54 protein-coding genes (2 of these 54 cut by a window edge) are annotated in these 56,221 nt (G+C 62.1%); 21 read left to right on the top strand and 33 right to left on the bottom strand.

Annotated features, from left to right (window positions below; all coding sequences use genetic code 11):
* On the top strand, nucleotides 1–296 hold the 3' end of the coding sequence (locus tag BLS57_RS15740; protein ID WP_093743669.1) for a response regulator transcription factor. 421 nt of this gene lie to the left of the window's left edge; the window shows 296 of its 717 coding nt (coding positions 422–717); its start codon lies beyond the left edge, outside the window; its stop codon occupies nucleotides 294–296.
* A gap of 7 nt (nucleotides 297–303) precedes the next feature.
* Here the strand turns inward: BLS57_RS15740 and BLS57_RS15735 are convergent, their stop codons facing one another.
* Both BLS57_RS15735 and fdhF read right to left on the bottom strand, forming a co-directional pair.
* The gene (locus BLS57_RS15735) at nucleotides 304–1,497 is read right to left on the bottom strand and encodes a Zn-dependent hydrolase (RefSeq protein WP_093743668.1); all 1,194 of its coding nucleotides are present in this window, start codon (nucleotides 1,495–1,497) and stop codon (nucleotides 304–306) included.
* A gap of 102 nt (nucleotides 1,498–1,599) precedes the next feature.
* Entirely contained in the window at nucleotides 1,600–4,359 is a 2,760-nt protein-coding gene (fdhF, locus tag BLS57_RS15730; protein ID WP_093743667.1) for a formate dehydrogenase subunit alpha, read from the bottom strand.
* A 162-nt stretch (nucleotides 4,360–4,521) separates the two neighbouring features.
* Between fdhF and BLS57_RS15725 the strand changes: the two genes are divergently transcribed.
* Genes BLS57_RS15725 through BLS57_RS15715 form a run of 3 tightly spaced genes read left to right on the top strand, consistent with a single transcriptional unit; the run spans nucleotide 4,522 to nucleotide 6,867 of the window.
* Nucleotides 4,522–5,172: a histidine phosphatase family protein gene (locus BLS57_RS15725; RefSeq protein WP_093743666.1), complete on the top strand. Its 651-nt coding sequence runs from the start codon at nucleotides 4,522–4,524 to the stop codon at nucleotides 5,170–5,172.
* Between the two features lie 19 nt (nucleotides 5,173–5,191).
* Entirely contained in the window at nucleotides 5,192–5,815 is a 624-nt protein-coding gene (locus BLS57_RS15720; RefSeq protein ID WP_093743665.1) for a glutathione S-transferase family protein, read from the top strand.
* Nucleotides 5,812–6,867, top strand: coding sequence for a saccharopine dehydrogenase (locus BLS57_RS15715; RefSeq protein ID WP_093743664.1), 1,056 nt, complete (start codon nucleotides 5,812–5,814; stop codon nucleotides 6,865–6,867). Before BLS57_RS15720 ends, BLS57_RS15715 begins: the two co-directional genes overlap by 4 nt.
* A 2-nt stretch (nucleotides 6,868–6,869) precedes the next feature.
* Here BLS57_RS15715 and BLS57_RS15710 read toward each other — a convergent pair whose 3' ends face one another.
* The 12 genes from BLS57_RS15710 to BLS57_RS15655 form a co-directional block, all read right to left on the bottom strand.
* Nucleotides 6,870–7,601, bottom strand: coding sequence for an SDR family NAD(P)-dependent oxidoreductase (locus tag BLS57_RS15710; protein ID WP_093743663.1), 732 nt, complete (start codon nucleotides 7,599–7,601; stop codon nucleotides 6,870–6,872).
* Complete coding sequence (locus BLS57_RS15705) at nucleotides 7,598–8,164, bottom strand: DUF3833 family protein (protein ID WP_093743662.1); 567 nt, start codon at nucleotides 8,162–8,164, stop codon at nucleotides 7,598–7,600. Before BLS57_RS15705 ends, BLS57_RS15710 begins: the two co-directional genes overlap by 4 nt.
* Entirely contained in the window at nucleotides 8,161–9,396 is a 1,236-nt protein-coding gene (locus BLS57_RS15700; protein WP_093743661.1) for an MFS transporter, read from the bottom strand. Before BLS57_RS15700 ends, BLS57_RS15705 begins: the two co-directional genes overlap by 4 nt.
* A complete protein-coding gene (locus tag BLS57_RS15695) occupies nucleotides 9,393–10,181 on the bottom strand; it encodes a DUF1365 domain-containing protein (protein ID WP_093743660.1) in 789 nt (262 codons plus the stop codon). The genes BLS57_RS15700 and BLS57_RS15695 overlap by 4 nt, the downstream gene beginning before the upstream one ends.
* Nucleotides 10,178–11,482, bottom strand: a complete 1,305-nt coding sequence (locus BLS57_RS15690) for an NAD(P)/FAD-dependent oxidoreductase (protein WP_093743659.1) — start codon at nucleotides 11,480–11,482, stop codon at nucleotides 10,178–10,180. The genes BLS57_RS15695 and BLS57_RS15690 overlap by 4 nt, the downstream gene beginning before the upstream one ends.
* A gap of 143 nt (nucleotides 11,483–11,625) precedes the next feature.
* Nucleotides 11,626–12,639 (bottom strand): pyridoxal-phosphate dependent enzyme, encoded by a 1,014-nt coding sequence (locus BLS57_RS15685; RefSeq protein ID WP_093743658.1) that lies wholly within the window; start codon nucleotides 12,637–12,639, stop codon nucleotides 11,626–11,628.
* A complete protein-coding gene (locus BLS57_RS15680; RefSeq protein ID WP_093743657.1) occupies nucleotides 12,640–13,884 on the bottom strand; it encodes a DNA recombination protein RmuC in 1,245 nt (414 codons plus the stop codon). It lies immediately after the preceding gene.
* Nucleotides 13,881–15,752, bottom strand: a complete 1,872-nt coding sequence (gene mutL, locus BLS57_RS15675; protein ID WP_093743656.1) for a DNA mismatch repair endonuclease MutL — start codon at nucleotides 15,750–15,752, stop codon at nucleotides 13,881–13,883. Before mutL ends, BLS57_RS15680 begins: the two co-directional genes overlap by 4 nt.
* Before the next feature lie 295 nt (nucleotides 15,753–16,047).
* Complete coding sequence (locus BLS57_RS15670) at nucleotides 16,048–16,977, bottom strand: metal ABC transporter permease (protein ID WP_093743655.1); 930 nt, start codon at nucleotides 16,975–16,977, stop codon at nucleotides 16,048–16,050.
* On the bottom strand, nucleotides 16,974–18,179 hold the full coding sequence (locus BLS57_RS15665) for a metal ABC transporter permease (RefSeq protein WP_093743654.1): 1,206 nt from the start codon (nucleotides 18,177–18,179) through the stop codon (nucleotides 16,974–16,976). The genes BLS57_RS15670 and BLS57_RS15665 overlap by 4 nt, the downstream gene beginning before the upstream one ends.
* Nucleotides 18,176–18,967, bottom strand: a complete 792-nt coding sequence (locus BLS57_RS15660) for a metal ABC transporter ATP-binding protein (protein WP_093743653.1) — start codon at nucleotides 18,965–18,967, stop codon at nucleotides 18,176–18,178. Before BLS57_RS15660 ends, BLS57_RS15665 begins: the two co-directional genes overlap by 4 nt.
* Nucleotides 18,968–18,970: 3 nt before the next feature.
* On the bottom strand, nucleotides 18,971–19,960 hold the full coding sequence (locus BLS57_RS15655; RefSeq protein ID WP_093743652.1) for a metal ABC transporter solute-binding protein, Zn/Mn family: 990 nt from the start codon (nucleotides 19,958–19,960) through the stop codon (nucleotides 18,971–18,973).
* A gap of 175 nt (nucleotides 19,961–20,135) precedes the next feature.
* On the opposite strand from BLS57_RS15655, the gene deoC reads away from it, so the two are divergent.
* Both deoC and BLS57_RS15645 read left to right on the top strand, forming a co-directional pair.
* The gene (deoC, locus tag BLS57_RS15650) at nucleotides 20,136–21,149 is read left to right on the top strand and encodes a deoxyribose-phosphate aldolase (RefSeq protein WP_093743651.1); all 1,014 of its coding nucleotides are present in this window, start codon (nucleotides 20,136–20,138) and stop codon (nucleotides 21,147–21,149) included.
* A gap of 44 nt (nucleotides 21,150–21,193) precedes the next feature.
* Nucleotides 21,194–23,539: an aldehyde dehydrogenase family protein gene (locus tag BLS57_RS15645; RefSeq protein WP_093743650.1), complete on the top strand. Its 2,346-nt coding sequence runs from the start codon at nucleotides 21,194–21,196 to the stop codon at nucleotides 23,537–23,539.
* Nucleotides 23,540–23,596: 57 nt separating this feature from the next.
* Here the strand turns inward: BLS57_RS15645 and BLS57_RS15640 are convergent, their stop codons facing one another.
* The 6 genes from BLS57_RS15640 to BLS57_RS15615 form a co-directional block, all read right to left on the bottom strand.
* Nucleotides 23,597–24,919 (bottom strand): M16 family metallopeptidase, encoded by a 1,323-nt coding sequence (locus tag BLS57_RS15640; protein ID WP_093743649.1) that lies wholly within the window; start codon nucleotides 24,917–24,919, stop codon nucleotides 23,597–23,599.
* Complete coding sequence (locus BLS57_RS15635) at nucleotides 24,916–26,256, bottom strand: M16 family metallopeptidase (protein ID WP_093743648.1); 1,341 nt, start codon at nucleotides 26,254–26,256, stop codon at nucleotides 24,916–24,918. Before BLS57_RS15635 ends, BLS57_RS15640 begins: the two co-directional genes overlap by 4 nt.
* Before the next feature lie 64 nt (nucleotides 26,257–26,320).
* The gene (locus tag BLS57_RS15630; protein WP_093743647.1) at nucleotides 26,321–26,833 is read right to left on the bottom strand and encodes a DUF3035 domain-containing protein; all 513 of its coding nucleotides are present in this window, start codon (nucleotides 26,831–26,833) and stop codon (nucleotides 26,321–26,323) included.
* Nucleotides 26,834–26,884: 51 nt separating this feature from the next.
* Nucleotides 26,885–27,373, bottom strand: coding sequence for a signal peptidase II (lspA, locus tag BLS57_RS15625; protein ID WP_093743646.1), 489 nt, complete (start codon nucleotides 27,371–27,373; stop codon nucleotides 26,885–26,887).
* 15 nt (nucleotides 27,374–27,388) lie between these two features.
* Entirely contained in the window at nucleotides 27,389–28,975 is a 1,587-nt protein-coding gene (gene purH, locus BLS57_RS15620; RefSeq protein ID WP_093743645.1) for a bifunctional phosphoribosylaminoimidazolecarboxamide formyltransferase/IMP cyclohydrolase, read from the bottom strand.
* Between the two features lie 16 nt (nucleotides 28,976–28,991).
* Nucleotides 28,992–30,740 (bottom strand): heparinase II/III family protein, encoded by a 1,749-nt coding sequence (locus BLS57_RS15615; protein WP_244153705.1) that lies wholly within the window; start codon nucleotides 30,738–30,740, stop codon nucleotides 28,992–28,994.
* Between the two features lie 167 nt (nucleotides 30,741–30,907).
* Between BLS57_RS15615 and BLS57_RS15610 the strand changes: the two genes are divergently transcribed.
* A complete protein-coding gene (locus tag BLS57_RS15610) occupies nucleotides 30,908–31,657 on the top strand; it encodes a phosphate/phosphite/phosphonate ABC transporter substrate-binding protein (RefSeq protein ID WP_093743644.1) in 750 nt (249 codons plus the stop codon).
* Nucleotides 31,658–31,661: 4 nt separating this feature from the next.
* Here the strand turns inward: BLS57_RS15610 and BLS57_RS15605 are convergent, their stop codons facing one another.
* Entirely contained in the window at nucleotides 31,662–32,933 is a 1,272-nt protein-coding gene (locus BLS57_RS15605) for an RsmB/NOP family class I SAM-dependent RNA methyltransferase (RefSeq protein WP_093743697.1), read from the bottom strand.
* 204 nt (nucleotides 32,934–33,137) lie between these two features.
* On the opposite strand from BLS57_RS15605, the gene BLS57_RS20090 reads away from it, so the two are divergent.
* A complete protein-coding gene (locus BLS57_RS20090) occupies nucleotides 33,138–33,338 on the top strand; it encodes a DUF1674 domain-containing protein (protein WP_093743696.1) in 201 nt (66 codons plus the stop codon).
* 14 nt (nucleotides 33,339–33,352) lie between these two features.
* Here the strand turns inward: BLS57_RS20090 and BLS57_RS15595 are convergent, their stop codons facing one another.
* Together BLS57_RS15595 and dapB are read right to left on the bottom strand one after the other, a co-directional pair.
* The gene (locus BLS57_RS15595; RefSeq protein WP_093743643.1) at nucleotides 33,353–33,712 is read right to left on the bottom strand and encodes a dihydrodipicolinate reductase; all 360 of its coding nucleotides are present in this window, start codon (nucleotides 33,710–33,712) and stop codon (nucleotides 33,353–33,355) included.
* 87 nt (nucleotides 33,713–33,799) lie between these two features.
* Nucleotides 33,800–34,618, bottom strand: a complete 819-nt coding sequence (gene dapB / locus BLS57_RS15590; protein ID WP_093743642.1) for a 4-hydroxy-tetrahydrodipicolinate reductase — start codon at nucleotides 34,616–34,618, stop codon at nucleotides 33,800–33,802.
* Between the two features lie 96 nt (nucleotides 34,619–34,714).
* Between dapB and rbfA the strand changes: the two genes are divergently transcribed.
* From rbfA to BLS57_RS15550, 8 genes are all read left to right on the top strand, one after another.
* Nucleotides 34,715–35,146, top strand: a complete 432-nt coding sequence (rbfA, locus tag BLS57_RS15585) for a 30S ribosome-binding factor RbfA (protein ID WP_093743641.1) — start codon at nucleotides 34,715–34,717, stop codon at nucleotides 35,144–35,146.
* The gene (locus BLS57_RS15580; RefSeq protein ID WP_208597587.1) at nucleotides 35,143–35,889 is read left to right on the top strand and encodes a phosphodiester glycosidase family protein; all 747 of its coding nucleotides are present in this window, start codon (nucleotides 35,143–35,145) and stop codon (nucleotides 35,887–35,889) included. Before rbfA ends, BLS57_RS15580 begins: the two co-directional genes overlap by 4 nt.
* 78 nt (nucleotides 35,890–35,967) lie before the next feature.
* Nucleotides 35,968–36,894, top strand: a complete 927-nt coding sequence (gene truB / locus BLS57_RS15575; protein WP_093743640.1) for a tRNA pseudouridine(55) synthase TruB — start codon at nucleotides 35,968–35,970, stop codon at nucleotides 36,892–36,894.
* Nucleotides 36,895–37,437: a DUF1643 domain-containing protein gene (locus BLS57_RS15570; protein ID WP_093743639.1), complete on the top strand. Its 543-nt coding sequence runs from the start codon at nucleotides 36,895–36,897 to the stop codon at nucleotides 37,435–37,437. It abuts the gene before it with no gap.
* 127 nt (nucleotides 37,438–37,564) lie between these two features.
* Complete coding sequence (locus BLS57_RS15565) at nucleotides 37,565–38,503, top strand: calcium-binding protein (protein ID WP_244153703.1); 939 nt, start codon at nucleotides 37,565–37,567, stop codon at nucleotides 38,501–38,503.
* Between the two features lie 161 nt (nucleotides 38,504–38,664).
* Nucleotides 38,665–38,934, top strand: coding sequence for a 30S ribosomal protein S15 (gene rpsO, locus BLS57_RS15560; protein WP_067624299.1), 270 nt, complete (start codon nucleotides 38,665–38,667; stop codon nucleotides 38,932–38,934).
* Between the two features lie 270 nt (nucleotides 38,935–39,204).
* The gene (gene pnp / locus BLS57_RS15555; protein ID WP_093743637.1) at nucleotides 39,205–41,340 is read left to right on the top strand and encodes a polyribonucleotide nucleotidyltransferase; all 2,136 of its coding nucleotides are present in this window, start codon (nucleotides 39,205–39,207) and stop codon (nucleotides 41,338–41,340) included.
* Between the two features lie 191 nt (nucleotides 41,341–41,531).
* Complete coding sequence (locus BLS57_RS15550) at nucleotides 41,532–42,080, top strand: L,D-transpeptidase (RefSeq protein WP_093743636.1); 549 nt, start codon at nucleotides 41,532–41,534, stop codon at nucleotides 42,078–42,080.
* A gap of 65 nt (nucleotides 42,081–42,145) precedes the next feature.
* Here the strand turns inward: BLS57_RS15550 and BLS57_RS15545 are convergent, their stop codons facing one another.
* On the bottom strand, nucleotides 42,146–42,799 hold the full coding sequence (locus tag BLS57_RS15545) for a peroxiredoxin (RefSeq protein WP_093743694.1): 654 nt from the start codon (nucleotides 42,797–42,799) through the stop codon (nucleotides 42,146–42,148).
* Between the two features lie 179 nt (nucleotides 42,800–42,978).
* Between BLS57_RS15545 and BLS57_RS15540 the strand changes: the two genes are divergently transcribed.
* Nucleotides 42,979–43,818 (top strand): alpha-1,2-fucosyltransferase, encoded by an 840-nt coding sequence (locus BLS57_RS15540; protein ID WP_093743635.1) that lies wholly within the window; start codon nucleotides 42,979–42,981, stop codon nucleotides 43,816–43,818.
* On the opposite strand, the gene BLS57_RS15535 is transcribed toward BLS57_RS15540, so the two are convergent.
* The 4 genes from BLS57_RS15535 to BLS57_RS15520 form a co-directional block, all read right to left on the bottom strand.
* The gene (locus BLS57_RS15535; RefSeq protein ID WP_093743634.1) at nucleotides 43,815–44,462 is read right to left on the bottom strand and encodes an RluA family pseudouridine synthase; all 648 of its coding nucleotides are present in this window, start codon (nucleotides 44,460–44,462) and stop codon (nucleotides 43,815–43,817) included. The genes BLS57_RS15540 and BLS57_RS15535 overlap by 4 nt on opposite strands.
* Nucleotides 44,463–44,497: 35 nt before the next feature.
* Entirely contained in the window at nucleotides 44,498–45,121 is a 624-nt protein-coding gene (locus BLS57_RS15530; protein WP_093743633.1) for a LysE family translocator, read from the bottom strand.
* Nucleotides 45,118–45,576, bottom strand: a complete 459-nt coding sequence (locus BLS57_RS15525) for a GAF domain-containing protein (RefSeq protein WP_093743632.1) — start codon at nucleotides 45,574–45,576, stop codon at nucleotides 45,118–45,120. The genes BLS57_RS15530 and BLS57_RS15525 overlap by 4 nt, the downstream gene beginning before the upstream one ends.
* An 80-nt stretch (nucleotides 45,577–45,656) precedes the next feature.
* Nucleotides 45,657–46,829 carry a thiolase family protein gene (locus BLS57_RS15520; protein ID WP_093743693.1) on the bottom strand — a complete coding sequence of 391 codons (1,173 nt, stop codon included), beginning with the start codon at nucleotides 46,827–46,829 and terminating at the stop codon, nucleotides 45,657–45,659.
* 87 nt (nucleotides 46,830–46,916) lie between these two features.
* Here BLS57_RS15520 and BLS57_RS15515 point away from each other — a divergent pair, with 87 nt between their 5' ends.
* The 3 genes from BLS57_RS15515 (at nucleotide 46,917) to BLS57_RS15505 (ending at nucleotide 49,530) form a co-directional block, all read left to right on the top strand.
* A complete protein-coding gene (locus BLS57_RS15515) occupies nucleotides 46,917–47,255 on the top strand; it encodes an STAS domain-containing protein (RefSeq protein WP_093743631.1) in 339 nt (112 codons plus the stop codon).
* 67 nt (nucleotides 47,256–47,322) lie between these two features.
* On the top strand, nucleotides 47,323–47,721 hold the full coding sequence (locus BLS57_RS15510; protein ID WP_244153702.1) for an ATP-binding protein: 399 nt from the start codon (nucleotides 47,323–47,325) through the stop codon (nucleotides 47,719–47,721).
* Nucleotides 47,722–47,952: 231 nt separating this feature from the next.
* The gene (locus BLS57_RS15505) at nucleotides 47,953–49,530 is read left to right on the top strand and encodes a gamma-glutamyltransferase family protein (RefSeq protein WP_093743629.1); all 1,578 of its coding nucleotides are present in this window, start codon (nucleotides 47,953–47,955) and stop codon (nucleotides 49,528–49,530) included.
* Between the two features lie 24 nt (nucleotides 49,531–49,554).
* Here BLS57_RS15505 and hspQ read toward each other — a convergent pair whose 3' ends face one another.
* On the bottom strand, nucleotides 49,555–49,881 hold the full coding sequence (gene hspQ / locus BLS57_RS15500) for a heat shock protein HspQ (protein WP_093743628.1): 327 nt from the start codon (nucleotides 49,879–49,881) through the stop codon (nucleotides 49,555–49,557).
* A gap of 296 nt (nucleotides 49,882–50,177) precedes the next feature.
* Between hspQ and BLS57_RS15495 the strand changes: the two genes are divergently transcribed.
* Complete coding sequence (locus BLS57_RS15495) at nucleotides 50,178–50,768, top strand: transglycosylase SLT domain-containing protein (protein WP_093743627.1); 591 nt, start codon at nucleotides 50,178–50,180, stop codon at nucleotides 50,766–50,768.
* A gap of 107 nt (nucleotides 50,769–50,875) precedes the next feature.
* Here the strand turns inward: BLS57_RS15495 and BLS57_RS15490 are convergent, their stop codons facing one another.
* The 4 genes from BLS57_RS15490 to BLS57_RS15475 form a co-directional block, all read right to left on the bottom strand.
* A complete protein-coding gene (locus tag BLS57_RS15490; RefSeq protein ID WP_093743626.1) occupies nucleotides 50,876–51,475 on the bottom strand; it encodes a LolA family protein in 600 nt (199 codons plus the stop codon).
* Nucleotides 51,476–51,647: 172 nt separating this feature from the next.
* Nucleotides 51,648–54,545, bottom strand: coding sequence for a DNA translocase FtsK (locus tag BLS57_RS15485; protein WP_093743625.1), 2,898 nt, complete (start codon nucleotides 54,543–54,545; stop codon nucleotides 51,648–51,650).
* 12 nt (nucleotides 54,546–54,557) lie between these two features.
* Entirely contained in the window at nucleotides 54,558–55,739 is a 1,182-nt protein-coding gene (locus tag BLS57_RS15480) for an aminotransferase class I/II-fold pyridoxal phosphate-dependent enzyme (protein WP_093743624.1), read from the bottom strand.
* Nucleotides 55,740–55,862: 123 nt separating this feature from the next.
* Nucleotides 55,863–56,221: the end of an amidase gene (locus BLS57_RS15475; protein ID WP_093743623.1), read on the bottom strand. Its footprint extends 976 nt past the window's final position; only the last 359 of its 1,335 coding nucleotides appear in the window; its start codon lies off the right edge, out of view; it ends in the stop codon at nucleotides 55,863–55,865.

Genomic DNA, 56,221 nt, shown 5'->3' with positions numbered 1-56,221 from the left:
GGACCGCCCATTTCGACCGCTATGTCCTACAAGACGCGGCAGGGAACGAGGTCACCTTCTCGCATGCCGAGGGCGAGGTGCTGCGGCTCTTCCTCGACGCGCCCAAACGCCTCATCAGCCGCGCGCAGATGCAAGAAAGCTTGGGCGGCGTGGCCTCAGAAAGCTTTGACCGCGCGATGGACGTGCGCATCTCGCGGCTGCGCACGAAACTGGGCGAAGACCCAAAGAACCCGCAACTGATCAAAACGATCTATGGCGCGGGATATATCTTTCTCGGCGATGTGGCGTGGGACTAGGCGGCGCTCAAAGCGCCGCCACCGCCTCTGCCAAAACCTTGACCCCGGCCACGAGATCATCCTCGCCCGTGTCTTCCTCAAAGGCATGGCTGATCCCGTTGATCGATGGCACGAAGAGCATCGCCACCGGCATCAGCCGCGCCACATTGGTCGCGTCATGCAAAGCGCCCGACGGCATCTTGCGCCACTTGCCCGGCGCGACCACGTCGGCCCCCTGCGCCAAGGCATCCCGCAACCGCGCATCCATCGCCACCGGTTCAAGCCCCAGCATCGTGCTATAGGACAGCTCCATCCCGCGGGACTTCGCCACCTCATCCGCTGTCTCGCGAATGATCTCCTCCATCCGCGCCAGACGGTCACTGTCGCCGTCCCGCCATTGCATGGAAAACACCGCTTTGCCCGGCACAATCGACGAGGCATTGGGGTGCAGACTGACATGCCCAATGGTCCAAACCGTGGTCGGCGTCACCACATTGCGCAGTCGGTCATTCAGCAGCGTGTTGAACTCCGACACCGCCTGAAACGCATCCTTACGCACCTGCATCGGCGTAGTGCCAGCGTGGTTCTGCTGGCCCTTGAAGGTTACTTTCATGTCCCGGATGCCGACAATGTCACTGACCACACCGATCTGCTCGCCACTATCGTCCAGCGTCGGCCCTTGCTCGATGTGCAACTCGATATACCCGGTGAACTGGCTCGGATCGACCGGACCGGTGACCATATCCCCCATAGCCTTACGCGCCTCACCCAAAGGCACGCCCGCGTCATCCTCTAGGGCATCCGCCGCATCCTGATCCAACTGCCCCGACCAAACCGCCGACCCGGTGGTCACACCAAATCGCCCCTCTTCGTCCTGAAAGGACACGACAGAGACCGCAGGCCCACCAGCCTCCTGCGCCGCCCGCGCCACTTCCAGCGCCGCGATCACGCCCAAAGCCCCATCAAGCCAGCCGCCCTCAGGCTGGCTGTCAGAATGCGACCCCATCAGGATCGACGGCCCATCCGCCAAACCAAAAAGGTTGCCCATCGCATCCATCTCAACCCGCAGCCCCGCCGCGCGCATGCGACCGGCGATCCATGCCCGCCCCTCAATATCAGCCTCGGAATAGGCCGGACGCACCACGCCCTTACCCACGCCAGCCGCGCCAATCGCGCGCAAATCGTGCAAGTCTTTCAAAAACCGCGCCGCATCAATCTTCATGTCTTTTCTCTTTCTGGTTCCAAATACTTCAGGGAGTTTGAGGGACAGCGTCCCTCATCCCCTCAAAATCATGCGCGCCGCAGGCGCTCCTTTATCCGCCGGTCATTCCGCCGCAACTGGTGCCGCCTCAACCTTCACCGCCGAGAACTTAAACTCCGGGATCTTGCCAAAAGGATCAACCGCCGGGTTGGTCAAGATATTCGCCGCCGCCTCGACATAGGCAAAGGGCAAGAACACCATATCCGGCGCCACGGCGCGATCCTCGCGCGCCATGATCTCAATACTGCCGCGTTTGGTGCTCAGCCGCACCTGCCCGCCCGGGGAGACCCCAAGCCGCCGCAACGTCGAGGGGTGCAGCGAGCAATTCGCCTCCGGCTCCAGCCCATCCAAAACCTTGGAGCGCCGCGTCATCGAGCCAGTGTGCCAATGCTCCAACTGCCGCCCCGTGGTCAGGATCATCGGATAGGCGGCATCGGGCACATCATCAGGTGCCACGATCGCGGCGGGCGTGAACTTTGCCCGCCCCTCGGGCCGGGGGAAACCGTCGCCAAAGACAATCGCCTGCCCCGGGTCAGTCTCACTCAGCGACGGGTAGGTCACCGCATTCTCACGCGCCAGACGGTCCCATGTGATGTTGTCGAGCGAAGCCATGTTGCGCTTCATCTCGGCAAAGACCTCCGCCGGGCTCTCATAGTCCCAGCCCAGCCCCAGCCGTTTGGCCAGTTCGACCTCGATCCACCAATCCTCGCGTGCTTCTCCGGGGGGCGTCACCGCGGCACGGCCCATTTGCACCTGTCGGTTGGTGTTGGTCACGGTGCCAGACTTCTCGGCAAAAGCACTCGCAGGCAAGATCACGTCCGCATAGTTCGCCGTTTCGGTCAGGAAGATATCCTGCACCACCAGATGGTCGAGCTTTGCCAGCGCATCACGGGCATGGTCCACGTCGGGGTCCGACATCGCCGGGTTTTCGCCCAGCACATACATCGCCTTGATGTCACCGTCGTGCACCGCATCCATGATCTCGGTCACGGTCAGCCCCTTTTCGGCGCTGAAATCCTCGCTGCCCCAGAGCTCGGTGAAGGCCGAACGCACGCCGTCGTCCTCAACCGGTTGATAGTCAGGCAAAAACATCGGGATCAGCCCCGCATCCGACGCGCCCTGCACGTTGTTCTGCCCGCGCAGCGGATGCAGCCCGGTGCCGGGGCGGCCAACATGGCCCGTCATCAGCGCAAGGGAAATCAGGCAGCGCGAATTGTCGGTGCCGTGGATATGCTGCGACACACCCATGCCCCAGAAGATCATCCCCGCTTTGGCCCCGGCAAAGGTCCGGGCAACGTCGCGCAGCACTTCGGCCTCAATGCCGCACACGGCGGCCATCTTCTCGGGGCTGAAATCTTTTAAATGCGCCTTCTCGGCCTCCCAATTCTCGGTATAGGCTTTGATATATTGCTCGTCATAAAGCCCTTCCTCAACGATCACATGCATGATCGCGTTGAGCATCGCCACATCGGTGCCGGGGCGGAACTGTAGCATATGCGACGCGAACCGCCGCAGACCCACGCCGCGCGGATCCATGACGATGAGCTTGCCGCCGCGTTTAGTGAATTGTTTGAAGTAGGTCGCGGCAACGGGATGGTTCTCGACCGGGTTCGCGCCGATGATGATCGCCACATCGGCGTTTTCGATCTCGTTGAACGTCGCCGTTACCGCGCCCGATCCGACATTCTCCATCAAGGCCGCGACCGATGACGCATGGCACAGCCGCGTACAGTGATCGACGTTGTTGTGGCCGAAACCCTGCCGGATCATCTTCTGAAACAGATAGGCTTCTTCATTGGTGCATTTGGCGCTGCCAAAGCCCGCAACCTCGCGCCCGCGCCCCTTGAGACCCTGCGCGGCAAAGTCCAGCGCCTCGTCCCATGACGCCTCACGAAAAACCTCGCCCCAGTTGCCGGGATCGACGTTCAGGCCCTTGGCGGGCGCATCGTCGCGACGGATCAGCGGTTTGGTCAGCCGGTGATCGTGATGGATATAGTCAAAGCCGAAACGCCCTTTGACGCAGAGCCGCCCTTCATTAGCGGGGCCGTTGATGCCCTCGACATATTTGACCTTATTGTCCTTTACCTTGAGCGAAATCTGGCAGCCGACGCCGCAGAATGGGCAGATGCTGTCGACCTCGCTGTCATAATCCGCAGAGTCTCCTACCTGCGCCTCATCCACCACACTGGCGGGCATCAGCGCGCCGGTGGGGCAGGCCTGAACACATTCGCCGCAGGCCACGCAGGTCGAAGCGCCCATCGGATCATCAATATCAAACACTGGGTAGGCATCATGGCCCCGGCCTGCCATGCCGATCACATCGTTGACCTGCACTTCGCGGCAAGCCCGCACACAGAGGTTGCATTGGATACAGGCATCAAGGTTCACGCGCATGGCCACATGGCTGTCGTCCAAGAGCGGGATGCGCTCCTTTTCCAGCGCAGGGAAGCGGCTGGCCTCGACACCACTCTGCGCAGCCATCTCGCGCATGTGGCTGGATTTGTCATGGGCAACCTCTTCCGGAGGCTGGTCGGCCAGCAGTAGCTCCATCACCATCTTGCGGGCGCTCTCAGCGCGGGCATTGTTGGTGGTCACCACCATACCCTCTGCCGGTTCGCGAATGCAGGAAGCCGCCAGCACGCGCTCGCCCTCGATCTCGACCATACAGGCGCGGCAATTGCCGTCGGGGCGGTAGCCGGGAGCGGGTTTGTGGCACAGATGGGGGATCTTGAGGCCGCGGCCATTGGCGACCTCCCAAATGGTCATGCCCGCCTCGGCCTCAACGGCCTGCCCGTCGAGCGTAAATGTAATTGTCCCAGCCATGGCAGCCTCCCCCGCTAACTTGTGGTCAATCTATAAGCAAAACCGGGGGATGTCAGGGGCCATTCCCGACATGCGGGGCCCAAGAAACGCCCTGCATTCGCATTGCGTTTGAATGGTCTGACAAGCTGGCCTATCACTGTGGCGAATAGTGAAAGTTGCTGCATGTCCCACATTACACTGATCCGCCACGGCCAAGCCAATTCGACCGCCAAAGATGAGTTGAGCTACGACAAACTGAGCCCTCTGGGCCACGAGCAGGCCGCTTGGCTGGGCGAGCATCTGCAGGAAAGCGAGAGCTACCACACGCGGCTCTATACCGGCACGCTGACCCGGCATATTGAAACAGCGGAGGCGATGAACACCGGGTTGAAGCCGATCCAAGACCCGCGGCTGAACGAGCTGGAATATTTCACCCTCGCCAATCTCATGGAGCAACAGCACAAGGTGCCTTTCCCCAAACAGGGCGAGTTTGTGCATCATCTGCCCCAAGTCTTTGACTATTGGAAAGCCGGCAAGCTGGCGGACACGCCCGAAACTTATGAATCTTTCGAGAACCGCGTCCAATCTGCGCTGGCCGAAATTGCCGAGGGCGAAGGCCCAGCGCTGGTGGTGACTTCGGGCGGGCTGATCTCGCTCGCTATGGCGCAGGCGATGGGTGTGGGCATCCCGGCGATGGCACGGCTTGCGCTGGCGATCATGCATACTTCGATGCACCGGCTCTTCCCGATCGGCGGCCATTGGTCTCCAGTTCTTTTCAATGCTGTGCCGCATCTTGAACGGCCCGACCGGCGCATCGCCCAAACCCATATGTGATCCAACGAAAGGCCCCGCCATGTTGAAACTCTATTACGCGCCCGGCACGATCTCTGTAGCGGTCGCCATTGCGCTCGAAGAGGCGGGGCTGGCCTACGAGCCAGTCAAGGTCGACTTTGCCAGCGCCGCGCAGACCAAGCCCGAGTATCTTGCGATCAACCCCAAGGGGCGCGTACCTGCGTTGGAAACCGCAGAGGGGACCACACTTACTGAAACGGGCGCTTTGCTTGATTATGTCGCGGCAGTCGCGCCCGAGGCAGGGTTGGCTCCCGCCGATCCCGAAGCCGCCGCCCATATGCGCAGCGTGATGTACTACCTTGCATCGACCATGCATGTGGCACACGCCCATAAAATGCGCGGCCACCGCTGGGCCGACAATCAGTCGAGCTTTGACGACATGAAGGCCAAGGTGCCACAGACCATGGCAGATTGCGCGCGCTACATTGAGGACAACGCCTTTCAGGGCGACTACGTCGCAGGCGATGCTGTGAGCTTGGCCGACCCGTATCTCTTTGTTGTGTCGGGTTGGCTGGCAGGGGACGGTGTGGAGCGCGCGGACTTCCCCAAACTCGACGCCTTTGCCGACCGGATGGAAAACCGCGCAAGCGTTAAGGCGGTGCGGGAAAAAGGAATGCTCGCATGACCCATCTTTGGCTGCGCGCCGAGCAACGCGCGAATGAGACCCGCACCGGGCTCACGCCCGAGGGCGCCGCGCAGTTGATTGCGGCAGGGATGAAGGTGAGTGTCGAGGAAAGCGACAGCCGCGTGCTTCCCACCGCCGCCTATAAGCAAGCTGGCTGCGAGATTGTTCCGGCGCACAGCTGGCCGGATGCGCCGCGCGATGCGGTGATTTTCGGTTTGAAAGAACTGCCCGAAGACGGCACGCCGCTGCCGCATACCCACATAATGTTCGGTCATGCCTATAAGGGCCAAGCCTCGGGTCAGAAATTGCTGCAGCGCTTCAAAGCAGGTGGCGGCACATTGCTGGATCTGGAGTATCTGACCGATGATAATGGCCGCCGCGTCGCGGCCTTTGGCTATTGGGCAGGTTTTGCCGGGGCCGCGGTCGCCGTGAAATGCCGCATCGCGCAGTTGCGCGGGGAAGTCTGCGGCCCAGTGCAGCCATTCCCGGACGCCGAGGCGTTGAAAGCTGCTTTGGCAGAGGAGTTGGCAGAAGTGGACGCCGCCGAAGACCGCGCTCTGGTCATCGGAGCGCTGGGCCGTGTGGGGCGTGGGGCAACTGATCTGTGCGAAGCCATGGGCATCCCCGTCACCGGCTGGGACATGAAAGAGACCGCTCATGGCGGACCCTTCCCCGAAATCCTAGACCATGCCTATTTCTTCAATTGCATCCTAGCAAATGCCGAAACGCCGCCTTTCGTGCGGCCGGATGCGCCTGAAGCAGACCGAGCGCTGCGGGTTATTGGCGACATCGCCTGCGACCCAGATAGCGCGTTCAACCCGGTACAGGTCTATGACCGAGCCACGACATGGGAGGCGCCTGCCCTGCGGGTGCATGAGGATCCGCCGTTGGACGTTATGGCCATCGACAACCTGCCCTCAATGCTGCCGCTCGAAAGTTCCGAGGACTTTGCCGCGCAATTGCTCGACACGCTTTTAACGCTACCGGAACGAGAGAACCCCGTTTGGCAACGCGCCCGCGATCTCTATGCCGAACATGTGGCCAAGGTCTGAGGTCAGGAGAACAGCTTGTAATAGAGCCAGTCCGGCAGGAAGCGGCCCATGCGGAACAGCAGTGAGAACCCATAGGGGAAGTCGCGCTTAAAACTGTCGCCGCACATATGCTCATAGACCTCGCGGGCGGCTTTCTCGGGCTCCATCAAGAAGGGCATCTTGAAGTCGTTCTTGTCGGTCAACTGCGTCTTGATGAATCCGGGGTTAATAACCTGCACCTGCACGCCAGTCTTGCGCAGGTCAGCATGCATGCATTCCGCCAGCGACAGTGTCGCTGCCTTGGAGGCCGTATAGCCAATAGACCCGGGCAGCCCGCGATAGGCGGTTAGGCTCGAGGTAATCACGATATGCCCATGGTCCCGGGTCACCATCGTTGGCACCACCTGCCCCAGCACCCGCATCAGGCCGGTAAAGTTCACGTCGGCCATGGTCACCCCATGATCCGCCTCCCATTCCTTCACCCCAAATGGCCAATAGGCGCCGGCGAGATAGACCAGCCCATCGATCTCTCCGATCTCGGCGACGGCAGCGGCGATATCTTCCTCGCTGGTCACATCCATGACTCGGTAGCGCGCGCGCCCCGGAAGTTCTGCGACCAGATTGGCAAGTTTATCCTCTGAGCGGGCAGACAGGATGACCTCGACGCCACTGCGGCTAAGCTGATGTGCCAGTGCAGCGCCCAGCCCGTCGCTGGCCCCGACCAGCCAATATCTCTTGCCCTGCCATTCTTTCATCGGTCTTCCTCCGGTCTTAATGTGGCGACCAATTCGGCAACCTTCACCCCGAATTTGCGAAACTGACTGCGGTTGACGATGGTGCCCTCGGGCGTCAGATACATCCAGTCGACGGTGTTAAGGACATGGCCGCCAAGCGCCTCGGGCAGTCGAATGCGGTAGCGCAACTGCAAGGCAGGCCCGGCCTGAACCCCTTGGCCTTCGCCCACGACATCAGGCGCGGTGCTGGTGAAATGGCCGTTTTCGCCTAGCGTCACCGTCCATTCCCGCTCCTGCCGCGTGCCGTCATTGTAGCGAAAGCTCTCGGCAACGGTCGCCACCTTGCCATTCCAAGTCACGTTGAAGATCGCGGTAAAGCTGCTCGTAACCCGGCCCAGCGGGCCAAAGATCACACCCTCGCAGATCATTTTGTCGCGCAGATGCAGGCGCAAGTCGAACTGGGGGAAGGCATCGACATAGTCGCTCGGCTCCTGGCCGTGAAACTCCGCAAAGCGACGGCGCAGGATGGTCAGCAGAATCCCCAGACCAAGCCCTGCAGCAATGAAAATCAGCGGTTCGGTCACGGTTGCTCCATGGGTTGCGCGGTGGCGAGCAGGGCGATTGCCAACAGTTTCAGGGCGCAGGGTACACCAGCATAGAACCAGATCAACAGGCTGACAGCCGCGTCACTGCTTTCGCCGGGGCCGGTCTGCAACCCTGCACCTTCCAGCGCGGGAAGTAGGGCTATGGCGGCGAAAGCCAAGGTCAGTTTTGAAACAAACGACCAGAGACCAAAGCCCTCTGCAGCCGAGGGGGAAATCTTTGCCATCCGGCTCGCGAACATCGCAGGCAGCAAGGTCAGGTCCGCCCCAAGCACGGCGCCCGATGCCAAACAGACCAGCGCAAAGAGCCCCACATCGCCCGGCCCCAACAGCAATGCCCCTCCAAAAGCAACGATGCCAAGGCACATCGCTGCCAGCAGCACATTCCGCGCTCCATAGCGCTCCGCCAGCATACCCCACAGGGGGGCCGCGCCCGCGGCCGCAAGGAAAAACAACAGCAGAAGCGGCCCTTCCCAGCCCGGCGCCTCCAGCGCCAGCTCGACGTAGAACAGAAGCAACGTCGAGGTCACCGCCACAGGCGCTGCGTTGACCAAGGCGATCAGCAATAACCTCCGCGCCAATGCGTCGCGCAACACCGTGCCGAACCCTCCTACCACCGAAGTTGCCGTGGGTCGCCATTCACCCCGCATGGCTAATGCCGCAGCAACCGCTAGCACGGCAAAGCCAACGGCGAATCCCGTGAATGGGCGCGCCATCGCCATGCCCAACAGCAAAGGCGCCACCGAGGCCACGCAGACGCCCAGCAGCGCGCCAGTCTCGCGCCAACGGGCCAGGGCCAGATGTCCAGCACCCGGTAGAGCGTCAGCCTTAGCGACCCCCTGCGCGTAGAAGCAGATGGTCAGGAAGCTGAAGCAGGAGAAGACCACCGTTAGCATCAGCGCGAACCACAGCACCGGGTCTATCGGCGCAGGCACGGCCAAAAGCCCGAGCATGGCGACCGCCATAAAGATCGCGGCAACGGCAACCGCCACGCCGCGCCACGCCCGCAATGCCTGTGCCAACCACCCGAGCGCCGGGTCTTGCACCACGTCGAGCAAGCGCAGACCAAAAAGCACCGAGCCGAGTGCGGTCAGGGAGACGCCATATTCATCGACGTAGAATTTTGGTGCATGGATGTAGATGGGCAGGCCAGCCGCCGCGAGCAGTGCGGCAAAGAGCGCATAGGCGGGCAGTCTGGCGGCCCGGGCGCTCATCTGCTTGCGTGACCGTGGGCGCTGTCGCGCGAGACCTCGGTACGCGGTGCCTCGGGACGAGTCCTAAACCCGGCCCGTTTGATCCAAAGCTTCAGCGCCTGCCAGTGGATCAGCGCCAGCACCCGCCGCGCGCCAAAGGGGCGGCGTAGGAGCGACCATAGAATGCGACCATTCGTGAGCTGTGCGCGGGGGCCAGTCAGCGTCGCGATCAACCCGTTCTCGCCATCGGTAAAGTCGATCCAAATACCAATACGCTCGGCATTGATGTCGAAGCGAAATACGTAACCGCCCGACACATCTTGGAAGGGGGAAACATGCATCAGCTTGGCGGCTTTAAGACGATCTTCGGGCGTGATGGGCCGCATGTCGGGATGGTGGCAAAGGTAGGAATGCCGGTCGCCATAGGTGTTAGTCACCTCAGCGATTACAGCAATCAGCGCGTCGTCAGCGCGGGTGCAGAGCCAGAAGCTTACCGGATTGAAGACATAACCTAACACGCGAGGCTGGGCCAAAAGCCCAATCCGCGCGACACCATCAATTTCATGTGCCGCCAGCACCTCGCGCACCCAAACCGCCCCGCGCCCCTGCCCCGGCGGGCCGCCGTGGTCGCTGTCTTGCAGGCTGGTCAGCCCCGGCCCATGGCGCGTGAAAAGCGCGGGCGCGGCAAGCTCGGTCGCCTCGGCATCGCAGAGCACATAGTCGACCGAATAGCGAAAGCGGTTTTCCACGGCACCTTTGCGCCCGTGAAAGGTCTGCCCGCGGATATGATCGACCCTTGCCGTCACTCTGCCGCCAATGGTGCCGCCCGCCGGGTCCGCATCCGCTCGACCACATCGACGGCGCTCGACAGCCCATCCTCATGGAACCCATGCCGCATCCATGCGCCGCAGAACCATGTATTATGATCCCCGTTAAACGCCCGGACATCATCCTGTGCGGCCAGCGCGCCGAGGTCATAGACCGGATGGCGCAGGGTCACTTGGTCATAGATCAACTCTTCGCGGATCGTCCGCTTGGTGTTGAGCGTCACGAAATGCGGGTCGTTTTCGGGGATCGGCTGCAAGGAGTTCATCCAATAGGTCAGGTCGATCCGGTCCGACTTTTGCTGCCGATCCTCGGTATAGACCCATGAGGCCCAAGTAGAGCGGCGCTTGGGCATGATGCTTTCATCGGCATGCAGCACAATATCGTTGGGCTGATAGCGGATCGCGCCCAAGGCCCGTCGCTCTGCTTCGGTCGGATCGGCCAACATCGCCAGCGTGTCATCGGAATGGGTGGCAAAGATCACCTCGTCAAAGACCTCCCATTCACCGCCCCAAGCACGGACCTCGGCCCCCTGCGGCGTGCGGCGCACGGCCTGCACCGGGGTGTTCACCCGCAGAGCCACACCATTGGCCCGCAACGCGGCCTCCAAACGGTCGACATATTGCCGCGAGCCGCCCTCAACCGTGTACCACTGATGCTGGCCCGTGTAGTTGAGCAGCGCGTGGTTCTCAAAGAAGTTGACCATCGCATGGGCCGGGAAATCCATGATCTTTTCCGTCGGCGTGGACCAGATCGCGCCAGACAGCGGCGAAAGATAAAAGTCGCGGAAGTAACGACCCGTACCGAGCCGATCGAGGAACGCGCCAATGGTCAGCGATGTATCGCGGGACACCTCCAGCGCGTTTTTGTTGAAATGCACAATGTCGCGCAGCATCCGCAGAAACGGTGGGCTGAACATATTGCGCTTTTGGGCGAAGACTGCGTTGAAGTTGGTCAGCGCATATTCCAACCGTCCGCCATCAATGGACGCACCAAAGCTCATGTTCGACTTTACCACTGGCACGTCCAACTCTTCGAACAGCGCGGCCAGATGCGGATAATTGGCGTAGTTGAACACGATGAACCCGGTATCAACGGGCTGGTCGCCGTTCTTGCCCGCGATCACCGTCCGCGCATGGCCCCCGATCCGTGCGCCCGATTCAAACAGCGTCACCTTGTCTGTCGGCGCCAGCATATGCGCCGCCCCCATGCCAGAAATGCCGCCGCCAATCACGGCGACTTTGCGGGGCTGGATCATGTCGTTCATGGCTTCAAATGGCATTGAGGCGTTGTCCTATCTTGGTCCGAGGTCGGAAAGTCTGGTTCACACACGGGCCAAGCGAGGCCAAAGTTGCAGCGGGTGGTAGAAATTTTTTGGGAAGTCGCGGGCACAGTGGGCGCGCGCGAGGAAAGGCGGGAGGATCGCTAGGACAGCAGATCGGGCAAAGCCGCCTGACCCCGCGCCAATTGGGTCAGATAGCTATCGGTGTCGATATTCGCACCGCAGACAATCAGCCCCACGCGCCGCCCGGCCAAATGCCCGCGCAACGGCCCAAGCGCCCCGGCCATCGCAGCCCCGGCGGCAGGCTCCACCGCCAGTTTTGCGGCCTGTTGCAGCACCACCATTCCGGCGCAGATCGCGTCATCGCTCACCGTCACCACGTCATCGACATAGACCGCACAAAGCGCATGGCCGAAGGGCAGCGCCATCGGCGGCCCGAGGCTGTCTGCGATGGTATCGACCCTGTCGAGGGTCACCGGCGCCCCGGCGGCAAGGCTTTGCGACATGCTGTCAGCGCCCTCGGGCTCCACGCCATACACCCGGCACGCCGGATTGACCGCCTTGACCGCTGCGGCCACGCCGCTGATCAGCCCGCCGCCACCGACAGAGACCACAACCGCATCCAGATCGGCCACCTGCGCCATCAGCTCCAACCCCACCCCGGCGGTGCCGAGCGACGTGTGCAACCCCTCGAATGGATGGATAAAGATCCGCCCCTCCTCGCGCACCAAGCGCTCGGCTCCGGCAAAGGTCTCGGCCCCCGGCGGTTTCATAATCACCTCGGCCCCGGTGGCACGGGCGAGGTCGACGCGGAAAGGGTTGGCGTTGTCTTGCATCACGACTTTGGCGCTGATGCCCAGTTTGGCGGCGGCCCAACCGGCAGCGATGGCATGGTTGCCCGCACTTGCCGCTGTGATGCCCCGCCCACGGGTGTCATCGTCAAGACTGCGCGCCACCGATAGCGCCCCACGGGCTTTGAACGTGCCCGTATGCTGGAAACACTCCAGCTTGAGCGCGACATGAGCCCCGTCCAGCACATCGCTCACCATCGAAGAGAAAAGCGGAACCACCGGCGTCTGGAGGATATCGTTGCGCAGAGCGGCCGCCCGCGTCTGCATCGCCTCCAGCGTCATGCCGGTAATATCCACGTCGTCCATTTAGCCGTTCCCTTCGGGTGTCCTTAGGGGAACAATAGCCTCACTTTGCTCTTCGGCCAGTTCTTCGAAGTCGAAATTATGCAGACGGCCTGCGCGTTTGGCGGCTTTCTCGCTGCTGACCTTGATCTCTTCGACATCCCGGCGGGCTTGACCAAAGTGGCGGTCGAGGTTGCCCACCCGCATCGCCAACCGCTCGACATCCTTGTTCAGATTGCCCAATTCGCGGCGGATCGCGCCTGCCTGTTCGCGCATTCGCGCATCTTTCAGGATCGCGCGCATGGTGTTGAGCGTGGCCATGCAGGTGGTCGGGCTGACGATCCAGACGCGCTTTTCAAAGCCTTCGCGGACGAGTTCGGGGAAGTTCGCGTGCAGCTCGGCATAGACGGCTTCAGACGGCAGGAACATCAATGCGCCCTCAGCGGTCTCGCCCTCAAGAATGTATTTGTCGGCAATGGCGTTCAGGTGCACCCGCACGGCGGTTTTCATCTGCTGGGCGGCGGCGCGGGTCTCACCTTCGGTCTTGGCCCGGCGCAGCGCCTCATAGGCTTCCAGCGGAAATTTACTGTCGATCACGATCGGCCCCGGTGGGTTGGGCAGGTGGATCAGGCAGTCGGGCCGTTTGCCGTTGCTGAGCGTGGCTTGCAGCGAATAACTGTCGCTCGGCAGGGCTTTGGACACGATGTCACGCAACTGAATTTCACCGAAGGAGCCGCGCGTTTGCTTGTTGCTCAGGATGTCTTGCAGCGACAGCACATCGCCCGAGAGTTTGGTGATATTGTCCTGCGCCTTGTCGATAGAGGCGAGCCGTTCTTGTAGCTGCGTCAGGCTGGTCGTGGTGCGTTTCGACGAGCCATGCAGCGTCTCGGTCATACGCTGCTGCATCTCGGCCAGCGAGCGGGCCGAGCGGGCGGCGTTGTCGGCCAAGCGGTCCTGCATCTGCTGCTGCACATGCGCAAGCCGTGCTTCCATGCTCTGCATCATCTGCGCTTGGGTGTTGGTCTGCGTGTCCGAGACCATCTGCAAGCCGCCGCGCAACTGCTCTTGTCCCTGCCCCAACTGCTGCACATGCCCCCCAAGGATGCGCATCTGCTGCGCCAAAGGGGCCGCCACGCGGGCCGAGCGGCCAGCGGCGCGGACCGCCATAATGAGCAGGATGACGATAAAGAACAGCAGCCCCGCCCCCGCGAGCGCTGCGAGAGTCAGGGGGTCCGACAGGTTCAAAGTCGTGCCGCCAAGCTCCATCAAGTCCGCCCGAAAAGCCGTTCGATGTCAGCCAGTTTAAGCTCGACGTAGGTGGGCCGCCCGTGGTTGCACTGGCCGGAATGGGGCGTCGCCTCCATCTCGCGCAGCAGGGCGTTCATCTCTTCGGCGCGCATCCAGCGGCCTGAGCGGATCGAGCCATGACAGGCCACGCGGCTCAGGATCGCTTCGATCTTGGCTTGCACGATGTTGCTGTTGTCGCCGTCGTCCAACTCGTCCAGCACATCAAGGATCAGGGCGCGGGCGTCGACCGTGCCGAGGATCGCAGGGGTTTCGCGGACCGCGATGGCGCTGCCGCCGAAGGCCTCAACGCCAAGGCCCAGCTTCGCAAGGTCGTCGGCAAGCTCCAGCAGCCGCGCACAGTCATTTGCGGAAAGCTCTACGATCTCGGGGATCAACAGCGCCTGTGCTGCGACGCCGTTGTCGTTCATCTGGCGTTTCAGCTTTTCATAGACCAAGCGCTCATGCGCCGCGTGTTGGTCCACGATGACCATGCCATTGGCGGTCTGCGCGATGATGTAATTCTCATGCACCTGCCCGCGGGCCGTGCCGAGGGGGTAGTCCGGCGCTGGCGTTTCGGACGCCGCTTCGGCAGCCGGGGCATCAGACATCGGCGTGCCCTCGACCCGGCCCCAAACGCCAGCGGTCTCAGCAAATCCCGGCGCCTGCGCCTGATAGGCGGCCTCGCGTGCGGCGGGACTGGGGCGCTCCATCCCGGCGCAGTCCATCTGATAGACCCGCGCGCCCTGCGGTTCAGGCTGCATCGCGCCCAGCGTCGCCTGCGCCACGGTGGTCGACGCACGGTGCCCGGCTTCGGCCAGCGCATGGCGCAGGGCCGAGACGATCAGCCCGCGGGCCAGCCCCGGATCGCGGAAACGCACCTCGGATTTGGCCGGGTGGACGTTCACATCCACTAAGGTCGGCGGGCATTCGACAAAGAGCGCCGCCGCCGGGTGGCGGTCTCGGCTGAGGAAATCGAAATACGCCCCCCGCAGCGCCCCGGTCAGCAGCTTGTCCCGCACCGGGCGGCCATTGACGAAGAGATACTGCGCCACCGCAGAGCCACGCGAATAGGTCGGAAGTGCCGCGAAACCGGTGAGGTGCAGCCCCTCGCGCATCGCATCAATGGGCAGCGCATTCTCGGCAAACTCGCGGCCCAAGACCTGCGCCAAACGGCCATGCAACGCCTCGAACAGGTCCCCCTGCTCGGCCTCGGCGCGGAAGACGTCGCGGCCTTTGCCGTCGCCCGACACATCGCGCAGCACGAAGCGCACGAAGGGTTCGGCCATGGCAAGCCGTTTGATGACATCGCCGATGGCCTGCGCTTCGGCTCGGTCGGTGCGCAGGAACTTGAGCCGCGCCGGGGTGGCGAAGAACAGATCGCGCAGGGTGACGATGGTGCCGCTGTTGAGTGCTGCGGGCCGCACCTCGCCCATGCGGCCCCCGTCGACGGTGATTTCTGCGCCGTCATAGCCGCTCGCCCGGCTGGTGATGCTCAAACGCCCCACCGCGCCGAGCGACGGCAGCGCTTCGCCGCGAAAGCCGAAAGTGTGGATGTTCAGCAGGTCCGACCCATCGATCTTGGAGGTCGCATGGCGCGACAGGGCCAGCGACAGATCGTCAGGCGCGATGCCGCAGCCGTCGTCGGTTACCCGGATCATCGTCTTGCCGCCGTCGGCGTATTCCACCGTGATCCGCCGCGCCCCCGCGTCGATGGCGTTTTCCACCAGTTCCTTCACGGCAGAGGCCGGACGTTCGACAACCTCGCCTGCGGCGATGCGGTTGATCGCGGAATCATCCAACTGGCGGATAATGGGGCGATTTTCGCTTATATTGGGGTTCGGTGTGGCCATACCGCAAAACCTAGCATGGGCTGCGCCGATTCTGCCAGATGCGAATGGGGCGTGGTGAACGCTTATCAGAGGGGTCGGGATAAGTCAGCGGACCGCCGCCAATGCTGGGGCGATCCGCTCATGGGTCGTCTACTCGGCGCACTGGTGCTTTTGTTATTCCGGTCTTATCAGAGCGGCGGGCGACCCGGGTACAGCAGTTCTCCGGGGGAGGTTGCACCCTGTATAGACGCAGAGCGAATCACAGGTCAAAGCAAAAGCGAATCAGTTGCGCAAAAAACGAATCGTTGTGATTCGGTTAAGCTGCGGGGGCCGCGGCGCCCCGGTGACGATGCGGGCCAAAAACCGCTGCAAACCCTAGGATTACGCCCGAGACTGTCGCAATCATCCCCGCCGCCGACACCGAATCCCGCATTCCAATCCAAAGCGGCCCGTATCCCGCCAAGACATAGCCCACCACCGCCGCCAGTGTCGCAAACAGCACCGACCACGCGATCTGATGCTCCAACCGATTGGTCATCATGCGTGCCGCCGCAGGGGGGCAGATGAACATGGCGATGACGATAATGCTGCCCACGGCATCAAAGGCCGCCACGGCGGCAATTGCGGCGACGATGACAAGACCAAGGCCCAAAGGCCCGGTCTTCAAACCGATGGTGCGGGCAAATCCTTCGTCAAAGGTGCTGATTTTGAGCGGTCGCCAGAACAGCGCGGTAAAAAGCGCGACGAAAAGCAGGGTGACCGCCATGCGCGGCAGTTCCACCGGGATGGTTGCCAGCGCCTCGGGGTCCAGCAATGACGCCCAGCCGGTGGCGTCCAACCAGATCAGGCTTTCGAGATTGCCGTAAAGCGCGTGTTCGACGTCCAGGTGCACATTGCTGGTGTCGGATTGCTCCAGCAGCAGAACGCCCCCGGCGAACATTGCGGTAAAGATCACGCCCATCGCCGCACCGGACTCGATTTTGCCCAAACGGCGCACACCTTCAATCGCAAGCACGGCGATGATCGACGCTCCAGCGGCGCCCAGCAGCATGGGCCAAGTCGTCACCATGCCGGTCAGCAGAAAGGCCACAACGATCCCCGGCAGCACCACATGGCTGATCGCATCACCGATGAGCGCTTGGCGCCGCAGGACGAGGAAATTCCCCGGCAGAGCACAGGCCACGGCCACGAAAATACCAATCAACATCGGCACCAGCGACAGGGGGACAAATTCAGAACCGCTCATGCCATCACCCCGCCGCGTAGATCGATGCGGCTGTCAATTTCGCGAATTTGGTCGGTGGTGAGCACCGTCTCAATCGGCGTCAGACCGTCATATTGCTGGGCCGCCGCCTTATAGGCCGGGTCGCTGCGGATCAACTGCCAGCGGGTCTCATCGCGCAATGCCTTGGCCGCCCGGCCCCGGCCTGCTTGCGTGGCGACGCCATCTGGCAGGGCATAGCCCTCGGCGCGCAGCAAACGCAGGGTGCGTTGTTCATAGATCGGTTGACCATGCGCCAGCGCCAGCAGCCCTTGGCGTAGATGCACCCGACGCTGGTAGCGGCGGTGGCGTAACAGGGCCGAAAGCGCACCCCGTCCGGGGGCCAGCAACAGCGACAGGGCGAAAAGCGCGAACCCCACCAGAACGATGATCGGCCCGGTCGGCAAGTTCGGCTGCGCCGCAGAGAGCGCCGCGCCGATATATGCAGCGATTCCGCCAAGCGTCCCGGAGATCAGCACCACATGATCGGTCCGCTCGCTCCAAAACCGGGCGGTGACGGGCGGAATGATGAGCAGTGCGACGATCAAGATCAGTCCGACGATCTTGAGCCCCACGACCGTCACGGCCAGCACGAGCCCCATCATCGCCAGATCGGTGCGCGGCACGTTCTGGCCAATGGCCGTGCCATATTCGGGATCAAACGAAGCGAGCGTCAGCGGTCGGCGCAGCAAGAGCACCAGCGCTAAGGTCAACGCCGCCGCCACCGCGATGATCAGCGCGTCACTGCGCAGCATCCCGGCGGTGGAGCCGAGCAGGAAGTCTTCGAGCCCCGCCTGCCGCCCCGCGCTCATGGTTTGGATGACAGTCAGCAAGACAATGCCCAGACCAAAAAAGACCGACAGCACCGAGCCGATTGCCGCATCTTCCGCCAGCCGCGTTCGGTTGCTCAGCCACGAGACCAGCAACAACCCCGCCCCCGCCGAGAGCGCTGCGCCAGCTAAGAGGCCGATCAAATTGCGCCCGTCACCGCCGAAGGAGACCATCACCATAAAGGCGAGCGCCACCCCAGGCAGCGTCGCATGAGAGATCGCATCACTGACCAATGCGCGTTTGCGCAAAAACAGGAACGTGCCGCCGACGCCGGCGGCCATGCCCAACAGCGTAGCCCCTAACGTCACCAGCGTGGCGTTATAGCCTAACTGCAGAAATAGGGCTTCCCAGATCATGACAGTTGCAACGCATCCATCTGCGCCCCGGCCAAGCGCCCGCCATAGGCGTCCTGCAGGTGATGGGCTTGGAACACTTCTTCGACACGGCCTTCGGCAACGCGATGGGTGTTGATTAGGAAGACATTGTCAAAATACTCGGGCACGGTGGACAGGTCATGGTGCACGGCGACGACCGTCTTGCCCGCATCACGCAAGGATTTGAGCACCGCAATGATTGCCTTCTCAGTCGCGGCGTCGACCCCGGCAAAGGGCTCGTCTAAGAGATAAAGATCGGCGTCTTGCGCCAAAGCGCGTGCGAGGAACACCCGTTGTTGCTGGCCGCCCGAAAGCTGGCCGATCTGCCGGGTGGCGAAATCCTCCATTCCCACGCGGGCAAGACAGTCAGCGGCGCGCGCACGATGGACCGGGCGTATGCGGCCCAAAAGACCCAATTGCGGGTAGAGCCCCATCAGCACGACATCAACCACACGGGTCGGGAAATCCCAATCCACGCTGGCGCGTTGCGGGACATAGGCGATGCGGTGGCGCTGTTGTTCGACTGGCTTGCCATAAACGGTGGCCGTGCCCGCCAGTGGCGTAAGAATGCCAAGCGCGGCTTTCAAAAGCGTGGATTTCCCCGCGCCATTGGGCCCGATGATTGCTGTCATCTTGCCCGGCTCCACTGTCATATCGACAGAGAAAACCGCTGGTTTCTGCCCGTAGGATACGGTCATGCCTCGTACGGCAAGCGGGCTTTCGGCGCGAGGGGCGACGGTTTCTTGGCTGCTGGCGAGTTCGAGGGTCATAGATCAGCTTCCCTGTGTCAACTTACCATTCATCCCGCCTGCATTCACCGGGGCACCGAGGGCGCGGGCGATGGTGGTGACGTTATGGTCAATCATGCCGATATAGGTGCCTTCATAGCTGCCGGGCTCGCCCATCGCGTCACTGTAGAGCGACCCGCCGATCTTGACCTCATGTCCCTGCGCGGCGGCACCTTCCACCAGTGCGCGCATATTGCGATCAGAAACGGAGGTCTCGACAAAAACCGCGCCGATTTTGCGGTCGACCAATTCGTCAACCAACGCCGAGATCCGGTTCAATCCGGCCTCACTGTTGGTTGAGATGCCTTGAATGCCGATCACCTCAAACCCAAAGGCCCGGCCAAAATAGCTAAAGGCGTCATGGGCGGTAACCAGCACACGCTGGCTGTCGGGAACCTGCGCTACCACCTCTGCGGCATAGGTGGCCAGCTGCTTTAGCTCAATTTTGTAGGCATCGGCATTGCGCGCAAAGCTCTCAGCCCCGTCCGGTCGCGCCTCGCTCAATGCGCGGGTGACCTCATCGACCACGGCGATCCATGTTTCCGGGTCCATCCAGACGTGCGGATCGAAACGACCTTCATAGTCGGGGTGGCTCAACAAAGTGTCTTTTGGCAAGGAATCAGCCACGGCGACCACAGAACGTTTACGGCTAAGGTCCTCAAAGAAGCGCTCCATCTGGGCTTCAAGATAAAGCCCGTGCCACAGCACCAGATCAGCACGCGTAAGGGCTACGATGTCGCTCCGCGTCTGGCGGTAGCCGTGCGGGTCGACACCCGTCCCCATCAAAGCGCGAACTTCAACCAGATCACCGCCCACCCGCCGGGCAGCATCGGCGATCATCCCTGTTGTGGCAATGACGTTGAGCGTCTCTGACGCAAGGGCCAGGGGCGCTGATCCCAGCAGTGCGAGACCACTCAATCCTCCGATCAAAGCGGCGCGACGTGTTGGGCGGAACGGATCATTTGCATGTTTCATGACGCCTATATGCGACTCATTCTCAACTAAGTCAACAGTTGCGAGTGAGTCGCATTAACGCTTTCGGAATGTCGCCTAGTTTTTGGGCAAAGAGGCCATGACGCGAGGTTAGCTTCGCTTGCCTTGCCCCGTCCCGCATGGCACTTTGCCCGTCTGACCAAAGCGGAGAGACCCGATGGCCACCCAGAATACCTCGCAGGGCACGCAAGCCCCGACCAGCACCTCCGGACACCTGCCACAGGTAACCGAAGCCCGCGTTGAGCCCATGCCGCTTGATATGAACTGGGTGCGCTCGGTGCAGGCGAACACCTCAGCCATTGAGCGCCGCGCCGCCGCCCTGCCCGCACGCCGATCATTGAAGAAGGCGCATCAGGCCGCGTGGCTCCTGCGCGCCGTAACCTGCATTGATTTAACAACGCTTTCTGGCGATGACACTGCTCGCCGGGTCGAGCGTCTTTGTGCCAAGGCACGCCAGCCTGTTGCCCCCGCAATCCTTGACGCGCTCGGCATGGGGCCGATCACCACAGGCGCGGTTTGTGTGTACCACGAGATGATCCCCGCCGCGCGCAAAGCGCTGGAAGGCACCAATATTCCGATTGCCGCTGTCTCGACGGGCTTTCCCGCCGGGCTATCGCCGCTGGAACTGCGCATACGTGAGATTGAAATGAGCGTGGAAGCAGGCGCGACTGAAATCGACATCGTGATCTCTCGGCGGCATGTCCTGTCGGGCGACTGGCAGGCGCTTTATGACGAGATGCGCGCCTTTCGCGAGGCCTGTGGGGATGCACATGTGAAAGCGATCCTCGCCACCGGCGAATTGGGTTCGCTGCGCAATGTGGCGCGGGCGTCACTGGTTTGCATGATGGCGGGGGCGGACTTCATCAAGACCTCCACCGGCAAGGAGAGCGTCAACGCCACCCTGCCCGTCAGCCTCGTGATGATCCGTACAATCCGCGAGTATTACGAGCGCACCGGCGTGCGCGTGGGTTACAAGCCCGCGGGCGGGATTTCCAAGGCCAAGGATGCGATCACCTATCTTGCTTTGATGAAGGAAGAGCTGGGCGACCGCTGGTTGCAGCCTGACCTGTTCCGCTTTGGCGCGTCCTCGCTCTTGGGCGATATAGAGCGGCAGTTGGAGTACCATGTCACTGGTAATTATTCGGCGGGCTACCGCCACGCGACCTCCTGAGCCTGTTGCAGGCTGCGGGACGGTATTTGGAAAAGGATGAAGGCATGAGCGTGTCCGAGATTTTTGAGAGCATGGAATACGGGCCAGCCCCGGAATCGGCGGCAGATGCGCTGGCGTGGATCGTGGATCAGGGCGGGCGTTTTGGTCATTTCATTGATGGCGCTTTCACCGCGCCGGGTAAGGGATTTGACAGCAGCAACCCGGCGACGGGTGAGGTGCTGGCCAGCCTGACGCAGGCGACACAGGGTGATGTTGATAGCGCGGTGAAGGCAGCGCGCAAGGCGCAGCCGAAGTGGGAGAAGCTGGGCGGCCATGGCCGGGCGCGGCATATCTATGCGCTGGCGCGGCTGTTGCAGAAACATGCGCGGCTGTTTGCAGTGTTGGAGGTGCTGGACAACGGCAAGCCGATCCGCGAGGCGCGCGATATCGACGTACCTTTGGCGCAGCGGCATTTTTACTATCACGCTGGCATGGCGCAGCTGATGGAAAGCGAATTACCCGATGCGCAGGCGCTTGGGGTGTGCGGGCAGATCATTCCGTGGAACTTTCCGCTACTGATGCTGGCGTGGAAGATCGCACCGGCGCTGGCGATGGGCAATACCGTGGTGTTGAAGCCTGCGGAATATACTTCGCTGACGGCGCTGCTTTTTGCGGATATTTGCCGTCAGGCCGGACTGCCGAAGGGTGTGGTGAACATCGTCACCGGTGATGGGGCTGTGGGCGAGATGATCGTGGGCCACGAGGACATCGACAAGATCGCCTTTACCGGTTCCACCGCCGTGGGCCGCCGCATTCGCGAGGCCACGGCCGGTTCCGGCAAGGCGCTGACCTTGGAGCTGGGGGGCAAGTCGCCTTACATCGTGTTCGACGACGCTGATCTCGATAGTGCCGTCGAAGGGTTGGTCGATGCGATCTGGTTCAATCAGGGCCAAGTCTGCTGTGCTGGTTCGCGTCTGCTGGTGCATGAGCCGGTGGCTGATCGTTTCTATGCCAAGCTGCGCGCCCGGATGGAGAAGCTGCGCATTGGCGATCCGCTGGACAAGAGCAACGACGTGGGCGCGCTGGTCGATCCGGTGCAATACAAGCGCGTGAGCGAGATGGTGGAGGCCAATACTGCGGGTGAGCGTTTTGTGACGCCGGGGGAGATGCCAGCGAACGGTTGTTTCTATCCGCCGACGCTGATCACCGGGCTGAACCCGGCTGATACGCTGATGCAGGAAGAGATCTTTGGGCCGGTTCTGGTGTCGACGACGTTCCGCACGCCTGCTGAAGCGGTGCAACTGGCCAACAACACGCGCTACGGTTTGGCGGCGACGGTCTGGACTGAGAATGTGAACCTTGCGCTTGATATTGCGCCGCAGCTTGAGACTGGGATCGTCTGGGTCAATGGCACCAATATGATGGACGCGGCCGCAGGCTTTGGTGGCAAGCGTGAGAGCGGCTTTGGCCGTGAGGGCGGCTGGGAAGGTTTGGCGGGTTATACCAAGCCCAAGACCGCGAAGAAGCCGCTAAAGGAAATTGAGCCGTTCTCAGGTGAAGGCGGGCCGGAAGATGGCATCGACCGCACCGCGAAGCTCTATATTGGCGGCAAACAGGCGCGGCCCGATGGCGGCTATTCGGCGCCAGTCTGGGGCAAGTCGGGCGGGCTTTTGGGGCATGTCAGCCTCGCCAACCGCAAGGACGTGCGCAACGCGGTTGAGGCCGCGCAGGCGGCCAAGGGGTGGTCCAAGACCACCGGGCACCTGCGGGCGCAGATCCTGTATTACATTGCCGAGAACCTCGCCGCGCGGGGCGATGAATTTGCCACGCGGTTGGATGCGATGCAGGGGACCAAGACGGGCCGCAAGGAGGTCGATACTGCCATTGATCGGCTGTTCACCTATGCCGCTTGGGCCGACAAATATGACGGTCAGGTGCATGGCGTGCCGATCCGCGGGGTGGCGCTGGCGATGAAAGAGCCGGTGGGCGTGATCGGGGCGCTTTGCCCAAATGAGGCGCCGCTGCTTGGCCTGATCTCTTGCATTGCGCCCGCGATTGCCATGGGTAACCGGGTGATCCTTTCGGCCAGTGAAGCCTTCCCGCTGGCGGCGACGGATTTTGTGCAGGTCTTGGAGACCTCGGACGTGCCGGCGGGTGTGGTCAACATCCTGACCGGGCCGCAAGCAGATCTGGCCGAGCCGATGGCGCGGCATATGGATTTGGATGCGGTCTGGTGTTTTGGCGCGGCGGAGCTGTCGGGCATCGTCGAAAAGGGCGCGGCAAGCAATATTAAGCGCACTTGGGTCAACCACGGCATAGCGCGGGATTGGTTCGGGGCCGAAGGCGCGGGGCGTGAATTCTTGCAGGCCGCGACCGAGGTGAAGAACATCTGGGTGCCTTACGGCGAATAACCGCGCGACGATTAAAGACTTAGAAACGCCGCCCCCGAGAGAGGGCGGCATTTTTTGTTAGTCCTGCGGGGCGGCTGTGGCTTCGAGCCCTTCAGGCTGGCCAACCACGACGAAGTGCAGGTTCTCCGGCTCCAACAACTCACCCGCCACGCGCTTGACGTCCTCAAGCGTCACCGCCTCGACCCTGTCGTTGCGGGTGGCGATATAGTCGATGGGCAAGCCGAGCATTTGCATTCCAACGAGGATATTGGCGATCGGCCCGTTGCCGTCAAACCGCAGCGGATAGGCGCCGGTGATATAGGTCTTGGCGGCCTCTAGCTCCTCTTGGGTAATACCCTCGTCAGCCGCTTTGGCCCATTCGGCGCGGATCACGTCGATTGCTTGGGCGATGCGGTCGTTGGCGGAACTGACCGAGCCGAGATAGGTTTCGGCCAGATCGCGAGGCGCGAGGTAGGAGTAGACGCCGTAGGTCAGCCCGCGCTTTTCACGGACCTCAGTCATCAGGCGCGATTCAAAGCCGCCGCCGCCGAGCACGTGGTTCAGCACCGTGGCGGCGAACCAATCGGGGTCGTCTTGCGCAATGCCGGGCTGGCCAAAGAGCGCGACGGATTGCGGTGTGGCGAAATCGACGATGGTGGTGCCGGGGGGAATGTCGACCTCCGCACGCGGCGGCATGGGCGCGCCTTTGGCGGGCAGGTCGCCGAGCAGGTCGTCAAGCATCGTCCCAAGCTCTTCGGGTGTGATGTCACCCACCGCGCCGACATAGATGCGATCCCGGGCGAGAACTGCGCTTTTGGCGGCCAGCAAATCATCGCGGGTGAGCGCCGCAACACTATCGAGCGTACCGTTCAGCGAACTGCCGTAGGGATGGTCGCCAAAAGCGATCTTGTCCAAGGTCTGGTTGGCGATCTTGTTGGGGTCTTTTTGGTTGGACTTGATATTGGCAATCACCTGCCCCCGCACCCGCTCAATCGCATCCGCGTCAAAGCGCGGCTCCATCAAAGCGGCGCGCAGCAGGGCGATGGAGGCCTCGCGGTTTTCGGTCAGGAAGCGGGCCGAGATCGACAGTGAATCGTCAGATACGTCAAAGCCCAGCGAAGTCGCCAACGCCTCGGTCTCGCGGCTGAAGGCACGCGCATCCATGTCACCCGCGCCCTCTTCCAGCAGCCCGGTCATCAGGTTGATCGCCCCGCGTTTGCCGGGCGCATCAAGCGACGCGCCGCCGCGGAAGCGGATTTCGAGTGCGACGAAGGGGATCGAGTGCTCTTCAACCAGCCAAGCGGTGATACCGCCGGGGCTGGTGACGGATTGAATGTCGACTTCGGCGCGGGCGGGGAGCGCCGCGAGGAAGGTCAGGATCAAGGCGTAGATAAGTCTCATTGCGCGTCCTCCTTCATCAGCCAGCCTGTGACCGATGCGCGTTTGTCGAATACAGTACGGGCGGCATGCATGATGTCATCAGGGGTGACCGCCTGAAGCACATCGGGCCAGGCCTGCACATCCTCTACCGTCAACCCAATGGCCAGCGCCGAGCCATAGCGATGCGCAACGCGGTCCGCATCATCGCGGGCGTAGATTTGGTCAGCGCGCAGTTGCGCCTTGATCCGGTCGAGGTGGTCCGCGTCCACGCCTGTTTCTATGAACTCCTCTAGCACCTTGTCGAGCGCCGCTTCGGCTTGCTCAAGGCTCACACCGGGCACGGGCAGCACGACCAGATCGAGGGTCGTGTCATCCAGCGTATCGGCCTTGTAGAAAGCACCGGTATAGGTCGCGATCTGTTCGTCAAATTGCAGCTTTTCGTTGAGGTAGGACGTCGTCCCCCCGCCGAGCAATTCGCTCAGCAAGAGCAGGGCTGCCGCTTCTTCCTGTGCGCCGCTGTCGCGTTCTTGGGCCAGATAGGACCTGCGCACATAGGGCTGCGCCACGCGGTCGTCGCGGTAGGTCAGACGGCGCTCAGCGATCTGTGGCGGTTCTTCGGTGCGCAGCCGTTCGGGCAGGTCGGGGTTGGTGGGGATTTGACCATAGGTCGCCTCTGCCAGTTCGCGCACCTCCTCGGGGGTTACATCGCCCGAGACTACGAGAATGGCGTTGTTTGGCGAGTAATAGAGCTCATAGAATGACAGAGCGTCTTCGAGGTCCAGCTCCTCCATCTCATGTTTCCAGCCGATGATCGGCACGCCGTAGCGATGGTTGAGATATTGCGCGGCGTTAAGCTGTTCGCTGAACAGGGCGGCGGGGTTGTTCTCGGTCCGCTGGTTGCGCTCTTCGAGGATCACGTCGCGTTCGGTGCGGATGTTTTCGGGGGTCAGACGGATGTTCTTCATCCGGTCGGCTTCCATCTCCATCATCAGCCCAAGCCGGTCTGCCGCAACACGCTGGTAATAGGCGGTGTAGTCGTAACTGGTGAAGGCGTTGTCGCGCCCGCCATTGGCGGCGACGGTGGCGGAGAATTCGCCGGATTCCAGCTTGTCGGTAGCCTTGAAAAGCAAGTGTTCAAGAAAATGCGCCACACCGGAGGAGCCTTTCGGCTCGTCCGCAGAGCCGGCGCGGTACCAGACCATCTGCTGCACAACCGGGGCGCGGTGGTCTTCGACGACCACCACTTCCATGCCGTTATCGAGGGTAAAATGGGTTACCGCTTCATTCGCGCGCGCCTGCGCAAACGGGGCTGTGAAGAGCGTCGCCACCAGGGCCGCCAGCATCGGCAGTCGGATCATTGGATGTCCTCTAAAATGTCGCGTCCCGCATTACCTACGCGGTCTGACGCAACATTCAAGAAGCCTAGCGGAAACGTGTGTTCTGCGGGGGGTAGGACGGCGTGCGTGCCCCGGCCTTGCGCCAGCGCTCAGCCTCGGCATGGGCGTCAAGCTGCTGACGTTTGTAAGCTTGGCTGTAGCGGTCCACCGGTACGATGCGGAACTGCGTAAAGCGGCCCTTGCGCTTGCGGAACTCGGCGTCAGCCTCGGCCAGAGTGCTGCGGATGCCCGGCTGCACGCCAAGACGACTGGCCTGCTGAACCAAAGCCGCATCGCTCGCCGGAATGCCGTCGGATGTATCAAGCCGGCCACCGAATGCCGCCATGCCTTCGGCAATCGCCGAACGGTCGGTCAGGTTGGCCTGCCCCGGTGTAGGTGTCGGCAACGAACTGAAGTTTTCGGGCTGTTCCAGCGGCTTAACGGGCTGGATCATGAACTCATCCGGCCCCGCAGAAGTCGACCGGATGTCGCGCAGCCCCTGATTGCTGCAGGCGGCGAGGGCCAGCGGGATCAGGCTGAGTAGGGCAATGCGGCGCATGGTGTCTCCTTTCGGGGTCTGACCCTCAATATCGCAGGCGGGCGGGCAATGTCACTGACCTTTTTTGCCCCGACGTTTGGCGGCTGGTTTGCTGTCACTTGTGAAGAAGATCAATCCGATCGCCCCGGCGAAAATAAAGACATCGGCGAGGTTGTAGACGAAGGGATTGTTGATGCCGCAGCAGGAGTTATTCAGGAAATCCAGCACGTAGCCATAGATCAGACGATCCGCCACATTGGCAAGCGCCCCGCCGACAAGCAGCCCGCCGCTCAGCGCCGCCCAGCGCCCCTGCGGGCTGCGCCAAAGCCAGACGGTCACCGCCACGCAGATCACCAGCGCGAGCAGCACCAAAACCCATTGGCTCATGTCGCCGCCGAGGCCAAAGTTGATGCCCCGGTTTTCGCCATAGCGGAAATTCAGCACCGGGGGCAGCACGTCGATGGACCGGATACGCGCCAGTTCCATCATGTGAATGACCACATATTTGCTGATCTGGTCGATCATAAAGGCCACAAAGGCCGCGATGCCGAAAATCCGCATGAGGCTGCCTTTTGCTTAGTGCCGGAAGTGGCGCATGTTGGTAAAGACCATGGCGATGCCCGCCTCATCCGCCGCTGCGATGACTTCATCGTCGCGCATGGAGCCACCCGGCTGGATCAGCGCCGTGGCACCGGCCTCGGCGGCGGTGATCAGACCGTCGGCAAAGGGAAAGAAGGCATCGGAGGCCACAACCGAGCCTTGGGTCAGCGGTGCTTCGATGTCCATGACCTCGGCCATATCCTGCGCTTTGCGTGCGGCAATGCGGGTGCTGTCCACCCGGCTCATCTGGCCCGCGCCAACGCCGACGGTGGCGCCGTCTTTGACATAGATGATGGCGTTGGATTTGACGTGCTTCGCCACGGTCCAAGCAAAGAGCATGTCGTCCAACTCTTGATCAGAGGGCTTACGCTTAGTCACGACCTTGAGGTCATCGCGGCTCACGCGGCCCACGTCTTTGTCCTGCACGAGGAACCCGCCAGAGACTTGACGCACGGCCAGTGCAGCGCTTGCCGGATCGGCCAGACCTTCGGTGGTCAGCAGACGCAAATTCTTTTTTGCGGCGAAGATGCGCTTGGCATCCTCATCGGCACCGGGGGCGATAACGACCTCGGTGAAGATCGCGGCGATGGCTTCGGCGGTTGGCCCGTCCAGCGGCTGGTTCAGCGCGATGATGCCGCCAAAGGCCGAGGTACGGTCACAGTCAAAGGCGCGTTTGTAGGCGTCGAGCATCGTCTCGCCCCGTGCCACGCCGCAGGGGTTGGCGTGTTTAATGATCGCACAGGCCGGGCCGTCCTTGGGATCGAACTCGCTCACCAACGCAAAGGCCGCATCGGTGTCGTTGATGTTGTTGTATGACAGTTCCTTGCCCTGATGCTGCACGGCGTTCGCCAGACCGGGCGCGGTGGAGCCATCGGCGTAGAAAGCCGCCTGTTGATGCGGGTTTTCGCCATAGCGCAGGGTTTGCGCAAGCGTACCGCCAAAGGTCCGGCGGCGCGGGGTGCCTGCGACCTGCTCGGCCATCCATGTGCTGACGGCGGTGTCATAGGCGGCGGTGCGGGCATAGGCGGTCTGGGCCAGACGCTGACGCAGGGCGTAGGAGGTCTGGCCGTCGTTGGCCTCCATCTCGGCGATCACCTCGGCGTAGTCCTCGACGTCGACCACCACATTAACGAACCCGTGGTTCTTGGCCGCAGACCGGATCATCGCCGGGCCGCCGATGTCGATGTTCTCGATCACCTCGGCATATTCCGCGCCTTTGGCGACGGTTTCCTCAAACGGATAGAGGTTCACCACCACCAGATCGATCGCGCCGATGTTATGCTCGTCCATCGCGCCAACATGTTCATCATTGTCGCGCAGGGCCAGCAAGCCACCATGCACCACCGGGTGCAGCGTCTTCACGCGTCCATCCATCATCTCGGGGAAACCCGTCACATCGGCCACGTCCAACACCTCAAGCCCCGCATCGCGCAGCGCGCGTGCCGTGCCGCCGGTGCTGAGCAGTTCCACGCCCCGCGCCGCCAGTGCACGGCCAAGGTCCAAAAGACCGGTCTTGTCTGAGACGGAAAGCAGGGCGCGTTTGATCGGGTGCAGGTCGGGCATGGGGCTGGTTCCTTGGTCAGTCTTCGTCAGCATAGGGATCGTCGATCGACAGATCTCGCACGCCAATCGCAGTTTCCTGCGCTTTGGACAAGGACCAGCGCACTCTGGTGGCATAGTTCACAGCGTATCCGGTCAGCACAATTTGCTGCGCGGCGCGGGGTTTGAGCCGGGTGCCCTCAAGGTAAACCCCTGCTTCTAATGACAGATTATGCGTGCCATCGTGGCGGAACACCCAAATCTCGCCGCTCTTGAGCGCCATCGATATTGCCGCGCCGCCAAGGTCGACTGTGGCGTCGACGTCCGGGTGCAGGTGAAAGCGGATGTCGAAGGGCACCCCTTTGAGCCGGGTCGCATCCAGCACCTTATCGAAACGCTTCTTATCTGCGCCCTCTATAACCAGCAGCATATCCTCCCCAAAGAGGCCGCGCCCGTCGTCACTAAGCTCCAGCTTGCGGGCATGGGTTAGCCCATGGCTGCGCAGGTAGCTGTCATGTGCCCCTTCGAAACACAGACCGTCGGCGGCCTCCGCGATCTCCACCGGCACATTGCGCGGCCCGTCGATCAGTGCCTCCTGCCCCGTGTGCCGGTCCGGTTCGGCCAGTCGCGCGCTGGAATGGCCGACCAGCGACAGCGCGGAATGCGACGGTGTCGCCCGCCCAGCCCGGCGCCACTCCAGCCCGAAGGACGCGCCAGAGCCGCAGTTCACCACCAAGGGCCGCCGTCCTGAGGTCAGCTCAAATGCAAGGGTCGAGGCATGGGCATTGTCCGATGCCGCGCCGCGGGGCGGGGCTGCGGCATCGATAATCACGCTGGTGCGCCCCGCCGAGAGCCGGGCATAGCCCATCGCCAGCCCATCCGGTTGTCGGGTTTTCACCTTGGCCGCTGCCAGCGCGTGATCCAGCCAGCCCTCCATCCCGCGCCCGCCGCCATGGAACCGCGCCAATGCCCCGTCGGCATGCCGCAGGCTGCGCAGCGTCGGGGCGATGCGCTCAATCGCGGTCAAATGCGCCTTAGGCGCGCTGCGCCCGGCATCGCTCAACGCGGCAGCAGCCCAAGTCAGCAGCGTAAACACCGCCAGCAACTCTTCGGGATTGCGCGTCGGCAATCCGCCCTGCGCGTCAATTTGGGTGGCGCATTCGCGGGCCAGCGCTTTGATGGCAGGATCAGCGAGGTCATCCAGCCCTTCCAGCGACAGCCCGGCATAAATCAATCCGGTCAATGCCTCGAACCGCGGCAGCCCCGGCGCTGCGGCCTGCCAGCGCTTGGACAAAAAGCGGGTCTGCTGTTCGAGGGAGCGAAAGAAGGCGTCGCTTTGCTCGGCTTCGGTGCCGCGCAGCAAGAACAGCGCGTGGTTAATCCAACGGATCAGCCGCCGCCCGGTGAGCGCCGGAGTCCACCCCGGACCACGCCCCCGGCCAAAGCGTTCGATCCAGTCCCAAAGCCACGCCTGCCCCGTTGCGCGGGCGCGCGCATCCCCAACAGCCGCCAGATCATCGAGCCAAGCGAAACCATGCAGAGCGGCCGCGAAAGCATGGTCCGGGGGGGTCAGATCCCACATGGCGGTCTGCGGCTCACTCAGCAGGCTTCCCGCAAAGAGGTAGTTGCCCGCCATTAACTGCCGCCCGCGCGCAAATGAGCCGATGGTGCGCGGTTCGGGCTGGGCGACAAAGCCGGTGATCCGCCCCTGCCCGCTGGTCGCACGCCAGGCATGCCAGCGGTTCAGCAACCGCACCCTTCTGGCCATGACGCTGGAAAAGTTAATCATATCAAACTGCCTCTGACGCTCTCTTGGCGTTTGCGGGCAGCATAGCCACAAGGCCGAAGTGAGTCACCGAATTTCCCGACGGCCACCGCCAATGGGCAAGCGACAGCGCTCTTGTCATCAGCGCGGCAGCCTGCCACCAAAAACGCACCGCAAGCCGGAGGCCCAAGATGATCGCCAGCCTGATGATGTACCTGCGCCCCGAATTGGCCGAGGCGCACGCCCGCTATTGGACGCTGATCCACGCGGGGCTTGCGGCCCGCGGCATTCCTGCGCCAGAGCGCCTGCGCAACGAAGCCGAAGAATTTGCCGTCTGGAACGCCCCGGATCTGACCCTGTCCCAGACCTGCGGCATGCCCTACCGCCTGTTGCTGCATGAGCGCGTCACGCTGGTGGGCACGCCTGACTTTGGTGTCCAAGGCTGTCCGCCCGGCTATTACAACAGCGTCTTTGTGGTCCGCCGCAATGATCCCCGTGAAACAATCGCCGATTTCCGCAGGGCGCGCTTTGCCTACAACCAGAGCTTTTCGCAGTCAGGCTATGCCGCGCCCTATGCACATTGCGCGGCGCAGGGGTTTTGGTTTGAGGACCGCAGTCAGAGCCACAGTCACCGCACCTCCGCCCAAGCTGTCGCCGGAGGCCGGGCGGAGATCGCAGCACTCGACGCGGTCTCATGGCGGATGATCCAACGCTATGATGCTTTCGCCGCCGACCTGCGCGTGCTGACACGCACGACGCCGACCCCCGGCTTGCCCTATATTGCTGGCGCCAAAGCAGATCGGTCGGCGACCTTTGATGCGGTCAGTGAAGCCATCGCGGGGCTTTTACCTGAGGATGCCGAAGCGCTTGGCATCCGGGGCCTCGTCGCCATTCCGAAGGCGGCATATCTCGCCGTGCCCTCGCCCCCCAAGGGCGCGTGAGCTTTCAGCCCTTACGCAGACAGGCGATGTAGAAGCCGTCCATTCCGCCTTTGTCCGCCCAGAAATCAGGCCGCAGACGCAGCCCACCTTCTTCGGTGATCCACGCGGCCTCAACGCCCGGCAAATCCAGCGCGGCGCTGTCGACGCGCATGTCGTCGTGACGCTCCAGCGCCTCATCGACCTGCACTTCGCCTTCGTCCGGCAGCAGGCTACAGGTGCAGAACACCAGCCGCCCGCCGGGTTTGAGCAAGGACCACGCGTGGTCGATCAACTCAGACTGCAACTCGATCAGATCGCCGAATTCGGACCCGTCCTTGGCATAGGGCAGATCGGGGTGGCGGCGGATGGTCCCGGTGGCAGAGCATGGCGCGTCGAGCAGGATGGCATCGAATTCGCCCTGCACGGCGCGGGCGTCTTTGGTCAGCGTCTTGGCCTTAAGGCCTACACGGGCGAGGTTTTCCTTCACCCGCTGCATGCGCGGATGCGATTGATCCACGGCGGTCACCGTGGCCCCGGCGGCGGCGAGTTGCATCGTCTTGCCGCCCGGCGCGGCGCAGAGGTCCAGCACGGCCTCACCCGCCTGTGGCGCCAGCACCCGCACCGGGATCGCGGCGGCGGCGTCTTGGACCCACCAGTCGCCTTCGGCAAAGCCGGGCATGGTGGAGACTTGGCCCGCATCCGTTACCCGCACCGAGCCGGTGGGCAGCAGCGTGCCACCGACGGCCTCGGCCAGTGCCGCGGCATCGCCCTTGGCGGTCAGATCCAGCGGTGCGCCGGCAAAATGCGCTTGTTCCATCGCGGCGATGGCATCACTGCCCCAAGCCTCGGCCAGCGGTCCGCGCAGCCATTTCGGCAGCCGCGGCGCGCGCAGGGCGTCCCATGCTTCGGGACCTTGGGCCGCGATCTTGCGCAAGACGGCGTTGGTCAGCCCCTTAAGGTGGCTCAGCGTGCGGTGCTGCGAGACGAGGTTCACCATGGTGTTGACCACCCCATGCGCCGCCCCGCCTTGGCACAGCTCAATCGTGCCGACCCGCAGCACATTGCGCACGGTCAGTGGCGGCGCCTTCTGCAAATGTTTTTGCAAGAGCCGATCCGCCCGCTCCAAGCCGCGCAGCGTGTCTTGCGCCAACCGCTGGGCGCGGGCGCGGTCGTCAGGGGGCAGCTTGTCCAGCGCCCCCGAGGCGAGCAGTTCCGACATCAGACGCGGCTCGTCGTCCAAGATCATATCCAGCAGATATACCGCGCTTCTGCGGGCCTGTATGCCTGTGTCTGCCATGATCATGTCCTATCTACGTCTACGTCTGGGGTTGCCGGGTTGTCTGGGCCAGCGCGCGACGTATATCAAGGGAGAACTTGGCTCAAGAGGACCATGATGCCCGATCAACGCCCAATTCCCGACCCAACACCCCGTCCCGGCCCGGACCCGACCCCCAGCCCGCAGCCCGATCTGCCGCCGCAGCCCAAGCCGGGGCCAAAGCCCATGCCCGACACGCCGCATGACCCCACGCCCCAGCCCGGCCCCGACCTGCCCGCCGCCGCACAACGCGCGCTGGCCGAGGCGGCTGCGCGGCGCAAGGCCGAGGCCGATCTGGCGCTGCCGCCGGAACTGGGAGGTCGCGACGGGCCGGAGCCGGTGCGTTATGGCGATTGGGAAAAGAAGGGCATCGCGGTCGATTTCTAAGCCGCTCTGCGGGCTCACTTCAGGGTAAAGACCGCCGTTTCCCCCGCCCCCTTGTCCGAGGTAAAGCGGATGCGGTTGCCGTCACGCGCCACTTCTTGGCAGTTATAGCCCAGATCGTCGCCGCCCCAGTTGAGGCTGCGGCAGAAATAACCGCCCTCCCAGTTCCAGCTGCCTTTGACCTCCCAGACCGCGCCCTTGCCCGTTATCGCGCCGCCGGGAGTGACGCTAAGGTCGACCAAAGCGCGGGTGAGCTTCTTGCCACTGACCACAGAGACAAATTCTGCTTTGTCGGAGATGCGGGCGAATTCTGCCAGTGCAGGCGACGCCCCGAGACTAAAAAGCCCCGCAGCCAACAACGATAAGACGGTTTTCATCGGGACCTCCAGTGGCGGATTACCTCAGCACTTACGTAGCGGTCCGCCGCGAAGTTTCACGGGCGTTGGGTTTTGCCCCAAAATTTATCAGCCTTTCAGCCCCAAAACATCCAGCATGTCATATTCCCCCGGCGCTTTGCCCTGCCCCCAAAGCGCGGCTTTCAGCGCCCCCCGGGCAAAAAGCGCGCGGTCAGAGGCGACATGGCGCAGAATGATACGCTCGCCCGCGGCGGCGAACATCACGTCATGCTCCCCCACAATGTCGCCACCGCGGATCGCGGTGAACCCAATGTCGCCGGGCTTGCGCACCCCGGTGATCCCGTCGCGGCCTCGGTCCGAGACATCGGCCAGCGCCACGCCCCGCCCTTCGGCGGCGGCCTCGCCCAGCATCAAGGCGGTGCCAGATGGCGCGTCGACCTTTTGGTTGTGATGGGATTCGATGATCTCAATATCGTAGTCCACGTCCAAGGCAGCGGCGACCTGTTTGGTCAGCTGGGTCAGAAGGTTGACCCCAAGGCTCATATTCCCCGCCCGCACGATCACAGCGCCGTCTTTGGCCGCCGGGGCCAGTTGCGCAATCTCATCGTCGCTCATGCCGGTGGTGCCGATCACATGCACGATCCCGGCCTTGGCCGCCTCAGCCGCAAAAGCCAGCGTGGCCTGCGGCGCGGTGAAATCGATCACCGCCTGCACCTGACCGAAGGCTTGGGCCGCGTCATCCGTTACTGTCACGCCCAGTTCCGTACCGCCCATCGCGGTGCCGACATCCTGCCCGATCCATTCATGCCCCGGGCGTTCCACGGCGGCGGCCAGATGCATTTTGTCGCTCTCCGTGATCTCGCGGATCAGCATTTGGCCCATGCGGCCAGAGGCGCCGGTGACGGCAATGCCGGGGGTCTCGTTCATAGTCGTTCTCCTGCGGTTCTGGCCGTGATTGGCCTTGCGGGTTTAGCCCGTCGCGGAGCGCTTGGCAAAGTGCAACCGAAGCCTTAGATGGGGGTCATGGCAAAGAACAAGTTTCATGAGGGCGCAGGCCCGTCGCAACGACAACTCCGGGTGGGCGAAACCGTCCGCCGCGCGCTGTCTGATGTCCTCGCACGCGGTGACGTGCATGACACCGACCTCAATCGGCTATCAATCACAGTGGGCGAGGTACGCATTTCGCCGGACCTCAAGATCGCCACGGCCTATGTGCTGCCGCTGGGCGGCGAAGGTCAGGACGAGGTGCTCAAGCTGCTGGCACGCAATAAGAACGAGTTGCGGCGTCAGGTAGCGAAAAAGTTGACGCTGAAGTTTTCCCCCGATCTGCGCTTCCAACTGGATCGGACATTCGACCGGATGGATGACACGCGCCGGATGCTGAACCAAGATGTGGTGCGCCGCGATGCAGATGCGCCTGAAGACGACGCCACAGACGGCGCGCCGGACCAGTGATCCGGGCGGCCCTGATTGCATTCGCGCTTTTCGCGCTGAAAGGCGCGCCTGCGGGTGCTGCCGAATGCCGGAACCTGACCTTTGATGGCAGTTCCTACACCATATGCGAAGTTGACATGGACCGCGACGACCTGCGGCTCTTTCTAAACGACGACGCTGGTGCGCCCTATGGCTTCTTCGGCTCGCTGGACGAAGCGCTGAAGGCTGAAGGGCTGCGGCTCGGCTTTGCGATGAACGCGGGCATGTACCACGAGGACCGCTCTCCGGTTGGGCATTACGTCGAAGAAGGTGTCGAGACACGCGGCGTGATCAGCAACCCCGGGCCGGGCAATTTTGGCTTGCTGCCGAACGGGGTCTTTTGTCTGCGCGAGGGTCGGGCGGATGTGATCGAGACCAAGCGGTATCTTGAGAAAAAACCGGACTGCCGCTTTGCCACGCAATCTGGCCCGATGCTGGTGATCGACGGTGCGCTGCACCCGCGTTTTCTGCCGGACAGTACGTCGCGCTATATCCGCAACGGGGTGGGCACCTCGGCTGATGGCAAACGCGCGGTCTTTGCGATTTCCAATGATATCGTGACCTTCCACGAGTTTGGCCGCCTGTTCCGTGATGAGCTAAAGATGCCCAATGCGCTGTATTTCGACGGCAATATCTCACGCCTGCGCGCCCCCAACCTGCGTCGCAGCGGTGCGGGGTTCACCATGCTAGGCCCGATTATCGGCGTTGTCACGCCGTCAAAGTGACGTTTTCCCCGCTTCGGGGCTGGGCAGCGGCGCGCGGCTCGGTTAGAGGGCGACGCTACAAAAGCGAAGAGGCATGACATGGGACGCAAACGCAAGGGTCGCGATATTTCTGGCTGGCTGGTGGTGGACAAACCCGCCGGGCCGACCTCGACCGCCGTGGTCAACAAGGTGCGTTGGGCGCTGGAGGCCAAAAAGGCGGGCCACGCTGGCACGCTCGATCCCGAAGCCACTGGCGTCTTGGCCATCGCCTTGGGCGAGGCCACCAAGACGGTTCCCTATATCACTGACGCGCTCAAAGCCTATGAGTTCACTGTGCGCCTGGGCATCGCGACCAACACCGATGACGCCGAAGGCGAGGTGATCGGCACGTCCGATCTGCGCCCCGATGATGCGGCGATCAAAGACGTGCTGAGCGGTTTCATCGGCGACATCCAGCAGGTGCCGCCGCAGTTCTCTGCCGTGAAGATCGACGGCCAACGCGCCTATAAACGCGCCCGCGACGGCGAAGAGATGGACATCGCCGCACGCCCGCTTTGGGTGGAAAGCCTGCTGCTGGTCGACCGCCCCGATGCCGACCATGTCACGCTAGAAATGGTCTGTGGCAAGGGCGGCTATGTCCGCTCTATCGCCCGCGATTTGGGGCAAAAGCTAGGGTGCCTTGGCCATGTCCGCGAGTTGCGCCGCACATGGTCTGGCCCGTTTGAGGTCAAAGACGCGCTGACCCTGGCCCAGATCGACGAAATGGCCCGCACCCCGGAGCTCGACACCCATCTGCTGCCGCTGGCCGAAGGCTTGGCGGAACTACCCGAGGTCAAAGCCACGCCCGAAGGTGCCAGCCGCTTGCGCAATGGCAACCCCGGCATGGTGATCGCCCATGACGTGGAATATGGCGAAGAATGCTGGGCTTCACTCGATGGCCAGCCGGTCGCCGTGGGCCGCTTCAAGGCGGGCGAGTTGCACCCCAGCCGGGTGTTCAACCTCTCGACGGACAAGACCGAAGGCTGAATGGCCCTCATCACCCGCAGCCACACCAAGGGCGACGCCCCCTCGACCGCGGTCTATTCGGGCTGCGAGCAGTACCGCTACAGCCTGACGCGGGTCTGGGACAGCGCGGCGCCGCGGGTGCTATTCGTTATGCTCAACCCCTCCACCGCGACCGAGGTGCAAAACGACCCCACGGTGGAGCGGTGCGAGCGTCGGGCGCGGGTGCTGGGGTTTGGCGGCTTTCGGGTGACCAATATCTTTGCATGGCGCGCCACCGATCCCCGCGATATGCGCGCTGCTGCGGACCCGATTGGCCCCGACAATGACGCAACCCTTGACGACGGGGCCGATTGGGCCGACCGGATTATCGCCGCTTGGGGCGTGCATGGAGCGCACCAAGACAGGGGCGCAGCCGTCGCGGCGCGGCTCGCGCGGGGGTCGAAACCGCTCTACCATCTGGGTCTGTCAAAGGCCGGGCATCCGAAGCATCCGCTCTACCTACCCTACACCCAACAGCCCATCCTCTGGCAGCCGGAAACGGCTGGCCCAGACGGCGCGCGTTAACCAATTCCCCGCTATTCCTTTGCTTTACGCGCCCGCGCATGCCCTTCTGGGGCGGAATGGTGTGTGGGGCATCACGTTATGCACGGTGGGTATTCGGATGTTGTGGCTGGCTGGAATGATGGGTCTGATGGCGGTCGGCGCTGTCACCTATGTAGAAATCGGCGCTGTCGCGACGGACGAAGAGGACGCGCTCCCCGAAAGCACCGGTTCTGGCACCCCGCCCCCTGACATCCCATTAACCAACCCCGGTGACATCTTATCTGGCTCCGAAGAAGACGAGCAGCTGACCGGCGGCGACGGCGACGACCAACTGGGCGGATATGAAGGCGAGGACGCGCTTTCTGGCGGTGATGGCCACGATGATCTGCACGGCCATGAGGGCAACGACACGCTACAAGGCGATGGCGGCGGCGACAGCCTGCACGGCCATGACGGTGACGATGATCTGTTTGGCGGCGATGGGGACGATACGCTCGCGGGCCATAACGATGACGATATTCTGCAAGGCGGCGCAGGGAATGACGCGCTCCAAGGCTCGGCGGGCGATGACCTATTGTACGGCGGTGCGGGGGACGACGCCCTTCTGGGCGGGCTTGGCGACGACGCTATTGACGGAGGTCACGGCGCGGACAGTCTCTTCGGCGGCTGGGGCGATGACACCCTCAGCGGGCTCGAGGACGATGAGGGCATCGAAGAAGAAGATGTGCGCGATTACCTGAACGGCGGCGGCGGGGATGACCTGATTGTCGCAGGCGCGCAAGATATTGTGACCGCGGGCGAAGGTGTAGACCAGATTGTGCTCGGAGACTGGCTTGCCGCAGGCGCTGCGACAGAGATTATGGACTACGATGCCGAAGACGACACGCTGCTCTTTGTCTGGGATGACAGCGCGGAGGCGAATGCAGAACCGTCCCTCTCGATCCTGCCCGACCCCCTGCAACCGGGACAAACGCTGGTGATGCTGGATGAGGCGATCATCGCACGGGTGGCTGGCGACAACGTTTTGCTAAGCGACATTTCTTTGGTCCCGCTTAGCGCCGCTTTTGATCTCGGCCTTGCGGCCTAAGCACGCCGAAAAGCAAATCTCCCTTTGCCAAGCACCTCAATTCCTCCTATACGCCCCCATCGCCTGCTGATTCCGTCAGCGGGAGATATCTCCATGGGCCTGAGCTGGACGACATCCCGGCCTGCGCCATCCCTTTAAACTCTTTTCGAAAGGAGACCCCGATGTCGATTACTGCTGAAGAAAAAGCAAAAGTCATGAAAGATTTCGGCACCAAAGAAGGCGACACAGGTTCGCCCGAAGTACAGGTTGCCATTCTGACCTCGCGCATCGTCACGCTGACCGAGCACTTCAAGACCCACAAAAAAGACAACCACGGCCGCCGTGGTCTTTTGAAAATGGTCGCGACGCGCCGCAAGCTGCTGGATTACGTTAAGGCCAAAGATGAGTCCCGTTATCAGGACCTCATCAAGCGTCTGGGCCTGCGCCGCTAAGCGCATGCTCTCCGGGTTTCCCGGGTGCAAGACTGCTGAAACCTCCCGGCCCGCGCCGGGAGGTTTTTTTTATGCGGCCCTCGTATTTAAGAGGGATGCCGCCAGTGCTGGCGATGTCCAGACAGAACCCTTCCCATTTGCCCTAAAAACCTGTATGCCCGCGCAATCTGAAATCCGGCGCGCGGACTCCTGCGCCTGACAAAGAAGATACCGGAGTCAGGGGCAATACGGCCCCTATGCAATGGCCAATGGGCCAAAAAGGAAACGTAGATGTTTAATGTAACGAAAAAATCGATCCAGTGGGGCGAAGAGACGCTGACACTGGAAACCGGTAAGGTTGCCCGTCAGGCGGACGGGTCGGTGATTGCCACGCTGGGGGAAACCAGCGTTATGGCCAACGTGACGTATGCTCGTCAGCAAAAGCCGGGCCAGGACTTCTTCCCCCTGACCGTGCACTACCAAGAGAAATACTATGCCGCCGGTAAAGTACCGGGTGGCTTCTTCAAGCGTGAGGCCCGCCCCACCGAGAAAGAAACCCTGACCGCGCGTCTGATCGACCGTCCGATCCGCCCGCTCTTTGTCCCCGGCTTCAAAAACGAAGTTCTGGTGATGTGTACCGTGCTGAGCCACGATCTGGTCAACGACCCCGACATGGTCGCCATGATCGCCGCTTCCGCCGCACTGACCATCTCCGGCGCGCCGTTCCGTGGCCCGATTGCTGGCTGCCGCGTGGGCTATGAGGATGGCGACTACATCCTGAACCCAACGATCGACGACATGCAGGACCTGCGCCTGAACCCCGAGCAGCGCCTCGATCTGGTTGTCGCCGGCACCAAAGACGCCGTGATGATGGTCGAATCCGAAGCCTATGAGCTGTCGGAAGAGGAAATGCTGGGTGCCGTTAAGTTCGCCCACGAGCAGATCCAGCCGGTCATCGACCTGATCATCGATCTGGCCGAAGACGCTGCGAAAGAGCCTTTCGACTTCCAGCCCGACGATTACTCGGACCTGTCGGCTGCCGTCAAAGCCGCTGGTGAAGACGAAATGCGCGCAGCCTTTGCCATCGCCGACAAGCAAGAGCGCACCGCCGCCGTTGCCGCTGCCCGCGAGACGATCAAAGGCAAGCTCAGCGAAGAGCAGCTTGAGGACAAGAACCTCGGTTCCGCGATGAAAGGCCTTGAGGCCAGCATCCTGCGCGGTGACGTGGTGAAAACCGGCAAGCGTATCGACGGTCGTCGCACCGACGAAATCCGCGACATCGTGGCGGAAACCGGCATCCTGCCGCGGACCCACGGCTCGGCGCTCTTCACCCGTGGTGAAACCCAAGGTCTCGTTGTGACCACGCTGGGCACCGGCGACGATGAGCAGTTCATCGACGCGTTGCACGGCAACTTCAAATCGAACTTCCTGCTGCACTACAACTTCCCTCCCTACTCGGTTGGTGAAGTTGGTCGCGTGGGCCCTCCCGGCCGTCGTGAAGTCGGCCACGGTAAGCTCGCTTGGCGTGCCCTGCAGGCGGTTCTGCCTGCGGCGACAGACTTCCCCTACACCATCCGTCTCGTGTCCGAGATCACCGAATCCAATGGCTCTTCGTCGATGGCATCGGTCTGCGGTGGCTCGCTGTCCATGATGGACGCAGGCGTGCCGCTGAAATCGGCTGTGGCCGGTGTGGCAATGGGTCTGATCCTCGAAGACGACGGCTCCTACGCGATCCTGTCGGACATCCTGGGTGACGAAGACCACCTCGGCGACATGGACTTCAAAGTGGCCGGTACCGAAGCGGGGATCACGTCCTTGCAGATGGACATCAAGGTCGCCGGCATCACGCCCGAGATCATGGAAAAAGCCTTGGCTCAGGCCAAAGAAGGCCGGATCCATATCCTTGGCGAGATGAACAAAGCGATCTCGGGTGCGGCTGACTTCTCCGTGCACGCCCCGCGCATCGAGACCATGCAGATCCCCACCGACAAGATCCGTGAAGTGATCGGTTCCGGCGGCAAGGTGATCCGCGAGATCGTCGAAGTCTCCGGCGCCAAGGTCGACATCAACGACGAAGGCATCATCAAGATCGCAAGCCCGAACGGCGAGGCCATCAAAAAGGCCTATGACATGATCTATTCGATCGTGGCAGAGCCCGAAGAAGGCGCCGTCTATACCGGCACCGTGGTCAAGATCGTCGATTTCGGCGCCTTCGTGAACTTCTTTGGCAAGCGCGACGGGCTGGTGCACGTATCCCAGATCGAAAACCGCCGCCTGAACCACCCTTCGGATGTTCTGAAGGAAGGTCAGGAAGTGAAAGTGAAGCTCTTGGGCTTTGACGATCGCGGCAAGGTGCGCCTGTCGATGAAAGTTGTCGATCAGGAAACTGGCGAAGAGATCAAGAAAGAGGAAGCGGCAGAAGGCTAACGCCCTGCCCTACCTTTGAAAGGAAAGGCCCCTGCGCTTCGGCGCGGGGGCCTTTTTTATCGATATGGCCCCCGCCAGCGCAGGCCCGCCTCCGAACCGCTGGCGAGCCGTTCAACATTCAGCTTTGTCCATCAGCCCGCTGGCCCTATGTTTCTCGCATAAATACGCAATTTATTTAGACCGAGGACGCCATGACCCTGATGAACCGTAGAGCCATACTCAGCACCGGAGCAGCCGTGCTGTTCACCGGCCCTGCATTCGCCGCGGCCACTCCGGCGAAACATCAGGCACGTATCGTCAAAACCCGCGGTGGTTTCGCGCCGCATGAAATCCATGTCGACCCCGGCCAATTCGCTCTTTATTGGACCCTACCCGATGGCCGTGCGATCCGCTATCCGGTGGGCATCGGAGCCGCTGATCGCTATGCCGCCGGCGTGTTTCGAGTGGGACGCCAAGCTGCGTGGCCGCGCTGGACGCCGACAAAGAACATGATCCGCCGCGAGCCCCATCTTTATGCAAAACATGCCGCAGGGATGCCGGGCGGTCCGGGCAATCCGCTGGGCGCACATGCGCTCTATCTCTACAGGGGGAGCCGGGACACACTGCTGCGCATCCATGGCACACCCGACCCCCGCGGCATTGGTCAGGCCATCTCTAACGGCTGTGTGCGAATGCTAAACGCGCATGTTGTCGATCTGGCCAAGCGGGTGCCCAATGGCACTCGGGTGGTGCTGCACTGAAGCTTGGTCAGAACCTTTGACAGGGCCACCCACTCAGGCGGCCCTGTCAAGACCGAGAGGTCGAATTACGCCTTCAGCTTGGTCTTGCGCAGATAGGGTAGGACCGCGTCAAAGTCACCAAACTTGGCCTTCGCGTCTTCGTCCGATACGGTCGGCGGAATGATCACATCTTCGCCCACCTGCCAATCAGCCGGAGTCGCCACGCCGTTTTTCGCCGCGGTCTGCAACCCGTCCAAAGCACGCAGCACCTCAGCAAAGTTACGGCCCACATTCATTGGATAGGTCATGCTGAGCTTAAGCTGCTTGTCCGGTCCGATGATAAACACCGAACGCACCGTGGCGCTGTCATTTGGCGTGCGGCCATCGGGCATATAGGCCTCGGCGGGCAGCATGTCGAAAGCCTTGGAGACTTCCAGACCGCCATCCGCGATGATCGGGAAACCGGCCTTGGTGCCCGCGACTTTCTCGATATCACCCTTCCATTTCTTATGCTCTTCAACGCCATCAACGCTGACGCCAATCACCTTGGTGCCACGCTTTTCCCATTCGTCCGACAGGCGGGCGACGGCGCCAAATTCGGTGGTGCAGACCGGGGTAAAATCCTTTGGATGGGAAAACAGGATCGCCCAATTGTCACCGACAAACTCATGCAGCGAAAAGCTGCCCTGATCGGTTTCGACGGTGAGATCGGGAATGGTGTCGTTAATGCGCAAGCCCATGGTATCCTCCGGGTTATTCTGTGAACGATGCATTAGACGTAATATCTCCCTCGCCCCGTTTCATCCCCCTTTCGCCACCGGCGCGGGAAAGCGCGCCGAATAAGTCCGCCGTTCCTTTACATAGGCGGCAGCTAGGGTTTTATTCCGGCGCAAGCACAGCAAGGCAAAGGCCCGTTCAGATGATCTATTCCCGCCTGCACGGCAGACTGGGCAACCAGATGTTCCAATACGCTGCCGGAGCGGCGCTGGCGCGTCGAGTGGGTGTGCCGCTGGCGCTCGATTGGCGCCGGGCGGATGCGAAGGGCGAAGGGCGGCTAACCGATATTTTTGATCTGCCGGTTGCGAAACCTGAACGGATGCCGCCGGGGCAAGACGCCCGCCCGCTCGCCTATGCTGCTTGGCGTCTGCTGGGGCGCAGACCAAAGTTCCGGCGCGAGAAGGGGCTGGGCTACAACCCGGCCTTTGAGACATGGGGCGACGAGATTTACTTGCACGGCTACTGGCAGAGCCAGCGCTATTTCGAAAACATCCGCGACCATCTGCATGAGGTCTTTACCGTGGTGCCCCCGATGTCGCCCGCCAATGCCGAGATGGCGGCGCGTATCGCATCAGTCCCATCGGTCGCGCTGCATGTGCGCCGGGGTGACTACGTGGCGCTCGGGGCGACGGCGGCATGCGATCAGGCCTATTACGACAGGGCCTTGGCTGCGGTGGCAGACGGGTTAGGCCAGCCCCCCACGGTCTTTGTGTTCTCTGACGATCCCAATTGGGCGCGGGACAATCTGGAGGTGCCGTTTGAAAAGGTCATCGTCGACCTGAACGGTCCCGATACGGCCCATGAAGACATGCGCCTGATGTCGCTGTGTCAGCACAACATCATTGCCAATTCGACCTTTAGCTGGTGGTCGGCATGGCTCAACACCACCCCCGGCAAACGGGTCGTGGCCCCTACGCGTTGGGTTCTGAACGCCGATCAGCACAACCCGGATATCCTGCCCGAAGACTGGATCGCGGTTTAAAAGGGGGCTTTGGCCCGCACCTTGACCGACTTACCGCCCTGCGGGTGGTTAAAGCGCAGTTCCTCGGAATGCAGCATCAAGCGCGGGAAATCGCGCGCGGGGCCAGTGGCGTAGAAGGGGTCGCCCAAAATCGGATGGCCGAGCGCCAGCATATGCACCCGCAGCTGATGGCTCCGGCCGGTCTTGGGGAATAGCCGCACCCGCGAGGTTTCACCATCGCTTTTGATCAACTTCCAATCGGTCTGCGCGGGCTTGCCGGTCTCATGGCAGACCATCTGCAATGGACGGTTTGGCCAATCAACAATCAACGGCAGATCAACGGTGCCGCTCTTCTCCGCAGGCTTGCCCCAAACGCGGGCGACATAGGTTTTCCGGGTCATGCGTTTCTCGAATTGCAGGCCAAGGTGGCGCTGCGCATAGGGTGTCATGGCAAAAATCATCACGCCCGAGGTGTCCCGGTCCAGCCGGTGCACCAGCAGCGCCTCAGGAAACACCGCCTGCACCCGCGCCAGCAGGCAATCGGCCAAATGCTCGCCCTTGCCCGGCACGCTCAGCAGGCCAGAGGGTTTGTCGACAAGCAGAACTTCGGCATCTTCATGCAAGATCACCAGCGGGTCCTGCGGCGGGGTATATGCGCTATCCATGCGCTCCCTTTGCAGAAGTGGCGCGCCGGTTCAAGTCAACCGCGGGCCGCAGGCGTGGAACTGAAACCCAAGAGCAGGCCGTAAATCACAAAGCAAACCGCCATGACCCGGCGAAACCAGACATTGAAGACAGCACCCAAGGCCGCGCGGCCAATGCCTGCGCCGAGGGCAGTGAAACCGGTGTAGCTACAGGCTGTCAAAAACAGTGCCGTGGGCATGATGACGGTCATTTGGCTCCAGATCGGCACATCGGGTTGGACGAACTGCGAAAACGCAGCGAGGTAGCCCGCCACGGATTTCGGATTGATGGTCGCAATGGCAAAGGCGCGCAGGAAGATGGACGTTGCCGGGCGGTCTTGCACTACCGGCGGCCTGCGGGCGAGCAGCCACCCCCGGATGCCGAGGTAAATCAAAAAACCCGCGCCGATGAGCTTGGCCACGAAAAACCCGGTGGGAGAGGCCGCGATCAGCGCGGTAATGCCAAGCGCTGACAGCAAAAGAAACAGCGTCGCTTGCGTGAGGATTGCCAAAACACCCGGCAAGGCGCGGCGGAAGCCCAAGGTCATGCCGTTTGAGATGCAATTGACGGCATTCGGTCCCGGCGTGGTCACGAAGACCAGCCAAAACAACGCAAAGACGAGCCAAGCCTCAAAACTCATGGGACGGCAGCAAAACTGTCTTTCAAGATCGCGCTGAGCGCATCGGCGTCCGTCTGGGTAAAGGCGTCGGGCTGGTTGCTGTCGATGTCAAACACGCCCAAGAGCCGCCCCGCGCCGTTCCAGACCGGCAGAACCAGTTCCGACCGTGTCGAGGATGCGCAGGCGATATGGCCGGGGAAGGCATCGACGTCCGCGACCAGTTGCACCTCACCCGTACGCGCCGCCGCGCCACAGACGCCGCGGGAAAAGGGGATCACCAGACAGCCATGGCCGCCTTGGTAGGGGCCGATCTTGAGCAATTCGGGCGCGGTGACGCGGTAGAAACCGGTCCAGTCGAAACGGTCGTCTGCGTGATGCACTTCGCAGGCGACGGTTGCCATAAGGGCAACGGCGTCGTCTTCGCCTTCGGTCAGGGCGGCGATGGTTTTGGCGAGTGTTTGGTAGTCAACGGTCATGGGGGTCTCATGTTGCGGGCGTGGTCGGGGGGCTGTCTGCCCCCCGGACCCCCCGAAAGGTATTTGGGGCCAAAAAGAGTTTAGGGGCGCTCAATCGCGATGGCGGTGCCTTCGCCGCCGCCGATGCAGATGGCGGCCACGCCGCGTTTCAGCCCGCGTTTTTCGAGCGCGTTCAGCAGGGTCACCATGATCCGTGCGCCTGAGGCGCCGATGGGGTGGCCAAGCGCGCAGGCGCCGCCGTTTACGTTTACAATGTCATGGGACAGGCCCATTTCATGCATGAAGGCCAGCGGAACGACGGCAAAGGCTTCGTTGACTTCCCAGAGGTCCACGTCCTCCTTCTTCCAGCCGATCCGCTCCAGCAGCTTTTGCGCGGCGGGCACGGGTGCGGTGGTGAACAGGCCGGGGGCTTGGGCGTGACTGGCGTGGCCGACGATGCGGGCGCGGATGGTCTGGACGTTGGCCTTGGCCGTGTCTTCATCCGACAGCACCAATGCTGCGGCGCCGTCAGAGATGGATGAGGAGTTGGCCGCTGTGACGGTGCCGCCATCGCGGAAGGCGGGTTTGAGCTGCGGGATTTTCTCAGGCCGGGCGCTGGCGGGTTGTTCGTCGGAACTGACTTTTGTGCTGCCCTTGCGGGAGGTCACTTCGATCGGGGCGATCTCATCGGCGAAAGCACCGCTTTCCTGAGCTTCAATCGCACGCGAGAGCGAGGCCAGCGCGTAGTCGTCCTGCGTCTCGCGAGTGAATTGGAAACGCTCGGCGCAGTCCTCGGCAAAGGTGCCCATAAGGCGGCCTTTGTCATAGGCGTCTTCCAGACCGTCGAGGAACATATGGTCGATCACCTGACCATGCCCGAGCCGCGCGCCGCCGCGCATTTTGGGCAGGACATAGGGCGCGTTGGTCATGCTTTCCATGCCGCCCGCGACCATTACGTCGGTCTGGCCGAGGGCGATCTGGTCAAAGGCCATCATCGCCGCTTTCATGCCCGAGCCGCACATTTTGTTGAGCGTCGTGGCGGGGACGTCCTCGCCCAGACCGGCCTTGAACCCGGCCTGACGGGCGGGCGCTTGGCCTTGGCCTGCGGGCAGGACACAGCCCATCAGCAGTTCTTGCACCTTTGAGGGCTCCAAGCCGTTCAACGCGGCTTTGATGGCGCTGCCGCCCAGTTCGGCGGCGGTAAGACTGCCGAAAGCTCCTTGAAAACCACCCATCGGGGTTCTTGCGGCACCGGTTATCACGACATTGCGCATCATCGTCTCCCTAAGCTGTCCCGCATACCTCTTGGTAAGGATTTGCGGTTAATCACGTCTGGAACATTGAAGTCTTGAGGTCTGTCTATGGAAGTTTCCGCGAAAACAGAAGACCGCTTTTGCGTGGTCAGCGTGTTGCACGAACGGATCGATGCCGCCGCAGCGCTGGAGTTCAAGGAGGCGATGCGCCAGACCACGGCAGATGCGCCGGGGGTGGTGATCCTCGACCTTCACCGGGTGGACTTCATCGATTCCAGCGGGCTGGGCGCCATTGTCGCGACGATGAAGCACCTCACCCCGCAGCGCGCGCTGGTGCTGGCCGGGCTGACCCCGGCAGTTGAGAAAGTGTTTAAACTAACGCGGATGGATTCGGTCTTTAGCGTTTTCGGCACGCTGGACGCGGCCCTGACCGCGCATCGGGCTTGATGTTATGCGGCCCTCTGCTTCGCAGCCCGCACTAACACCTTTTGAATTTTCTATCGAAAGCAGCGATATGGCGGCGCGGGAAGCTCTGGCGCGTGTGCTTGATGGGCTGCGCCCCTTGGCCCTTGAGCCTGAGGAGAAGAGCACTGTTGAACTGGTGCTGGCTGAGGTGCTGAACAATATCGTCGAACATGCCTATCCTGATCCGAATAATCCCGGTCCGATCCATGTTGCCTGCCGACATGCGTGCGAGGGGCTGCACCTGCATGTGCGCGATGCGGGGTTGGCGATGCCCGGCGGGCAGGCACCATTAGGGCTGGCGCAGGTGGTCGAGACTGACGTCGATGACTTGCCAGAGGGTGGTTTCGGCTGGTTCCTGATCCGCGACCTCGCCAAAGACCTCTCCTATCGGCGCGTGGGCTGCGAAAACCATCTTGATCTGCGCCTTGCTGTGGCACTGCATTCGTAAGCCCAGGGCCGCCCCACGGATTTCCCCAAAACAGCCCTGCCATGATCACATTTGCGCCTTTGTTGGACAGCATAAGCGAACCTGTAGCTGCATATGGCTTCCCTCGGCGCCGCGTTTAATAGCCCCCACCCAGTACGCGGTGCCGAGGAACTTCCCCTTCCCCCCTTCGCATTGGCAGACCTGATAAGACGGTCTAGGGTCGCCTCAAACGACCATAGCGAAGGACTGCAGATGCGCGATTTTCACTTCCCCGGGCGTTCGCCCGTTCTGGCCACCAACGGCATGTGCGCCACCTCGCATCCGCTGGCCGCGCGCTGCGCTGTCGATATCCTCGCACGCGGCGGCAATGCCATGGATGCGGCGACTGCAGGGGCGGTGTTGCTGGGCATTTGCGAGCCGCAGATGACAGGAATTGGTGGCGATTGTTTTGTCCTGCATTCCCCCGCTGGTAGTGAGGAGGTCTATGCTTTTAACGGATCTGGCCGAGCGCCTGCCGGGCTGGATGCTGCCACACTTCGCGAGCGGGGAGAGGCCTCGGTCCCCCTACGCTCGCCGGATGCGGTGACCATTCCGACCGCAATTGATGCGTTCTGCCGCCTGTCTGAGAGCCACGGCAAGCTCGGGCTTGATGCGCTTTTGGCCCCGGCGATCTATTATGCCGAAGAGGGCGTTCCGGTCGCACCGCGCGTGGCTGATGACTGGGCGAAAGACGGCGGTACGTTGCAAGGGCGTGCGCGGGACCACTACCTATTGAACGGCAAGACCCCCGCGGTGGGTGACATCTTCCGCGCGCCGGGACAGGCCGAGGTGCTGCGCCGGGTCGCCAAACAGGGGCGTGACGCCTTCTATACCGGTGAGATCGCTGAAGACATGATCTCAACGCTGCGGGCCGCAGGGGGCAGCCATAATGCGGAGGATTTCGCATCAGCCCATAGCGAAGAAACGACCCCCGTCGCCGGGAGCTACAAGGGGCTTGAGATCGTGGAGCATCCCCCCAATGGTCAGGGGGCGACAGCGCTTTTGTTGCTCAATATCCTCGATCATTTCGATATCGCCGCGATGGACCCGCTCGGAGCGGAGCGGCTGCATATCGAGGCTGAAGGCACCAAGCTCGCCTATGACGCGCGCAACCGTTTTCTGGCGGACCCGGACCACACCACACGGCTTGCCCATATGCTGGCACCCGAGACCGCCCGCGATCTGGCTGCACTGATTGACCCCAAGCGCGCCATGCCAGCCGCTGGGCCGATCAGCGAAGCGGTGCATAAGGACACCGTCTATATCACTGTGGTGGACGGCGACGGCATGTCGGTCTCGCTGATCTATTCCATCTTCCACGGTTTCGGCTCTGGCATTGCATCAGACAAGTTCGGCATCCTGCTGCAAAACCGGGGCGCGGGCTTCACACTGGAGGAGGGCCACCCCAACGAGCTGAAGGGCGGCAAGCGTCCGATGCATACGATCATTCCCGGCATGATCCGTGAAAACGGCAAAGTGACGATGCCCTTTGGCGTAATGGGAGGCGCGTATCAGCCCTGCGGCCATGCGCGCTTTGCTTCGAATTTGCGGGATTTCGGCATGGATGTGCAAAGCGCCATCGATGCGCCCCGTGCTTTTGCTGATGGGCAGGTGATGAAGGTCGAGCGGGGGTTCGGTGACGCCGTGCGGCAGCAACTGCGCGATCTTGGCCATAAGGTTGAAGAGCCAGACACGGCCATCGGCGGCGCGCAGGCGATCCGCATTCGCGAGGATGGCGTGCTGGAAGGCGCCAGTGATCCGCGCAAGGACGGCTGTGCTTTGGGCTATTGACCGAAGGGGAATTCCCGGCAGCGTCTAGTTCAGCTGGAAATGCAGCGGATAGGCGCCGTCAGTGAAAGGGCCGAAAAGATCGGGGATGTCGGGGTGGTCCACCGGCTCGCCCGAATAGTCGGCCACGAGGTTCTGCTCGGAGACATAGGCCACGTAGTAGCTCTGATCGTTTTCGGCGAGCAGATGATAGAACGGCTGATCCTTCACGGGGCGGTTTTCCTCGGGGATCGACTCGTACCATTCCTCAGTGTTGGCGAATTCCGGATCGACGTCAAAGATCACTCCCCGAAAAGGATGCTTCTTGTGCCGGACGACCTGACCGAGGTGATATTTTGCGCGCGTACGTATCATAACATTGCAGCCCCTACCCCTCGTTAGTAGTCGGTTCAAGGGTCTTTTGTCCAATCACAGCCCTTGAGCGGAGGGAAACAGACTGTGAACGCTGCGCCGACAGTTAACTTCTTAGAAACGAAGCAAGCACAGCAATGAGGCACTGGCGTGGACTCGCCCATGAAGCCCCGCAAAACAGGCGTATTCGCGCCGAAGGTTCGGCGAGATGCGTTAAATTAGTGATGTGATAGAGGGTCGGAATCAGTTAAACTGTCAGCAAAACACGTCACAATAAAACGACGAGAGGCGAGAGGCAGATGAGCAAGCATCTTCGCGCAATGATAATCGTGCTGCTGGTGGCATCCTGCGGCGGAGGCCAGCAATCGGCCCCGCGGGATTTGGATAACGCCTGCACGATTCTGAAAGAGCGCCCCGAATATCTACGCGCCTTCCGGGCGACCGAGCGCAAATGGGGTGTGCCCATTCATGTGCAGATGGCCACCATCCATCAGGAAAGCAAGTTCGTCGCCGATGCGCGGACCCCGTTCAAATATGTGTTGGGCGTGATTCCCATGGGCCGTCAGTCGAGCGCCTTTGGCTACTCGCAGGCGTTGGACGCGACTTGGGATGAATATGTCAATTCCGAAGGCCGCCGCCGTGCAAAGCGGGACGAGATTCGCGACGCCAGTGATTTCATGGGCTGGTATATGAACCAGACCCGCGACCGGAACGGCATTTCGCTTCATGACGCACGCAACCAGTATCTGGCCTATCATGAAGGCCATACCGGCTTTGCCCGACAGAGCTATAACAGCAAGGCTTGGTTGGTTGGGGTCGCTGGCAAGGTCGATGCGCGTGCGAAGGTTTATGAACGCCAGATCGCCGGGTGCCGCTTGAGCCGTTGGTAGGCGACACTCGCTATTATTGGTCACGAAAAAGGGGCGCCAGTTTATCTGGCGCCCCTTTTCTTTGTCTAATCTAATAGCCTCAGCATCTTTAGCGTGCAGCCAAGACCTTAGCGGTTGTTACGGGGTGCCGCTGTATCGAACAGGCTGTTAGGAATATTGCCCCCAACCTGCATGTCGCCCAGAACGACGGTCGTGGCGCTGCCGTTGCCATCGTTAATGATCCACTGACGCAGTTGCACCGGATTGCCGGTGAACTTCATCTGGATGTTGCCATACTGGGGATTGGCGGGGTCCTGAGCAGTTACCGTGGTGGCGGTGCCGTCATAGCTATGGCCCGTCACCATCTTAGCGCGCCCCAGATTGACGTTATCCGCGAGGATGATTGACAGCGGCGTGCGCGACAGCGGGTAAGTCTCTGCCGGTTGGTTGGATTTCTTGTCATAGATCACAACTGTGTTCGCCCCGGCGACCACCAGCCCGGAATCCGGCGCATTATACTCGAAACGCACCTTGCCAGGCCGTTTGATGTAGATCGTGCCGGTGCTGATCGACCCGTCGTCATTGATCTGGGTAAAATCACCTTTGGCCGTCCGAAGCGTGTTCAGGTAGCCGGAGATCTCGTTCAGCGACAATTGCTGCGCCGCGGCCGCGAATGGGGTGGTAACCGCCAAACCAATGGCCAGAATCGCAGAAGTAAGTTTACGCATGGTGTTGGTCCTTGTTTGCCTCATGCAAAGACATAGGGCGGTGTCCTCTGATATTCGATATCAGGGGGCGGTTTTTTGCTAGCGCGCCTGCGTCATCATAAAAAAACACCGCCGGGACAAGGGCCCAACGGTGTTTTGGTATGCTCTGAAACAGAGGGTGGAGGAGGTAAGCCTAGCTCTGTTCCGGCACCAGAATTTCGCGTTTGCCGACGTGGTTGGCGGGAGACACAAGCCCCTCGTCCTCCATCTGCTCGACCAGACGTGCAGCCTTGTTATAGCCGATCGCCAGTTTGCGCTGGATGTAGGAGGTGGAGCATTTGCGGTCTTTGATGACCACCTGAACGGCGGTGTCATAAAGCGCGTCTTCGCCGTCGGTATTGCCACCAAGGCCCAGCACCGCGTCGATGTTGCTTTCCTTGTCCTCGGACGGCCCCTCGACGACGCCACCGACATAGTCCGGCTCGCCGAACTGCTTGAGGTGGTTGACGATCTCTTCGACCTCTTCGTCGCTGACGAAAGGACCGTGGCAGCGGGTGATCTTGGCCCCGCCGGCCATATAAAGCATGTCGCCCATGCCCAAGAGTTGCTCGGCGCCCATTTCGCCCAAGATCGTGCGGCTGTCGATTTTCGAGGTCACTTGGAAAGAAATCCGCGTCGGGAAGTTCGCCTTGATCGTGCCGGTGATGACGTCCACGGAGGGACGCTGTGTGGCCATAATCAGGTGGATACCCGATGCCCGCGCCATCTGCGCCAGACGCTGGATGCAGGCTTCGATCTCTTTGCCCGCCACCATCATCAGGTCGGCCATCTCGTCGACGATGACGACGATATAGGGCAGCGCCTCGGGTGTTGTTTCCTCGGTCTCAAAGATCGGCTCGCCGGTGTCGTCGTCAAAGCCGGTCTGAACGGTGCGCGAGAACATTTCGCCCTTGGCCAATGCCTCACGGACACGACCGTTGTAGCCTTCAATGTTGCGCACGCCCATCTTGGACATCTTGCGATAGCGCTCTTCCATCTCGCCCACGGTCCATTTCAGCGCGACCACGGCCTTTTTCGGGTCGGTCACAACCGGGGACAGCAGATGCGGGATGCCGTCATAGACCGACAGTTCCAGCATCTTGGGGTCGATCATGATCATCCGGCATTCCTGCGGTGTCAGCTTGTACAGCAGCGACAGGATCATCGTGTTGATGGCCACGGATTTACCCGAACCTGTCGTACCCGCGATGAGCAGGTGGGGCATCTTGGCGAGGTTGGCGACAACCGGATCGCCGCCGATGTCCTTGCCAAGCGCCAGCGGCAGGCGCTGGTTGCCGTCGCCGAAATCACGGCTCGACAGGATTTCGCGCAGGATCACCTTCTCGCGGTTCTCGTTCGGCAGTTCGATGCCGATCACCGAGCGGCCCGGTACGGTGGAGACACGCGCCGACAGCGCGGCCATCGAACGTGCGATATCGTCCGCCAAACCGATGACGCGGCTGGCTTTGAGACCCGGCGCCGGCTCAAGCTCATACATGGTGACAACCGGGCCGGGGCGCACGGCGACGATCTCGCCTTTGACGCCATAATCATCCAGCACCGTTTCCAGCATGCGGGCGTTTTCTTCCAGCGCTTCATCGCTCAGATGGAGGCGCTGCACGCTTTCGGGGCTTTCGAGCAAGCTCAGCGGCGGCAGTTCAAAGCCGGGATGCGTGTCCTCAAAGGTCAGCGCGGGCTGCGCTTCTACCTGGGCTTGCTTGGACGGCTGAACGACTTTGCGTGTCGGCTGCTGCACGACCTTGCGCGGCTCGGCGACGGGAATCTTCATCGCCTCAGGCGCGGGCGCTTCTTGCAGGGGCAGCGTTTCAGAAGCAACGGTATCTTCGTAGCCCTGCATCATCGGCTCTTGGGGTATTTCTTCCTGTACCGGCTCCGCCTGTGCCTGCGGTGCACGCAAAAGCGGCTCCGGACGCAGCGTGGCCGGGCCAGCGGTCAGCGGCGGCTCGGGACGCAGAGCGGCAGGCTGGCTGGTGTTCAGCAACAGGGGATCAGGCCCCCTGCCCCGCCCTTTGGTCAGCGGCGCGGTGGTGGGGGTATGCACTGCATTGGCAGTGCGGACGCGGTTTTTGATAACATCCGCGATCTTGCTCTTGATGCGCTCTTCGCCCGGGGTTTCGTCGACAATCGCATCGCTGTAGGTCTCGATCAGTTCCGGCTCGGGCATCGCCTCGGCTTCGGGACGTTTGATCAGACCGGGCATACGGCCCAGAAGACCACTGCGCTGTTCCACTTCCGGCTCAGGCATTGGCGCCTGCGCGTAATAGTCGTCATCTGCCTGTGCGGCCCATGTCTCGGCCTCTTCAGCCTCAAGCCGGCGGCGCTCGCGACGATCAGCGTGGCGGGCCGAGAGGTTCTGTGCTGCCATAACGGCACCGCTTGCCCCACGGCCCAGCAGGTTCATCAGACCGGCATAGGCCATGATCAGACCTACCAGCATGAAACGCAGGATGCGGAGCAGCTCGGCTTTGGTGAAGCCAAGAACGAAAGCGCCAAGTGCCACAATCGCAACGCCCATCAGCAGGGACATCAACTTAACAGTAAGGGTTGAGCCAATCGGCAGAATGGTCAGCAGCGCGCCCATAACGGTATCGCCGAAGAGACCACCAAGACCAAAGCTATGGGTCAGCAGCCAATCCTGACCGGGGGCCAGTGTGGCGGCGTAGATCGCACCGAGGGCCACCGCGATAGGAGCAAAGATCAGACGCCCAATGGCACGGTCCTCACCCTGATGCAGCGCGAAACGCCCGCCCCAAAGCAGCAGGACAATAGCAATGCCCCAGGAGCCCCAGCCGACAATCATGAACAGCGGTGCTGCGATGGACGCGCCGATCCGGCCCATCCAGTTCTGCACCGGCGCATCGGTCGAGACCATCCAGTTGGGATCGTCGGGCGTATAGCTGCCGATCATCATGGCGGCCATGATGCCCAGCATAATCAGTGCCAGCCCCAGCAGTTCACGACCGCGCTTTTCGATTGCCTCGGCCATGTTGCTGTCTAGCAATGGATCGCGTCCCCGTGTCTGATATGCCATGTCGTCCCTCGCTTATTCCGAATACAGACAGTCGCGGATCGCTTCCAACCCGCGCGTCGTTTCGTCTTTTGGGGCCACCAAGGCGACCCGAATGTAATTCTTGCCGGGGTTTTCCCCCGCCACGTTTTGAGACAGGTAGCTGCCGGGCAGCACCCGCACGCCAGTCTCACGCCAGAGTTTCAGCGCCGCGGCCTCGTCATCCTCAACCGGCAACCACAGAAAGAACCCCGCCTCGGGGCTCTCGTAGCCGGGCACATTGCCAAAGATACGGTCGGCAATGGCGTATTTCTCTTGGTAGAGCGCACGGTTCTCTTCCACGTGCTTTTCGTCGTTCCACACGGCGGCGGCGGCTTGCTGCAGGGGAAGCGGCAACGGTGCACCGGCGTAGTTGCGCAGCTGTTTGATCTCGCGCATTGTCTCCGGCCCACTGGCGACAAAGCCTGAACGCAGGCCCGGCAGGTTTGAGCGTTTGGATAGCGAGTGAAAGGTTACCACGCGGTTGCGGTCGGTGCCCAATTCCTTGGCGACCTGTAGCGCGCCAATTGGCGGCGCGTCGCGGTAGATCTCGGAATAGCATTCATCCGCGAAGATCAGGAAATCATACTTCTCGGCCAAAGCAATCAAATCGGCCCAATAGTCCCGCGAAGCGACAACGCCCTGCGGATTGGCCGGAGAACAGAGGTAAGCCGCCGTGGTGCGTTGCAGCACTTCCTCAGGCAAGCTTGCATAATCCGGCAGATGACCGGTCTCCGCCGTAGCCGGGACCATGACAGGCTCAGCCCCACCGGAAAGCGCGCCGATCATATAGACTTGGTAAAAGGGGTTCGGCATCAGGATCGCGGGACGCTGGCCGTTCTTACGCGCGGGGCTAAGCGCCATGACGGCGTTATAAAGCCCCTCGCGGGTGCCGTTCAGCGCCATAACCTCGGTATCGGGATCCATCTCCACCCCGTAGCGCCGTGCGATCCAAGCAGAAATGGCGCTGCGCAACTCGGGCGAACCCTCGTTCGGGGGGTATTTGTTGAAACCTGCGGCGTGTTTGGTGATTTCGTCCGTGACCCATGCAGGGAAGGCGTGTTTCGGCTCCCCAATGGTCATGTGAATCGGCACACCACCGCCCTCATGCGCATCCAACAATGCACGAAGGCGCGGCCACGCGTGGGCCGGAAGGTTCGAAAACCGCTCGGAATACATCATCACAACTGCCTCGGATCGGGATCATTAACGCCCCGTTTGCCCCAAGGTACCCAAGGGCAGCGTCCCCGTCCAGAAAAACCCGGAGAATTGCGGCCCTTGTGGCTTTTCGGTCGTGGCCTCTTAGGCCTCGCGCAGCACCGCTTCAGCCGCTGCGCCAAGGCGCAAAAGATGCTCTTCGGCATTTGGGGCGGACATCAGGGAAATCCCGCAAGATGGCGTGCCGGTCGGCAAGGTAAGCGCGCAAAGGCCCATCAGATTCGCGACTCGCGTGTTGCGGAGCGATAGGAGATTCTGGGCAAGGTAGTAGTCATGATCGCTGTTGAGCCGCTCGATGTTCGGCGGCAGCATGGGCGCGGTTGGCACAAGCACCGCGTCGTAACCTGCGACTGCCCGATCATATCCCGCCCGCGCCAGCTCCAGCTTGGCCCATGCGGCGACGTAGTCGGGGCCGGAAAACCCCTTACCCAGCCGAAATCGTT

Origin of the sequence: Sulfitobacter delicatus, from assembly GCF_900102535.1 — a bacterium.
Lineage (GTDB): Bacteria > Pseudomonadota > Alphaproteobacteria > Rhodobacterales > Rhodobacteraceae > Sulfitobacter > Sulfitobacter delicatus.
This window is presented reverse-complemented; position numbering and strand designations above follow the sequence as displayed.

Bases quoted from the DNA above. Each gene is read 5' to 3' on its own strand.
- BLS57_RS15685 (WP_093743658.1), bottom strand. From the start codon at position 12,639: ATGGACGACGTGGATATTACCGGCATGACGCTGGAGGCGATGCAGACG.
- BLS57_RS15545 (WP_093743694.1), bottom strand. From the start codon at position 42,799: ATGGGCTTGCGCATTAACGACACCATTCCCGATCTCACCGTCGAAACC.
- BLS57_RS15605 (WP_093743697.1), bottom strand. From the start codon at position 32,933: ATGGCAGACACAGGCATACAGGCCCGCAGAAGCGCGGTATATCTGCTG.
- BLS57_RS15565 (WP_244153703.1), top strand. From the start codon at position 37,565: ATGGCGGTCGGCGCTGTCACCTATGTAGAAATCGGCGCTGTCGCGACG.
- BLS57_RS15670 (WP_093743655.1), bottom strand. From the start codon at position 16,977: ATGAGCGGTTCTGAATTTGTCCCCCTGTCGCTGGTGCCGATGTTGATT.
- BLS57_RS15570 (WP_093743639.1), top strand. From the start codon at position 36,895: ATGGCCCTCATCACCCGCAGCCACACCAAGGGCGACGCCCCCTCGACC.
- deoC (WP_093743651.1), top strand. From the start codon at position 20,136: ATGGCCACCCAGAATACCTCGCAGGGCACGCAAGCCCCGACCAGCACC.
- BLS57_RS15710 (WP_093743663.1), bottom strand. From the start codon at position 7,601: ATGAAAGAATGGCAGGGCAAGAGATATTGGCTGGTCGGGGCCAGCGAC.
- BLS57_RS15690 (WP_093743659.1), bottom strand. From the start codon at position 11,482: ATGCCATTTGAAGCCATGAACGACATGATCCAGCCCCGCAAAGTCGCC.
- BLS57_RS15525 (WP_093743632.1), bottom strand. From the start codon at position 45,576: ATGACCGTTGACTACCAAACACTCGCCAAAACCATCGCCGCCCTGACC.
- BLS57_RS15700 (WP_093743661.1), bottom strand. From the start codon at position 9,396: ATGAGCGCCCGGGCCGCCAGACTGCCCGCCTATGCGCTCTTTGCCGCA.
- hspQ (WP_093743628.1), bottom strand. From the start codon at position 49,881: ATGATACGTACGCGCGCAAAATATCACCTCGGTCAGGTCGTCCGGCAC.
- BLS57_RS15505 (WP_093743629.1), top strand. From the start codon at position 47,953: ATGCGCGATTTTCACTTCCCCGGGCGTTCGCCCGTTCTGGCCACCAAC.
- BLS57_RS15715 (WP_093743664.1), top strand. From the start codon at position 5,812: ATGACCCATCTTTGGCTGCGCGCCGAGCAACGCGCGAATGAGACCCGC.
- BLS57_RS15515 (WP_093743631.1), top strand. From the start codon at position 46,917: ATGGAAGTTTCCGCGAAAACAGAAGACCGCTTTTGCGTGGTCAGCGTG.
- BLS57_RS15725 (WP_093743666.1), top strand. From the start codon at position 4,522: ATGTCCCACATTACACTGATCCGCCACGGCCAAGCCAATTCGACCGCC.
- BLS57_RS15720 (WP_093743665.1), top strand. From the start codon at position 5,192: ATGTTGAAACTCTATTACGCGCCCGGCACGATCTCTGTAGCGGTCGCC.
- truB (WP_093743640.1), top strand. From the start codon at position 35,968: ATGGGACGCAAACGCAAGGGTCGCGATATTTCTGGCTGGCTGGTGGTG.
- dapB (WP_093743642.1), bottom strand. From the start codon at position 34,618: ATGAACGAGACCCCCGGCATTGCCGTCACCGGCGCCTCTGGCCGCATG.
- BLS57_RS15645 (WP_093743650.1), top strand. From the start codon at position 21,194: ATGAGCGTGTCCGAGATTTTTGAGAGCATGGAATACGGGCCAGCCCCG.
- BLS57_RS15610 (WP_093743644.1), top strand. From the start codon at position 30,908: ATGATCGCCAGCCTGATGATGTACCTGCGCCCCGAATTGGCCGAGGCG.
- pnp (WP_093743637.1), top strand. From the start codon at position 39,205: ATGTTTAATGTAACGAAAAAATCGATCCAGTGGGGCGAAGAGACGCTG.
- BLS57_RS15520 (WP_093743693.1), bottom strand. From the start codon at position 46,829: ATGCGCAATGTCGTGATAACCGGTGCCGCAAGAACCCCGATGGGTGGT.
- BLS57_RS15550 (WP_093743636.1), top strand. From the start codon at position 41,532: ATGACCCTGATGAACCGTAGAGCCATACTCAGCACCGGAGCAGCCGTG.
- BLS57_RS15630 (WP_093743647.1), bottom strand. From the start codon at position 26,833: ATGCGCCGCATTGCCCTACTCAGCCTGATCCCGCTGGCCCTCGCCGCC.
- BLS57_RS15595 (WP_093743643.1), bottom strand. From the start codon at position 33,712: ATGAAAACCGTCTTATCGTTGTTGGCTGCGGGGCTTTTTAGTCTCGGG.
- rpsO (WP_067624299.1), top strand. From the start codon at position 38,665: ATGTCGATTACTGCTGAAGAAAAAGCAAAAGTCATGAAAGATTTCGGC.
- BLS57_RS15540 (WP_093743635.1), top strand. From the start codon at position 42,979: ATGATCTATTCCCGCCTGCACGGCAGACTGGGCAACCAGATGTTCCAA.
- BLS57_RS15635 (WP_093743648.1), bottom strand. From the start codon at position 26,256: ATGATCCGACTGCCGATGCTGGCGGCCCTGGTGGCGACGCTCTTCACA.
- rbfA (WP_093743641.1), top strand. From the start codon at position 34,715: ATGGCAAAGAACAAGTTTCATGAGGGCGCAGGCCCGTCGCAACGACAA.
- BLS57_RS15640 (WP_093743649.1), bottom strand. From the start codon at position 24,919: ATGAGACTTATCTACGCCTTGATCCTGACCTTCCTCGCGGCGCTCCCC.
- BLS57_RS15490 (WP_093743626.1), bottom strand. From the start codon at position 51,475: ATGCGTAAACTTACTTCTGCGATTCTGGCCATTGGTTTGGCGGTTACC.
- BLS57_RS15485 (WP_093743625.1), bottom strand. From the start codon at position 54,545: ATGGCATATCAGACACGGGGACGCGATCCATTGCTAGACAGCAACATG.
- BLS57_RS15530 (WP_093743633.1), bottom strand. From the start codon at position 45,121: ATGAGTTTTGAGGCTTGGCTCGTCTTTGCGTTGTTTTGGCTGGTCTTC.
- BLS57_RS15655 (WP_093743652.1), bottom strand. From the start codon at position 19,960: ATGAAACATGCAAATGATCCGTTCCGCCCAACACGTCGCGCCGCTTTG.
- BLS57_RS20090 (WP_093743696.1), top strand. From the start codon at position 33,138: ATGCCCGACACGCCGCATGACCCCACGCCCCAGCCCGGCCCCGACCTG.
- mutL (WP_093743656.1), bottom strand. From the start codon at position 15,752: ATGGCCACACCGAACCCCAATATAAGCGAAAATCGCCCCATTATCCGC.
- BLS57_RS15660 (WP_093743653.1), bottom strand. From the start codon at position 18,967: ATGACCCTCGAACTCGCCAGCAGCCAAGAAACCGTCGCCCCTCGCGCC.
- BLS57_RS15735 (WP_093743668.1), bottom strand. From the start codon at position 1,497: ATGAAGATTGATGCGGCGCGGTTTTTGAAAGACTTGCACGATTTGCGC.
- BLS57_RS15535 (WP_093743634.1), bottom strand. From the start codon at position 44,462: ATGGATAGCGCATATACCCCGCCGCAGGACCCGCTGGTGATCTTGCAT.
- lspA (WP_093743646.1), bottom strand. From the start codon at position 27,373: ATGCGGATTTTCGGCATCGCGGCCTTTGTGGCCTTTATGATCGACCAG.
- BLS57_RS15665 (WP_093743654.1), bottom strand. From the start codon at position 18,179: ATGATCTGGGAAGCCCTATTTCTGCAGTTAGGCTATAACGCCACGCTG.
- BLS57_RS15480 (WP_093743624.1), bottom strand. From the start codon at position 55,739: ATGTATTCCGAGCGGTTTTCGAACCTTCCGGCCCACGCGTGGCCGCGC.
- BLS57_RS15510 (WP_244153702.1), top strand. From the start codon at position 47,323: ATGGCGGCGCGGGAAGCTCTGGCGCGTGTGCTTGATGGGCTGCGCCCC.
- BLS57_RS15615 (WP_244153705.1), bottom strand. From the start codon at position 30,740: ATGATTAACTTTTCCAGCGTCATGGCCAGAAGGGTGCGGTTGCTGAAC.
- fdhF (WP_093743667.1), bottom strand. From the start codon at position 4,359: ATGGCTGGGACAATTACATTTACGCTCGACGGGCAGGCCGTTGAGGCC.
- BLS57_RS15495 (WP_093743627.1), top strand. From the start codon at position 50,178: ATGAGCAAGCATCTTCGCGCAATGATAATCGTGCTGCTGGTGGCATCC.
- purH (WP_093743645.1), bottom strand. From the start codon at position 28,975: ATGCCCGACCTGCACCCGATCAAACGCGCCCTGCTTTCCGTCTCAGAC.